The following is a 51,830-nucleotide window of genomic DNA, read 5'->3' on the forward strand; positions in this document are numbered from 1 at the left end:
GTTCGGCGTCGGTGAGCGAACCGGGCTGCCGATTCGGACGCTCGATCTTCTGCGTGGACTGCGCGCCGGGCGGGGCGTTATCGGGTAGTGGCCTGCCCTGTGGCGGACGCCCCTGTGGCGGCGGGACTGGCCGACGCGGCGGCTGTGGACCACGCGGCTCACCGGGATAACCCGCCTGCGGCGGCCGCGGACCACCTGGACCTGGCCGACCCGGTGGGGGACCGGCCGGTCGCTGACCGGGATACGGGTTCGGAGGCTGTGGTGAACTTCGCTGAGTGCGGCCGCCGTGCGGTTCATCGCCGTAGGGGGAAGTCTCGTAGGGCGAATTCACTGACAAGATCTCCATAACTCGTAATGGTCTGCGGGGCACAGTGCGGCGACTATCGCCGCGGCGGACACGTCGAGGCTCCGCGTGTCACCCGACGGGCAGATGACCTGGCACATCATTCGGCTGCGGTGCGCCGGTTGGCCCTGGTGCCCGTGCGGCGCCGCGTCGGCGACGGAGCGGTACCGAGCACATAGGACTGCACCAGATGATTCCAGCTGCAGCTCCGGCATACCTCGACGACATGGACCGAGAACTCTTCGCGAGTCTCGGCGAGGCGTATCAATTCCTCTGGTGTGCGAGCCGATCCCGCCATCGGGCCGAGGCCATCGCCGTAGACCCAGGATACGAGCGTCAATTGCTCTTTCCGGCAGATCGGGCATGTGACCTCGCTCCCCCGACCGTGGAACTTCGCCGCACGTAAAAGGTAGGGATTGGCATCACAAACCTCGGCGACATCGACACGGCCCGCATAGACGTCAGCGAGCAGCGACCGACGCTTGAGAGCGTAGTCGACCACCTGTCGCTGAATTCGCACGAGAACCAGAGTAGCGGGGCCGAGCGCGAGCCGCGCTGGGCCGTGCGGGATCGACCGACCGGTATTCATTGTTGAACTGGGCCGTTACCGACGTCGACGGATTACGATTTCCCCGTGTCCCCCGCTACATCCGGGCGGTCGACGGCAGCATCCGGACGTATGCGCGCGCGTGACCTAGACCGTGCCAACGCGTCCAGTGTGCTGGATGCGGCCTACGCCGAAGGGCAGCTCGGCGCCGATGAATATCGCGACCGTACGGCGCAGGCGCAGGCGGCGAAGACCGTCGGTGAGCTCGCCGGTCTCGTGGCCGATCTGCAATCGCCGACGGCCGTGCGCGATCTGATGCCGACAGCGCCGACGCGAAATCCCTTGCGTCGCCCTGTGTCCAATGGAAGTTACCCGAGTCACACTCGGGCCCGTGACACCGATCGCGCCACAACCGGCGATCTGCTCGACAGTGCCCGTCGCGACGGTCAGCTCACCGAGGAGGAGCATCAGACCCTCAGCGAATTGGCGCAGGGGGCCAAGACACTCGGCGACCTGGCCGACCTGGTCGATGACCTGCAACGGCCGACCGATGCGCCATTGCCGCCGACACCGCCCAGATCGAACCGCCGACGGTTGTATGTGATCGGGGTGTGCGCCGCTTCGGTGTGCGCCGCCGTCGCCGCTTTCACGCTGACCGGTGGCGTCGCGACATCCGATGCACCGCATGCCGCTTCGGTCGCCGCCGCGCCCGATCTCGGCACGGTGCAACCGGTGGTGGTGGCGACGCCGAATCTGCTCACCCGCGAAGGCATTACGCACTTCCTGGCGAAATACCGCGAGAAGTTCGGCGATCTGCAGGCCGACGAGCTGACCCTGCACGACGAATTCGCGACCGTTGCGCGCGCGGTACCCGGTCAGCCGAATCGGCAGATTCGCTACGACTACCGTGGCGGATTCGTGCCGAGCGGTGGTGCGGTCAGCCGCAAGACCGATACGCCCGCCGCCGATCTGGCGCAGCTCGATGTCGCGGCACTGTCCGATTTGCTGGCAACCGCGCCCACCGCGCTGACGGTGCCGAACGGGGTTGTCACGCATATGGAGGTAGGAGTCGACACCGGCGGCTATGGCTCGTTTGGCGTTGTGAAGGGGGCGACGATTGTGCGGATCTTCGCGGGCAATCAGTTCAACGAGTCCGGGTATTTCCTGCTCACGCCAGCGGGGCAGGTTGTTCGCGCCTGGCCGTTCAAAGGGTGACGGTTGATGGCGACGACGCGCTATGGCGCAATACGGGCCCGCGACACCGATCGTGCAGATGTCTGCGGTCTGCTCGACGCGGCGTTGGCCGACGGTCAGCTCACCGAGGACGAACATGCGCAGCGCACCGCGAAGGCGATGCGCGCCAAGGCATTCGGTGAGTTGGACGAACTCATCGGCGATCTGCAGATTCCACAGAATATGGCGGATGCCCCGGTGATCCGCATCGATCGCCGTCGACCGCGGCGTTGGGTCGCGCCGGTGGCGTTCATCGCCGGTGCGGCGGTCATCGGCGCAGCGGTGGGCGGCATCGCGAGCTGCGCCTCGGGACCGTTCGGGCGGTCCGAAGATGTGCCGTCGCTGACCTTGGGGTCCGGTTTGGCGTACTTCATCGACGAATACCGCGCCGAGTTCGGCGATACGAAGGTCGACGAGGTCACCCTGTATTCCGGCTACGCGATTTTCGAGCGGCAAGCGCCGGGCAATTCGACCGTGACCGCCGAATACCGCTACGACGGAGACTTCCACGATTACGGCAGTAGCGATGGCCGCAAAGCCGATGTGCGCACCTTCGATCTCGCGAGCGTAGATCTGCGTGCCATCGCCGGGCTGCTGGCCGGTGCGCCGCAATCGATCAAGACACCGGGCGGCGTCATCACACACGCCTCGATCGAATACCCGCCCGGCGGCCGCAGCGATTCCGACCCCACCGTCGCGATCTACGCAAGAAACCAAGCAGGCGCCACAGGCTACCTGACCGCAACCCTCTCCGGCGAACCCCTCCAAGTCTTCCCACCCTGACGTTCGGTTATTCGAGAATGCGCTCATGCAGGTGCGCTCTCGACGTTCGCCCGCATGGAAGATCGCCTGTCGGAGACCAACCTTGGCCGCTGCTCGTGGGGTGGGGAGCCGGGCCTGGGATTTTCCTGGCCCGGCTCGTCCGGGGGGAGCGGTTATTCGGCGCCGATGATGAATGCTTCGAGCTGAGTACGAGCGATATCGTCGGCCAGCTGCTTCGGCGGGGACTTCATCAGGTAGGCCGAGGCCGGGATGACGGGGCCGCCGATACCGCGGTCCTTGGCGATCTTCGCCGCGCGCACCGCGTCGATGATGATGCCCGCCGAGTTCGGCGAGTCCCACACCTCGAGCTTGTACTCCAGGTTCAGCGGCACATCACCGAAGGCGCGACCCTCCAGGCGCACATAGGCCCACTTGCGGTCGTCGAGCCAGCCGACGTGATCGGACGGGCCGATGTGCACATCGTTGGCGCCGAGTTCCTTCTTCAGGTTGCTGGTGACGGCCTGGGTCTTGGAGATCTTCTTCGACTCCAGGCGCTCGCGCTCGAGCATGTTCTTGAAGTCCATATTGCCGCCGACATTCAGCTGCATGGTGCGGTCGAGCTGCACGCCGCGGTCCTCGAACAGCTTGGCCATCACCCGGTGAGTGATGGTCGCGCCGACCTGGCTCTTGATGTCGTCACCGACGATGGGAACGCCTGCCTTGGTGAACTTTTCGGCCCACACCGGATCGGAGGCGATGAACACCGGCAGCGCGTTGACGAAGGCGACGCCCGCGTCGATGGCGCACTGGGCGTAGAACTTGTCCGCCTCTTCCGAGCCGACGGGCAGGTAGGAGACCAGGACGTCGACCTTGTTGTCCTTCAGCACCTTCACGACGTCGACCGGCTCGGCCTCGGACAGCTCGATGGTCTCGGCGTAGTACTTGCCGATACCGTCCAGCGTCGGACCGCGTTGCACGACAACGTCGCTCGGCGGCACATCGGAGATCTTGATGGTGTTGTTCTCGCTGGCGAAGATCGCCTCGGCCAGGTCGAAGCCGACCTTCTTGGCGTCGACGTCGAACGCGGCGACGAATTTGACATCGCGCACGTGATACCGGCCGAACCTGACATGCATGAGGCCGGGGACGGTGGAGGTCTCGTCCGCGTCCTTGTAGTACTGCACGCCCTGAACCAGCGAGGAAGCGCAGTTACCGACGCCTACGATGGCGACGCGGACTTCGGTGGCGTTGTCAGCCTTGTTGTCTTCACTCATGGCCGATATTTCCCTCTTTCTGTGGTGCCGCCTTCGTCGATTGCTCCGCCGCAATCAACTCGTTGAGCCAGCGCACTTCGCGCTCGCTTGATTCCAGACCGAGCTGGTGGAGCTGGCGGGTGTAGCGATCCAGCGAGCCACTGGCCTTCTTGATCGCCTCCCGCAGACCCTCTCGGCGCTCCTCGACCTGCCGTCGCCTGCCCTCCAGAATCCGCATCCGCGCTTCCGCGGGGGTGCGGCTGAAAAACGCCAGGTGGACGCCGAAGCCGTCGTCGGTGTAGTTCTGTGGTCCGGTATCGGCGAGCAATTCGGTGAACCGCTCCCGCCCGGACGGTGTCAGTTGATAGACCCGTCGCGCACGACGGGTGACGCCCGCGACGTTCTCCTCGGCGATCAGCCCATCGGTCTGCATGCGACGCAGCGTCGGATAGAGCGATCCGTAGGAGAAGGCCCGAAACGGCCCGAGCAATCCGGTCAGCCGCTTGCGCAGCTCGTATCCGTGCATGGGCGCTTCGAGGAGCAGCCCGAGGATTGCCAGCTCGAGCATCGGGCTTCACCCCCTGACTGTGTATTCAGACCTAACCGATGGATGCGACTTCCCACTATATCGGAGCGATATAAACGTGCATAGTCGTCGGCGATACAAAGGACTGTTTGCGCAGGTAGGGATGGTTGATCGGCCAGCGCGATCGCTAACCCGCGACCGTCCGGCAGAGCAGAAAGCCCCGCCGCCTCGAATTCGACAGCGGCGGGGCATCTTGGATCAGCTTCGGCGAACCTCAGTCCAGCGAGACGTACACCTCGACCGAGGTCGGCCCCGTATAGCGCTCGAGTTCGGCGGTGTGCGAGCGGGTGATGGTGCCCGCGCTCTCGGCCTTGCGGACCTGCGCCCATGCGGTGCGCAGCAGATCGTAGGGCTTGTCGGAGACAACGAATTTCGCGTAGCGCCCGGACGGGACGCGGGTCAGCACATCACCGGCATCCATATCGTCCATCTCGGCGATCTCGTAGCCCAGAATCGCGACGGCGTGATCGTTCTGGCCGATATAGGCCGCGACCCGCGGCACATTCTTCTCCCGCGCCAGATACCGGTCCCAGGTGAAGTTCACCAGGTCCAGGTCGCGGGCGGTCACCTCGCGTCCGGCCAGCGGGACGGTGAGTCCGGCGACCAGGCTTTCGTCCAATGTGACAATTTCGAAGTCCACAGCTGTTCCTAACCGTCGACCGGTTCGTCTGCCAGCGCCACGAATACTTCGGCCGTGCGCGCGTCCGGATAATGTTCCACGTCACCGGTATAGGCGCGCACCAATCGTCCGGCGGCCTCGGCATCCCATACCGCGCGCCAGATGGTCACGATGGTGTCGCCGAGATTGTCGCCGCTGAGCGTGAATCGGGCGAACCGTCCCGCGGGCACCCGCGCCAACACGTCGCCAGGTAGCAGATCCGCGAGGGTGTGGCAGCGGTAGCCGACGATATGTGTCAGGTAGGAGTTGATCTCCGGCGCGTGGTCCACATACGCGGTCGTCGGCGGGCCGGGCAGCTTGCGGGCCAGATTGCGTTTCCACGCCTCCTCGACCTTGGCGCGGCGCGGTCCCTCGACCGCGAGCGCCGGGCTGCGCAGCACTGTGCCCGCCACGAGCGTCTCGGGACGGTCAACGACATTGAAATCCACCGGCGTGCCCCTATGTCTAGTCTGTCTCCAATTGGCGGCGCTCCGGGCCCCCGTGGCCGCGGAAGCTACTTCCGGGCCTGACGCTCGCGCCGCGTGTCGTCGCTCGAGCGCATATCCTTCCTCATCCATCTCACGACGTCGGCGTCGGCCTGGTTTGGTTCCGGCGCGCCGCGCTCAGTTCACTCTGGCCAACGATGCTGCCACGTCATCCGTTCCCATGGCCCCGGTCGGCACACATTCATAGCGAAACAAAAAGTTTGATTCATCCGGGCACCGGAATGCTGAATCCGGGGAAGATTTCGACTTCCTTTGTGGGCTCGGGGGCGGGCGGGATGATGATCACCGGTGCCGTGGAGGTGCTGGACGGCGGGTTCAGGATGTCGTAGCTGCCGCCGGAGGGTTTGCTCGTGGTCGGCTGACTGCCTTGTGCCGCTGACGCCGAGAACTGCTCGATCGGCGTGCCGTCGAGCGCGCCGTCCATCACCTGCTTCCAGATATCGGCGGGCAGGCCGGAGCCGTAGATGTCGGTGCCGCGCGCGGTCTCGATCGGCTGGGACTGTTCGGTGCCGACCCACACCGCCGTGGACAGTGATGGGGTGAAGCCGATCATCCACGCGTCCTTGTTCTCTTTCGACTCGCCGAGTTGAGTGGTGCCGGTCTTGGCGGCCGAGGGTCGACCGCCGGACAGACTGTGCCCGTTGGAATACGCGGCGATCGGGATCATCGCCTCGGTGGTGCTGTCGGCAATGCCGCGCGGGATGCGCTGTTGGCCGGACGGGAGTTGCTTGCCTACCTGGTGGTCGGGTGCGCCCCGATCCAGCAGGACCCGGCCGTCGCCCGTGACCACCCGCTGCACGAAGTAGGGCTGATGGTAGACACCGGAATTGGCGATCGTCGCATAGGCCGAGGCCATATCGATGGGGCGAACCAGATACTGGCCCAAGACGATTCCGTTGAGCGGTCGCCCCCCTTCCTCGGTGAGAGTTTTACCGGCGACCCCCGGAATCTCCTCCGGGATTCCGGCCTGATGGGCGGCATCGGCAATTGCCTTGGGGCCGTCGAACATCGACATGGTCAGCCGATAGAAACTGGTGTTGAGTGAGCGTTTCAGCGCCTCGGCCATGCTGCACTTGCCGCATGATTCGCCATCCACATTGGTGATCATGGTGCCGCGATCGGTCACCGGTGAACTGTCGAGCGTCCGGGTGAGCGGAATGTTCTGCTGCAGTGCCGCGATCACTGCGAAGACCTTGAACGCGGAGCCGGTCTGCAAGGGCGCCTGCGCGAAATCGAAGCCGATACCGTCGGCGCCGCCATAGTAGGCGCGCACCGCACCGGAACGCGGGTCGATCGATACGACCGCGCCACGCAGTTCCGGCGGCTGCGGGTCGAGGCGGTCGTGGATCGCGTCGAGTGCGGCCTGCTGGGCCTTGGTATCGATGGTGGTGGTGATCTGCAATGCCCCGGTATTGAGTTCGCGCTCGCTGATGCCCGCACTGCGCATTTCCCGCAGCACCTGGCTGCGGATCAGGCCCTCCGGCCCGCGGGCCGCGTTGATGTCCGGGATTTCGGTGATCGGGACGATCTGCGGGAATACCGTCGCATCACGCTCGCCGGGCGCGAGCGTGCCCATCTCGACCATGCCGTCGAGCACGTACTTCCAGCGCGTCGTCAGCTCGGTGAGATGGGTCTCCGGATCCAGGATCGACGGCGTGCGGATGACCGAGGCCAGCACCGCGCCTTCGGCGAGCGTCAGTTGCGGTACCGGCTTGTTGAAATAGGCCTTGGCGGCCGCCGAGATCCCGTACGCGCCGCGCCCGTAATAGATGGTGTTGAGATAGGCGGCGAGGATGTCGTCCTTACTCCATTGCCGCGCCATCTTGGCCGCGATGATCAGCTCGCGCATCTTCCGGGTCAAGGTGCGTTCGGAGCCGAGAAAGGCATTCTTCACATACTGCTGAGTGATGGTGGAACCGCCGCCCGCATCCTCTTTGCCGAGGACATTGTCCCGCGCGGCGCGCAGGAATCCGCTGGCCGAATAGCCGGGATTGGTATAGAAGTTGCGGTCCTCGGCCGAGAGCACCGCATCACGCACCGGCTTCGGCACATCCGAGAGCGGTACCGGAATCCGATTGCCATCCGGCGGAACGACCTTCGCGATCACTGTGGTGCCGTCGGAGGCGAGGATGGTGGCGATCTGATTGCTCTGCACCGAATCGGGATCCGGGATTTCGGCGCTCCAGTAGACCAGCACGAACAGCAGCGACGGCACCGCGACGAAGGTGATGAACAGGGCGAGCAGTAGCCGTCGGAAGCGTTCGCCCCGGGTGCGCTGCGGACGATTGGCCGGTGTCGGTTGCGGCCGGACCGATTTCGCGGAACCGGGCGGTCGGGGCCAGTCCTTGCGTCGTGACGTGCCGGTGTTGTGCTCGCTGAACCCCGCCACCGAGGCATAGGGCGCCGGGATCGTTTTGCCCCCACGTCGCCGCTTGCCGAACGAGCTCACGATCATCTCCTCCCGGAGCGTCGGTAAAACTCACCTGCACGGACACGATCGGAAATGACCCGAGATCGTATCACCGAGTATTACCGCCGCAACGGGATTCAACCGTGCGACAGCCGTATCAGCTCTTGACGCCGCCCGCGGTCAGACCGGAGATGATCCGGCGCTGGAACAGCAGCACCATGATGACCAGCGGAATTGTCACCATCGTGCCCGCGGCCATGATCGCGGCGTACGGCTGCACGAGCGGATTGTTACCGGAGAAGCGCGCGATCGCGACGGTCACCGGTTCGGTCTTATCGCTGGAGAGCAGCCGGGCCAGCAGATATTCGTTGACCGATGCGATGAATGCCAGGATGGCGGTGGTGAATACCGCTGGCGCGGCCAACGGCAGCATGACCAGTCGGAATGCTTGCGTCTTGGTCGCGCCGTCGATGCGGGCGGCCTCCTCGAGTTCCCAAGGCAGCTCGGCGAAGAACGAGGCAAGGATGTAGACGGTCATCGGCAGTACGAAGGAGATGTTCGGGATGATCATCGCCTGGTATTCGCCGATCCAGCCGAGGTTGGTGAACAGCTGGAACAGCGGGGTGACCAGCACGACCACCGGGAACATCGACGCGGAGAGAATGAGTCCGGAGACCAGGTACTTGCCCTTGAAGGTCAGCCGCGCCAGCGCGTAGGCGGCGAGCACGCCGAGCACCAGCGCGACCGCCGTGGTCACCGCGCCGATGATGACGCTGTTGAGCAGCGCCTTGCCGAAGTCGTTGCCGCGGCTGGTATCGAAGGCGTTGCGGAAGTTCTCCAGGGTGACGTGGGTCGGCCACGGGGTGTTGTCGAAGGTGTAGACCGGATCGCGGAATGCGGTGACGGCCATCCAGTAGAACGGGGCCAGACCCCACACCAGCACGATCAGCGCACCCAGATAGAGCCGAACCGAACCCAGGCGCTTGGTCCAAGGTGCCTGTGCCACGGGCTTTTTGGTGGTCACGGTCGTCATCAGTGCGCCTCCCGCTGTTCTTCCTGGGTCCGAACGGCATTGGCGCCCAAGACCTTTACCAGCAGGAACGCCACCGCGAAGATCAGCAGGAAGGTGATCGTCGACAGTGCCGCCGCGCTATTGGGACCTTGGCGGACCTGTTCGACCACCAGCGCCGAAATCGGGCGGGTGGACGGGTTGCCGAGCGTCATGATCGCGGGCAGGTCGTACAGGCGCAGTCCGTCCATGGTGCGGAACAGGACCGCGACCAGCAGCGCCGGTTTGAGCAGCGGCAGCGTGATCTGGGTGAATCGCTGCCAGGCCGAGGCGCCGTCGACCTTGGCGGCCTCGTATACATCGGCCGGAATCACCTGCAGACCGGCAAGTAGCAGCAATGCCATGAACGGCGTGGTCTTCCAGACATCGGCGGCGATGACCGCGAATCGCGCGGGCCAGGCCTCCGAGGTCCACAGGATGTGGGTGCCGAACACCCGGTTCACCACGCCGTCGTACTGGAACATGAACTCCCACAACCGGGCGGTGACCGCGGTCGGAATCGCCCACGGCACCAGCACCGCGGCGCGCAGCAGGGCCCGGCCCTTGAAGGTCTTGCCCATGACCATGGCCATGCCGAGGCCGAGGGTGGCCTCCAGGGTCACCGTGATCACCGTGAAGAACAGCGTCACGCCGATGGCCAGCCAGAACTGCGAGCCGAGATTGCCGGTCGGGCAGGGGACGGCTTCGCCCGCCGCCTGACATTGCTGCAGCAGCCAGTGCGTGTAGTTCGAGAAGCCCGCGTTGCCGCCCTCGACGAACATGCCGGTCGCCGGGTCCAGTCCAGGATCCTTCTGGAACGACATGTACAACGCGCGGAACACCGGATAGCCGACGACCACCGCGAGGGTGATCAGCACGGGCGTGACGAACAACCACGCCTTACCGGAACGCCGCAACTCCAACGCCAAGGTGCCACCGAATCCGCGCTTTGTCGGCTGATCGCCGTCGCTCGACACGCGAGTGGCCGTTCCCGAAGGATCCGACACCGTTTCTCTCTCCTACGGGGTGGTCGGGTCCGCTCTTGTACTCGCTACGATCCGGCTGTCTCGATGCCCTTTTGCATACCGTTGATCGCGTCGTCGACGGACTTGGTTCCGTTCAACGCAGCATAAGCGTTGTCCTGGATGGCCTTGGACACCGCCGGGTAGAACGGGGTCACCGGACGCGGCACCGCGTTGGCGATCGAATCCTTGAGCGCGGGCAGGTACGGCATCTTCGCGATCAGCGCCGGGTCGTCGTACATCGACGCGCGCACCGAGGGCAGCGCACCGGCCGCGACGATGTGCTGGGCGTCCTCGCTGATCAGGTAGCGCAGGAAGTCGAGCGCGGTCGCCTTGTTCTTGGAGAACGCGCTGATTGCCGCGTTGTAGCCGCCGAGGGTCGACGCGCCGACGCCGTTCTCGCCGGGCAGCGGCGCGACACCGAACTTGTCCTTGACCGCGGAGGATTCCGCGCCCGCGTCACCGAAGGTGGACGGCCAGTTACGCATGAAGAGCAGCTTGCCGGTGTTGAAGGCGTTGGCGCTCTCCGGCTCCTTGAAGGTGATGGCTTCCTTCGGGATATCGCCATTGCGGTAGGCGTCGACGAGCTCCTTGAGCCCGGCGCGCGCCTGCGGGGTGTTCACGGTCGGGGTTTTGCCGTCCGCGCCGACGAAGGTGCCGCCGTAGGCGTTGATGGCCTCGGCCGCGTTCACCGTCAGGCCCTCGTACGGTGCGAGCTGGCCCGCGTAGCAACCCATGTTGTTCTGCTTGGCGATCGGGCACTGCGCCAGCATCTCGCTCCAGGTCTTGGGCGGGTTCGGCACCAGATCCTTGCGGTAGAACAGCAAGCCGCCGTTGGTGTTTCGCGGTGCGGCGTAGAGGGTGTTGTTGTAGGTGGCGCTGGCGACCGTCGGGGACAGCAGTGCCGAGGTGTCGATGTTGAAGGTGTCCTTCAGCGGCTGGATCCAGCCCTTCGCGGCGAATTCCGCGGTCCACGGCACGTCCAGGGCGACGACGTCGTAGGTGGACTGCTTGGAGCGCATGTGCTCGACCAGATCGTCGTACTGCTGCGACGCGTCGTTGGACTGCTCCTTGAAGGTGACCTGCTCATCCGGGTGCGAGGCGTTCCAGCGCTCGATCAGCTGCTTGACCGCGCCGGTTTCGGTGGTGTCCTTGCCCTCCACGTAGGTGATCGGGCCCCGGCCGGTGAGGTTCTGGCTGGACGGATTGCCGCCGCCATCGCTGGAGCAGGCGCTGGTGAACGTCGCCGCGAGCAGCGCAACAGAGGCGGCTGCCAACGCCGCTCGCGGTACGAGCGACGAACGTAGGGACGTCACCTTTTTCAAAGCCATCGCGAACACTCCAAGGTCGAGACGTGAGCAGCAGCACACCCTGCAGGTGCACAAGGCAAGATACATGGTTGTTATATGTGACGCAGTGATTGTGCCCGCAACAGGGGCACTGTCCAGCCGGATCCGACGTCATCGCTTCGATGTCACAGCCGCTCGTTACGCTGGCTGTCGATGACTTCGCCGAATGCGGTTCCGGACCGGATGCTCACCCGGATCGGTGGATTGCTGCGCCAAGCCGAATCGACCGATAACGAGCACGAGGCCGAGGCATTTCTGGCCGCGGCCCAGCGGTTGGCGACCAGGTCCTCGATCGACCTCGCGGTCGCCCGCGCGCATATCGTCGGACGTGAGCGCAGGCCAACGCCGGTGCAGCGGATGATTCCGATCGGTGAACCCGGCAAGAAGGGGCTGCGCACCTACGTGCAGTTGTTCGTGGCGATCGCCGCGGCGAATGATGTGCGCTGCGATGTCGCGCGCACCTCGACGCAGGTCTACGCGTATGGCTTCGATTCCGATATCGATACCTGTGAAGCTCTCTACGCCAGTCTGTTGGTGCAGATGGTGCGTGCGTCGGATCAGTACATCAAATCGGGGCAGTACCGGTCGGCCACGGTCGAAAAGATCGTCACGGAGAAGCGCTGGGGCCGAACGGTGCGGCGGCAGGTGCAAGCGCCAGTGGCGGCGGTCACCGCGCGGCTGAATTTTCAGATGGCGTTCGCCGCGCGGATCGGCCGCCGTCTGGCCGAGGTCAAGGCGGAGGTGGAGGCCGAGATTGTGCCCGAAACCGTCGCGGCGGGTACGGCATTGGCCCTGCGTAACAAGGAAGTCGAGCTCACGGACTTCTATCAGAAGACCTCCGATGCCCGTGGTACCTGGCGCGGTCCGCAGGCGTCGGCCGGACATTCCGCGGCCGCCCGGCGTGCGGGTGATCGGGCCGGGAAGGCGGCGCGACTCGGGACGTCTCCCGAGCTGGGTGCGGCGCGTGGGCAATTGCCCGGTGGGACGAAATGAGCCTCATTGATGCGAATTGCCCGGCGCAGCGTGGGTGAGCTCGGCAATGGGTTTGCGAGCTGGGCCCGATGAGTGCGCGAGATACCCAGCGCGCCAGGGTGTATGACGCCGAGCAGCTGGTGCGGGGTGTATTCGATCGAGCCGACGAAAACGGCAATCGCACGGTCGAGCTCTACGGCTCACACCTCACGCTGCCGATCGAGCGCCGCTTCGCGTCCGTCGAATCGGTGCAGGTCTACACCGATAAGGTGCTGAGCCTCAATTGGGTTCGGGCACAATGGGACCGCGCCGCCACACCCATCCGGGTCCGCGCACGTGCCGGAACCTCCGCCGCCCACTACGAGGCCGCGGATGCCGTGCTGGCCGTTCCCTTGCACACCGGCGCGACGGCATGGGCCCTGCGTGAACTGGTGATCCTGCACGAACTGGCCCATCACCTCGACCCCGCCGCCGAATCGGCGGCACCCCATGGCCCCGAATTCTGTACCCGCTACTTGGAACTCGTCGACGGCATTATCGGACCGGAGGCCGGGTTGGTGCTCCGCTCCAGCATGCTCGGCTGCGGTGTCCGCATCGGCTGAGCTGCCGCAGGATCGCGCCGGTTCTGTGGTCGCCGGTAGTTGATTGCCGGGTCGGGTGGACACACAAACTCGTTGTGCGCGGCTGTGGTGTCTGGCTGCGCGGTGTCCAACCTCGTTCGCGCGATCACGGTTGGGCAATGCCGACCTGGTGGGTGGGCCGCGTTCGGCGTGGTTCGCTGCTCGCCGTTGCGGACTACCTGCGCGACACGGTCACTTGGGTGGGGGTAGGGCGCGGACGCGGGCGAGTCGGTTCTCCCACCACTGGATTCGTGCTGGGTCGGGGTGGTGGTAGCGCTCCAGCAGGGTCGGGTCGGGGGTGGGTGGTGTTTTGGCGACCGGCATGAAGCCGTCGAGCGGGCGGAGTGAATCGTGTACGAGGTCGCCATCGAGTAGTGACAAAGTGCCGAGGCCGCAGGCGAATTCGAGTTCGGGTAGGGCGGCGGCGAGGGCTAGTTGAGCGGCGAGGCCGACGCTGGTTTCGAGGGCGGAGGAGACAACGCAGGGTAATCCGGCGGCCTCGGCGACCTGGAGTGCACGGCGGACACCGCCTAGCGGGGTGCATTTGAGGACCGCGATATCCGCGGCTCCCGCTACCGCCACCCGCAGGGGATCCTCGGCGCGGCGGATGGATTCGTCGGCGGCGATTCGCACATCGACACGGCGCCGCACCGCGGCCAACTCCTCGATGGTGCGGCACGGTTGCTCGACGTACTCCAAACCACCTGCGGCACGGTCGATCTGCTTGATATGGGTGACGGCCGTCTCGACATCCCAGACCGCATTGGCGTCCACGCGTACCGCGCCCTCCGGCCCCAGCGCATCCCGGACTGCCTCGACCCGCGCCAGATCCTCGGCCAGCGAATCAGGATGATCGGCAATCTTCACCTTCGCGGTGCGACATCCGGACTCGGCCACGATCGCATGCGCGCGTTCCGGACCGACCGCGGGCACCGTGCAATTGATCGGAACACGTTCCCGCACCGGCTCCGGCCAACCCACCGTCACCTGCTCGACCGCGGTCGCCAGCCACCCCGCTGCCTCCCGATCGTCATATTCGGGAAACGGACAGAACTCGCCCCAACCAAGCTGCCCGCTGATCAACATCCCCTCGCGCACCGTGATGCCGCGGAACCGGGTCCGCATCGGAATGGCGTAGACGAAGGTTTCGGTCATCACCCCGCAGCCTAGCGAGCGCGATGTCGTCCCCCACACTGCGCGCCCGCCGTAGCTGGCAGGGCCGAAGCAATCGACGCAACGCGGCGCGACTGAAGCGCCGATCGGCAACTCCCGGCCGCCGAGGCGAGGCCTGACCGAAACCGGTTCACTTCCCGAAACCCGCTGGCTGCCGCAGCGGCCAACTGCCGCACATCTATTCACGATCGCGCAAAGGCTGTGCCCTATGCGAGGTACTCGCTACGTGTGCGTCAGCCGGATCATCCGCGCTTGGTTTCGATCTGAGCCCGCGGCACCGATCCGGACCGGTGCTGCGGCACTGGCTGACTCAGAGGCGTTCGATAATGGTGGCGTTCGCCAAACCGCCAGCCTCACACATGGTTTGCAGACCGTAGCGGGCGCCGCGCTCCTGCATGGCGTGCACCAGCGTGGTCATCAGGCGTGCGCCGGAAGCGCCGAGTGGATGACCGATGGCGATGGCGCCGCCGTTCACATTCACCTTCGACATATCCGCACCGGTGTCGTGCGCCCAGGCCAGCACCACCGGTGAGAACGCCTCGTTGATCTCGACCAGATCAATATCGGAGAGCTGGAGTCCGGCGCGCTGCAATACCTTTCGCGTCGCCGGGATGACGGCGGTCAGCATGAGCAGCGGATCGTCACCGGCCACCGCGAAGCTGTGCAGCCGTGCCAGCGGCTTCAGTCCGAGTTCCTCGGCGCGTTCGCTGGTCATGATCAGCACGGCCGCGCTGCCGTCGCTGACCTGGCTCGCGGTCGCGGCGGTGATCTGCCAGCCGATTTCCGGGAAGCGCGCGGCCATGGCCTCGTCGTAGTAGGCGGGAGGCAGTTTGCCGAGGGTTTCCAGGGTACTGCCGACCCGGATGCCCTCATCGGTTTCCAGCCCGGCGATGGGGGCGAGTTGGCTGGCGAACGAGCCGTTCTTCGTTGCCAGCGCCGCCTTTTCGTGACTGCCGAGGGCGAATTCGTCGAGCTGGTTGCGGGTCAGTCCCCAGCGGGCCGCGATCAGTTCGGCGCTGATGCCCTGGGAAACCAGCCCCTCCGGATAACGCTCGGTGAAGCCGACACCGGAGAAATCTTCGGATCCGATCATGTTCGCGCCCATGGGAATTCGTCCCATCGACTCGACACCGGCCGCGACCACGATGTCGTAAGCACCGGCGATAACGCCCTGTGCGGCGAAATGAATGGCCTGCTGACTGCTGCCGCATTGGCGATCGACCGTGGTCGCCGGTACCGATTCCGGATAGCCGGCGGCCAGCGCCGCACGCCGGGTCATATTCGCGCCCTGTTCGCCGATCTGGGTGACGATGCCGCCGATCACATCGTCGATGAGTGCCGGATCGATGCCGCTGCGATCGACTACCGCGCGCAGGCTGTGGGCGAGCAGGTCCACCGCGTTGACGTTATGCAGTGCCCCGTTCGGCTTGCCCTTGCCGATCGGCGTGCGTACCGCTTCGACGATCACCGCGTCTCTCATGGTGGTTCCCTAAGTTTGTAGGTGTCTGGGGTTGGTGCCCTGGATGCCCAGGGCGGTGGGGTGTGGCTGATGGTTGTTTGCCTCTGTTGAGGCTGGAAAGGACTGGCTGCCTCGCCGTGCTGGACGCTCCGGCTGCTGATTGAGAGCTTGTTGCGGTCGTCGCTGGTTAGGGATCTGACGGCGGGGTTGTCCACGGGCTGGAACTGCGAGGTCGGGAGCACGTGGGTGGCGACTCGCCCTCAGATCTGGGTCGGGATCGATGTCGGCAAGCACGCGCATCACGCGTGCGGGGTCGATGAGACCGGCAAGACGGTGTTCAGTCAGAAGTTCGGCAACGACCAAGCCGCGATCGAGGCGTTGATCGCCCGCGCCGGCCAGGCCGCCGACCACGTTCGGTGGGCGATCGATCTGACCAGCCCGATGGCATTGCTGCTGATCACCGTGCTGCTGGCGGCTGATCAGACGGTGACGTATGTGCCGGGTCGGGTGGTGAATTCGATGACCGGCAGCTTCCGCGGCGAAGGGAAAACCGACGCCAAGGACGCGCGGGTGATCGCGCAGAGCGCCCGTCTGCGTGAGGACCTGAACCAGGTCGTGATGCCTGATGAGCTCGTGGTCGGGCTGACCCAGCTGACCAGCTACCGCACCGACCTGATGGCGGACTGGGTGGCCGGGATCAACCGGTTGCGTGCCCTGCTCGGGTCGATCTTTCCCGCGTTGGAGGCCGCGTTCGACTTCGCGAACCGGACCCCGCTGACCCTGGTCGCCGGAATGTGCACCCCAGCCGAGATCAGGACGGCCGGAATCGACGGTGTCACAACGTATCTCGTTGACAACGGGGCCTGGAAGCCAGGCATCGCCAAAACTGCCGCTGCCGCCCTCGACGCCGCCGGAGGCCAGAGCCTGTCCCTGCCCGGTGAGGCCGACACCGCGATGCTGGTCAAACGCATCGCGCGCAAGCTGCTGGATCTGGACCGGGAGATCAAAGACACCGACAAACTCATCACGACTCGATTCCGGGAGCACCCGTGGGCGGCCATCATCGAATCCCTGCCCGGCATGGGCCCCGGGCTCGGGGCGGAATTCCTCGTCGGCACCGGCGGTGAACTCGCGAACTTCGTCAGCGCGGGCCGCTTGGCCTCCTACGCCGGCCTCGTTCCGGTCCCCCGCGACTTGGGCCGCGTCAGCGGCAACCTGCACCCGCCGAAACGCTACAACCGGCGCATGCGCAGAGTGTTCTACATGGCCGCCCTGTCGAGCCTGCGCTACGACAACGGGCCCTCGCGGCGGTTCTACGACCGCAAACGCGGTGAGCGACTCATCCATACCCAAGCCCTCCTAGCCCTGGCCCGACGACTCGTCGACGTGCTGTGGGCCCTGCTGCGAGACGGACGTGAATTCAGCCTCGACCCACCAGTCCCGACGGCCGCTGCGGCTTGACACGGTCATTGAGAGTCCTTTCGAACCGCGAGCCGAGCTCCGCTGCCTGGCTCTATTGGCTTATAGTCAGGGTAACGCCTGAGTATAGTCGACTCAAGCCAGATATCGCTATGATGTTCGTCATGGCAGCCGTAATGGAAGGACCCCTGGCCGATCTGAGCGCGTGGAAACCCGCCGAATGCTCGATCGCGAAGGCGATGGACCTGATCGGCACCCGCTCGGCGATCCTGATCCTGCGCGAGGCCTATTACGGCACCACCCGCTTCGACGGTTTCGCCGCCCGGGTCGGCATCACCGATGCCGCCGCGTCCGGCCAGCTCCGCAAGCTCACCGACGCTGGTCTGCTCGCCAAGCGGCCGTATCAGGAGGAGGGCAAGCGGACACGCCAGGAGTACGTGCTGACGGATATGGGTCGCGATCTACTGCCCGCGGTGCTGGCGCTCATGCAGTGGGGCGATGCCTATCTGCAGCCGGGGCCCGCGCCGTTGCTGCTGGTCGAGGAGTCCAGCGGCGCGCCGGTCCGGGTGCAGGTGCGCAGCGAGACAGGTCGCGAAATCGACTTGGAGAACCTCGGCGTACGACTCAACCCCGAGTATTCACGCGCCCGATCGGCGAAATGATCCCCGACATCGGTGCGGGTCGAGTCGGCCCGCATCCAGACCTGATCGGCTCCGGCGACGTCAGCCGGTGACCACCGCGTAGTTGATGTCCTCGGTGCCGAATTTGTTGTAGAGGTGAATCCACAGCAGCACAAGGGGTTCGGTGCTCCGCGCGGTCACCACACCGCCCAGGTCGATGATCTGCTCATCGGACCAGCCGAAGGATTTCAGCAGCGCCGCCACCTCGGCCTTGGCCGATTCGTCATCGCCGCTCAGAAAGACATTGTGCCGCCCCGGAATTCGGGACGGGTCGACCATGAGCTGGTTGTTCATGGTGTTGAGGGTTTTCACCACCCGCGCCTCCGGGAAGGCCTGCTGGATCGCCTCGGCGACACTGCCCGCCTCGGGCGTGGCCAATTTCGGCGGGAATCCACCGGAGAAATCCAGTGCATTCGACACGTCCACCAGCACTTTTCCGCTCAGATTCGCCGCACCCGCCGCAATGAGCGCGGCCAGCGACACGGTGCCGGACGTCGCATTGATCACCAACTCCGCCTCGGCCGCGGCATCGGCGAAAGTGCCATGGGCGCCGCCGGTTTCGTTCGCCCACTCGGTCGCCGCCGCATTCTCGGCGGTCCGGGACCCGAGCGTCACCGCGTGACCGAGCTCGACCAGCTTGCTCGCGAGCCTGCGCCCGACCTGCCCGGTACCCAGCACCGCTATCTTCAACGTCCACTCCTCGCGCCGATCCCGTCGAGCGTCGAGTTTACGAATGCGGCGTGGTGTTCGCGTGGCCTTCCGCCGTGGGCGAACGCCAATGGCGTCGACGCAGCGAGGGCGGTCAATCCGCGCGCAGCGCCTGGGACTCGCTCGAAAGTCCGACGGGGAGATGTGTCGTTCCCGGGCAGCGGTCCATTGACCGGACCGCTGAATGCTCGGGAGCACTTCTGCGCGTGCACTTTCGCTGATATCCCGTAGGACATTCCGGATTGGCGAAAGTACACGCGCAACGCCTCAGGACAGGCGGCGGCCGTCGACGGCGGAGAAGAAGTAGGTGTGTTCCGGTGTGGCCGTCAGCTGCACCCGGTTGCCCTTCTCCGGCGGGTTGCGCCAATCCGCCCGCGCCACAATGGTTTCGCCCGCACCGTTCGTCGCGCTCTCGGCGATGGTGCGGCCGTAGATGTAGGCGTCGGAGCCGAGTTCCTCGACGACATCGACCTCCATCTGGATGCCCGACTTGTCCTGCGCCGCACCGATCTCCAGGTGCTCGGGCCGCACGCCGACCACCACCGAACCCTCGGCGGCATCGGCGACCGACCGCGGCACCGGCAGCTTGGCACAGCCGAGCTCGACCGCGCCGTCGGCGACCGGCAGTGTGAACAGATTCATCGCGGGCGAACCCATGAACCCGGCGACGAAGACATTCGCCGGATCCCGATACAGATCGCGCGGTGTCGCGCACTGCTGCAGCAGTCCGTCCTTGAGCACCGCGACCCGGTCGCCCATGGTCATCGCCTCGACCTGGTCGTGTGTGACGTACACGGTGGTGGTGCCGAGGCGACGCTGCAGCTGGGCGATTTGGGTGCGGGTCTGCACCCGCAGCTTGGCGTCCAGATTCGACAGCGGCTCGTCCATCAGGAATACCTGCGGCTGGCGCACGATCGCCCGCCCCATCGCTACGCGCTGACGCTGACCGCCCGACAGCGCCTTCGGCTTGCGATCCAGAAACGGCTCGAGGTCGAGCAGTTTGGCCGCTTCCAGCACCCGGCGCTCCTTCTCCGCCTTGGCGACCTTGGCGAGTTTGAGCGCGAAGCCCATATTCTCCGCCACGGTCATATGCGGGTAGAGCGCGTAGTTCTGGAACACCATGGCGATATCGCGTTGCTTGGGTTCGGCATGGGTGACGTCATCGGCACCGATCAGAATGCGCCCGGCGTCGACATCCTCTAGTCCGGCGAGCATCCGCAGTGAGGTCGACTTACCGCAGCCGGACGGACCGACCAGCACGAGGAACTCCCCGTCGGCGATCTCGAGATTCAGCTTGTCGACGGCGGGTTTGGACGAGCCGGGGTAGAGCCGGGTCGCGCTATCGAAGGTCACGGTGGCCATGACAAATCACATCCCATCACCGGCAGGAACGTGCCGGACGATCCGAGTAAGGGTTGACCGGCGATATTACTGGATGTGCTCGCTTCGCACACGATGCGCTCGAGTTCGCGCAGAAAGTTGGTCGGCGCGGGCTATTCCGAAGTCGGTTACCAGCACCCGAGTAATAGCTGCGCCAAAGATCTTGTCGCCGGTAGCCTCGATCGGGGAACCAGATCCAGCGACGAGGAGCAGACTCATGACCCGACCGGTTCGGATCGGCGTACAGCTACAGCCCCAGCATGCCGCAGACTATGGACTCCTGCGCGATGCCGTACTACGCGCGGAGGACGCGGGCGTCGATATCGCCTTCAACTGGGACCACTTCTATCCGCTTACCGGCGACCACAACGGCGCGCATTTCGAATGCTGGACCATGCTCGGCGCCTGGGCCGAGCAGACCGAACGGATCGAGATCGGCGCGCTGGTCACCGGCGGCGGTTACCGCAATCCCGATCTGCTCGCCGATATGGCGCGCACGGTGGACCACATCAGCAATGGTCGACTCATTCTCGGCATCGGCGCCGGATGGTTCCAGAAGGACTATGACGAATACGGCTACGAATTCGGCACAGCGGGAAGCCGACTCGCGCTGCTGAAGGCGAATATGGCCCGGCTCACCGCCCGGCTGAAGAAGCTGAACCCGCAGCCCACCCGGGATATCCCGATCCTGATCGGCGGCGGTGGCGAGAAGAAGACGCTGCGGCTGGTCGCACAGTACGCCGATATCTGGCACACCTTCGCCGACCTCGACGCGCTCGCGCACAAGAACAAAGTGCTCACCGAGCACTGCGCGGATGTCGGCACCGATCAGGCGAAGATCGAGCTCTCGGTGCAATGGCCGGGTGCGGAGCGGGCGTCGACGTTCGTCGAGGCAGGGGTGAGTCTGTTCACCATCGGGGTGAGCGGGCCGAAGTTCGACCTGACTGAGGTCGAGCGGGCGATTCGTTGGCGGGACGAGGTCAATCCGGAGCCGGTCAGAGGGTTGGCCTGAGCCTCGGAGCAGATCGCGAGGATCGTGCTCTCTCGCTGGCGTAACCCCGGTCGGCGGTCGGGTTCGGATCACCGTGATCCGAATTCCGGGATCGGGTGCCGGTGCCGCGTCCGCGCACGCCGTGCGGCCGCATGCCCTGACAGTGAGGTGCGCACGCCGCGGGGTAGCTGCCGATCAGTGCCTGATCGGACGCTAGGGTTGCTCGTCATGGCTGGTCTGCCCGCTGTGCGGTCTCGTGCGTTGATCGCCGTGCTATTGCTTGCCGTCGGCCTCGCCGCCACGGCCTGCGGTTCCGGCGACGATTCCACCGATCGAAATCAATGCACGCCGCCCGGGCTGAGCGCGGCATCGGCCGCACCGACCAACCTCGGCTCGGCGGCCTCGGCGGGGGAGGACAAATACACCACCGCGTCCACGTTGCCGGTCCCGGCGATCGATACCGGCAAGCTGCGGCTCATTACGCCGGGCAAGCTCACCGTTGGTACCCTCTCGGACGCACCGCCGAGCATCTGCCTGAACTCGGCGGGCTCGTTCACCGGCTTCGACAATGAGCTGCTGCGGGCGATCGGCGCGAAACTCGGTCTCCAGGTGGAATTCTCGGGCACCGAATTCGCACCGCTGCTCTCCCAGGTCTCCGGCGGTCGGTTCGATGTCGGTTCGTCGAATATCACCACCACCGCGGAGCGGCGCGAACGCGTCGGATTCACCAATGGTTACGACTTCGGCTACTTCTCGCTCGTCGTCCCGAATGGCAGTGCCATCAAGGGCTTTTCGGACCTCGGGCGGGGCAACCGGATCGCCGTCGTGCAGGGCACGGTGCAGGACGATTACGTGGTCAACCAGCTGCATCTGGATCCGGTGAAGTTCCCGGACTACGCCACCGCGTACGCGAATCTCAAATCCGGTCAGGTCGATGCCTGGGTCGCGCCGTCGGCGCAGGCCGAGGGACAGGTGCACTCGGGTGACGGCACCACGATCATCCAGAACACCTTCAGCCTGGACAATTTCGTCGGCTACGCGGTCGCCAAGAACAACCAGCCCCTGATCGACGCGCTCAATAGCGGCCTCGACGCCGTGATCGCCGACGGCACCTACGCCAAGCTCTACGCCGACTGGGTGCCGAGGCAGTTGCCGCCCGGTTGGAAGCCGGGCTCGAAAGCCGCACCCGCGCCGCAACTTCCGGATTTCGCCGCCATAGCCGCGGAGAAGAAGACCACCGACAGCGGACAGGATGCACCGAAATCGACGGTGCGGCAGTTGAAGGAGACCTTCTTCGACTGGTCGCTGTACCGCAAGGCATTTCCCGATCTGTTCAAGACCGGTTTGCCGAATACCCTGATTCTGGCGGTGGTTTCCGGTGTGCTCGGCACCATTCTCGGCATGTTGCTCGCGGTCGCCGGCATTTCCCGGACGCGCTGGTTGCGCTGGCCCGCAAGGGTTTACACCGATATCTTCCGCGGCCTGCCCGCGGTGGTGATCATCCTGATCATCGGACTCGGCATCGGACCGGTTGCTCGCAATATCACCGGCAACAACCCGTATTGGCTCGGTGCGATCGCGCTGGCATTGCTGGCCTCGGCCTATATCGGTGAGATCTTCCGCTCCGGTATCCAATCCGTGGAGGCGGGTCAGCTGGAGGCCGCGCGTGCCATCGGCTTCGGCTACCGCCAGGCCATGACGCTGGTCGTGATTCCGCAGGGTGTGCGCCGGGTGCTGCCCGCGCTGATGAACCAATTCATCGCGCTGATCAAGGATTCCTCGCTGATCTACTTCCTCGGACTGCTCGCGACCCAGCGCGAACTGTTCGCGGTCGGCCGAGATCTCAACGCGCAGACCGGAAATCTCTCCCCGCTGGTCGCCGCCGGTCTGGTCTATCTGCTGTTGACCATCCCGCTGACGCACCTGGTGAACTACATCGACCACCGGATGCGCACCGGGCGACCCGACCAGCCCATCGACCAGGTCGAGGCGGCCACGATCACGGAAGGGCGCGGTTAAATCATGAGCGAGCGTAGCGAGCGAATCGACAACACAGCGCCCGGAGGCGGTCATGCCGGAACCGAGCGCCAGCGAGGTGGAGGCATGAGTGCCTCTCTCACCGGAACCGGTCTGCATCTGACGCTGGGCCACAATCATGTGCTGCGCGGCGTCGATATCCATGTCGACGCGGGTAAGACCACCACCGTCATCGGACCGTCCGGCTCCGGCAAGTCGACGCTGCTGCGCGTGCTCAACCGGCTGTACGAACCCGATCAGGGTGATGTGCTGCTGGACGGTGAGTCGGTGCTCACCGAGGATCCGGATAAGCTGCGCCAGCGCATCGGCATGGTGTTCCAGCACTTCAACCTCTTCCCGCACAAGACGGTCGCGGAGAATGTTGCGCTCGGGCCGCGCAAGCTGCGCGGGCTGTCCAAGGATGCCGCGCGGGCGCTGGCCGTCGAGCAGCTCGAAGTGGTCGGCCTGGCCGAGAAGGCTGATTCCCGCCCGTCGAATCTGTCCGGTGGGCAGCAGCAGCGGGTGGCGATCGCGCGTGCGCTGGCCATGCAGCCGGAGATCATGTTCTTCGACGAGGCCACCTCGGCACTGGATCCGGAGCTGGTGAAGGGCATTCTCGCGCTGATGGCCGAGCTGGCTACCCAGGGAATGTCGATGATCGTGGTGACCCACGAGATGGGTTTCGCGCGCAGCGTTTCCGACAGCGTGCTGTTCATGGACGCTGGTCAGGTGGTCGAAACGGGCACTCCCGACGCCCTGTTCGACAACCCGACGACACCGCGACTACAGCGCTTCCTCTCCCAGGTTTTGTGACCGCCAGCACACCGCTAGTAAACTCGATAGATGCGCACCTGCTAATGTGTCGTCGCGCTCGGCGCCACATATCCAGCAATGGGAACCAAGGAGGTCCGATGACCACAGCGCATCACGAGCACACCGAACACCAGCACGTCCACGGCCCCGGCTGCGGCCACACCGAAGTACCGCACGGCGACCACACCGACTACGCCCACGACGGCCACCTGCACCGCGAACACAACGGTCACTGGGACGAATGCGAACCCGCCGCGCACACCAAACACGCGGGCCACGACCATACCCACGGCCCCGACTGCGGCCACGAAGCCATCCAACACGGCGACCACCTCGACTATCTCCACGACGGCCACTGCCACGCCGCCCACAACGGTCACTACGACGACCACTGAGCCCGCCGTGCCGAGCTGCGCTCGCAGCTCGGCGCAGGCACATCGATTCGCCGCGCTCCTCGCCTTCGAGTAGAGATGGCGAGATGGGGATTGGTGATCCACGGCTCCACCTGCGGCTGCTGACGCCCGACGACTGGGCAACATTTCGGAGCATCCGCCTGCGTTCCCTGGCCGATGCGCCACAGGCATTCGGCGCGACGTTGGAGGAGGTGCGCAGTAGGTCCGACCAGGTCTGGGCGGATCTACTGGCGCAACGCGCGCAGTTCGTGGCGAGTGTCGACGGCATCGATGTCGGGACGGTCGGCGGGCACGATGATCCCGAACGACCTGGGGCGCACCTCATTTCGATGTGGGTCGCCGAAAAGTCGCGGGGCACTGGAATTTCGGATCGTTTGGTGCGCTCGGTAGTCGACTGGGCCGTCGATGCCGGGCATCACAAGGTGTGGTTGGAGGTTGCCGCGGGCAATGCGGCGGCTGAGCGGTTATATCTGCGGCACGGCTTCGTGCGGACGGGTGTGCAGGGAACGGTCGCTCCCGACGATCCGCGGCCGGAATTCGAGATGCTCTTGAACCTGTGAGGCACGAGCCGCTGACCGCATACGTATAGGTCGGTGAAAAGTACTTATAGGTGACTGATTCGGCACCCATGGCTCTGCTCATAACGTAGTTCCTGTCAGCAAGAACGACAGGAAACCACAGGTCAGAAGCCTAGGAGGCCATTATGAACGAGCTCGTCGCACAGTACCTGGAAGTCTGGAACACCACCGACGCCGTCGCCCGCAGGGCCGGAATCGAAGCCGTGTTCACTCTTGGTGCCAGCTACGTCGACCCGCTGGCCGCGGTCGCCGGACACGACCAACTGGATGCGGCGATCGCAGGCGTCCAGGCCCAGTTCCCGGGGTGGGTGTTCACCCTCGCCGGACCGGTCGATGCCCACCACAACCAGGTGCGCTTCACCTGGGAGCTCGGCCCCGCCGATGCCCCCGCGGTGGTCGTCGGCTTCGATGTCGCGGTCGTCGAGGACGGACGGATCGCCAACGTCTACGGCTTCCTCGACAAAGTCCCCGCCGCAGCCTGATCCGTCACCGAACTCGTTACCCCAGAAGGAAATACCAGTCATGACCACCACCGCCCCCAGCTACATGTCCACCCTGCTCGCTCCCGGCCAGAAACTGCTGCGCACCTCGCTGCGCTCGGATGCGGTCGTCACCACCGTCAACGGCCTTGCCTACCTGGCACTTTCGGGCCCACTGGAATCCCTGCTCGGCCTGGACAGCAAGATCGGCATCCCGATCGGAATCTTCCTGACCCTCTACGGCATCGGCGTCGCCCTGGTCGGCATGGCCAAGACCATAAATACCAAGGCCGCCGCCGCGGTCGCCGCGGGTAATGCCGCCTGGGTCGTGGTGAGCCTGGCCGCCCTCGTCGAGGGCGCGCTCGACCTGAATCTGGTCGGCTCGATCTGGACCGTCATGCAGGCGGCCACCGTCGGCGGTTTCGCGGCCCTGCAGTACCTCGGCGTCCGCAAGGCCCGCTGAATCTTGGCTCCACTCGACCAACTCCGCAAACGCGGCATCGGCTCCGATGCCGCGTTCGGCGTTTGTGGTCGGTGGCTGCCTCTAGAGTCGAGGTCGTGCTCGAGGCAACCAAGATCCCGACCGAATTCGGCACCTTCGACGCCCTGACCAGCGGCGAACCCGGTGGTCGTGAGGTAATGCTGTTGCACGGCTTTCCAGAGTCGGCCATCGCCTGGGAGTTCCAGGCGAGGGCCCTCGGTGGCGGCGGCTGCCATGTCATCGCGCCCGATCAGCGCGGTTATTCGTCAGGCGTGCGTCCTGACAAGGTCGCCGATTACCGCGTCGAGGAGTTGGTCGCTGATGTCATCGCCATCGCCGACCAATTGGGTTGGCAGCGTTTCGATCTCGTCGGCCACGACTTGGGCGCGCACGTCGCCTGGACAGCAGCGGCCGACCACCCGGCACGAATCCGAACCCTGACCGCCGTATCGCAGCCGCATCCCACCGCGTTCTCACAAGCCATGACCGAGGACGAAGACCAGGCCCAACGAGCCCAACACTTCACTTACTTCCGCCAGCCGCGCACCCCCGAGCGCGCCCTGCTCGCCGATGATGCCGCCGCGCTACGCAAGATCTTCGACTGGAAGATTCCCGAGGAACGCATCGACGACTACGTCCACCGCCTCACCCGCCCCGATGCCCTGACCGCGGCTCTGAACTGGTACCGAGCCTTCCCGCTCGCCGGTCCGACCGCCCCGATCACCGTCCCGACTCTTTACATCTGGGGTGCCGAAGACCCCACCATCGGCTCCACCGCCGCCTTGGCCACCGCAAGCCACGTCACTGCCCCCTACCGCTTCGAAATGCTCGAAGACACCTCCCACTGGGTCCCCGAAGAGGCCCCCGAATCCGTCACCCGCCTGCTCATGCAACACCTGCTCGCCCATCGGTCCTGACTCCGAAACCGCTGCCCCCTGCCACAACCGGGGCCTTCGAAGTGGCACGGACCTGCTAGTCCTCCTCGGCGAGTTTGGCGTTGAGTTCGAGTGCTTCGCTGAGTTGGTCTTCGAGGGTGATGATTCGGCACGCTGCCTCGAGGGGGGTGCCGTGGTCGATGAGTTCGCGGGCGCGTGCGGCGATACGCAGTTGGTAGCGGGAGTAGCGGCGGTGCCCACCGGCGGAGCGTTGCGGGGTGATCAGTTGCGCTTCGTCCAGGCTGCGCAGGAATGCTTGGGTGGTGCCGAGCATTTCCGCTGCTCGGCCCATGGTGTAGGCGGGGTAGTCGTCATCGTCGAATTTCTCGTTCGCGGTCGTGGGTTCAGAAATCGTTAGGTCTCCATACGCCGAAGCGCCCCGGTGCCTGCGGCACCGGGGCACTGAAAGGGGGAATTACTTCGTCTTCCGACATGTAACCGAGACGTCGGCGATCACCCCGACCAAACATCTTCGCGGGTGACCCGACGGGCAATGCCTCCTTTCTCCTCACGGGGTTACTTCATCTTTCCGGTGCACTTCATCTTTCTTGCTCGGCGGGCCGGTGGGACCGTCGTACCTGCTGGTCCCGTGGCCGCGTCCGCCGTCTTACCATCACGGGCAGTTCATCATCTCCCGTGCCGATTAGACACTTCCTTCTGTTCCGACGCCATAGAAGCTACCGCAACGACTAGCGAATGTCTACAGTTGCCGCTGCAGATTTTTTGCGTCTGGTCCGGCCGGGATACGGAGCTGGATTCCTATCGCGGAGCTGGCCGGATGTGGTCATCGCGCTGAGTAAGAGCCGAGGTCAGTACGAGATCGACGATAAGAAGCAGGCCGTCACCGTCTTCGTCGCGGCAGCGATCCGACGCCCATGCCGGTAGCCGCTCAGGTGCGGACGGTGGCGAAGGCGGACCAGAGGAGGGGGGAGTCTTCGATGGCTCGGGTAGTGCGCCAAGCGGTCAGACGAGATCGTTGCCAGGTTGCGAGGGCGGTTACCGGGTCCGGGTGTTCGTGGGCGGCGTCGATGGCGCAGATGGCGTCTTGCAGGGGGCGGGCGTCGGGGGGTGCGCCTGCGAGACGTTGGAAGGCGAGGTCGGTGGGCAGCGGCCAGCGGCTGGCGGTGACCAGTTCGGCGCCGCCGTTGATCATCGCGGCGACCAAGCCGAGTGCCTCGCTGAACCGCATATCGCCGCCGCTTTCGCAGGCGATCAGGGCGACTCGGCTCGGAATGGGCCAGAGTTGTGGTCCGGCAACGGGCTCGGTGGTCAGGGTGTGGGTGCCGAGCAATAGGTCCTTGGCCGAAAGGGGTCGGTGCGCTCGGATCGGCGTGGCGAAGCCGATCGCTTCGGCATCGCAGGCCAGATGCAGTTCGGAGGCTTCGCTCTGGCCGGATTCGGGGGTTGCCGCGGTCACATGCCCCACATAGGTCAGGCGGCTGGCACCACCGCGCAGCGCTTCGCTCAACCAGCTCCTATCGATATCGGTGCGGCGGAATGCCTCGATCGGATCGTCGACCGCGGGCCGCAGCCTGCCCTGGCTGGCATACGAGGCAACCCGTTGGGCGAGTGGGGCTTCGGGGTCCATTCGACCGAGGACGGACCCGAGCACGGAGTCGGCACGGAAACCGGGGACACGCGGGTCGAGGACGGCCACCACCGGCAGTGCACCTGTGTCGGACCAGGCCCGCGCCGTGCGGTCCGGGCCGTGCACAATGCTGGCGGGGGCGAGCAGGCTGATATCGGCGATATCCACCAGGCGCAGCTCCGGATCGGGAGCGATGATTTCCCAGGGGATTTGAGCTACCCGGGGCGAGGGTTGCAGCCGGATATGCGGTCGCACACCGCGCACATGCAGGTCATACAACTGTGCCGCCAAACCAAAGGGCAGCAATGCGCGAGAAAGCGATTGTGCGACACGATATTCCGCCTCATATGAGGCGAAACCGCCGGTGGTCATGGCGCGTTCGAGACCGTCGGGTTCCGCCGGATTCGGCAGTGCCTGCGCGAACCGCGCGACGGCCTCGGCGATCGCATCCCCCGGCAGCATGCTGGCACCCTGGGCGTATTCATTGCGCGACCAGCGCCACGACATATACAGATCGCCCGCATCCGCCATCCGCACGATGACGGTAGGTTGCTCCGAAGTGGTCATGCGGGCAGCACCCGACTGTCCCGCACCGGATGGCCGTACCGCAGCTCGGCGGCCTCGATGTACGCGGCCAATGCGATATGTCCGTCCGGCGCGACGGCCACCCGCGGCGGCGGCACCACCGACAGTCCGGCGCCCGCCGCGACCGAGGCCAGCGCCGTGCCCAGCTGCGGTGCCGACCCACTTTGCGGGCCGGTCCCGACCTGCACCGTCGGTTGTGCCGCCTCGGCTGGTGGATCGAATAGCTCGAGCGGCAGTCGCGGCGGCGCGGCGACCGCGGATCTGGCGATATCCAATGTCGTACCCGCGCATTGCGTTTCGATGAGGTCCACGATCAGTGGACCATTGCCGGACAGATAGGCGAATCGGAATGCCATCCGCATTGCCGGATCCGCGATCTCGCGATTCCATTTCTCGCGTTGATTGCCATTGGGCAGGGTGAATCGCACGGCATCGATGGCCAACGCCGACGCCACCGCGAGTTCGACCGCCCGACCCAATAGCTCGGCATCCGGCGTTTCGGCCGCCTCGATGACCGACTCCAACAGCGCAGCATGCCAGAAATCGATTTGGGCACAGTGCAATCCGAGCCCGCGCTCGGTATAGGCGGCGAACGCCTCACCGATGAGCGCTTCACCCTCCTCGTATCGGCCGGTGGAATAGGCCACGGTCGCCAGACGCACGCGCACATCGGCGGCGTCGAGCACCGCACCGGATTCGTGAAAATAGTCGAGGCTGCGGCGATAGAGCTGATGCGCCGAATCGATATCGCCACGGCCCTCGGCGAGAAACCCCATGGTTTTCAGCCCGACGCCGGCGCGATATCCGAGTTCGGCGCGCTCGAAGTACTCCTGGCTCGACCGCAGCGGCTGTTCCGCCTCGTCGAACCGATCCAGCCTGACGTACATGACGGCCAGATTCTGTTCCGTCTCGGCGACGGCATTGCGATCACCGGCGGCCTCGAAGGCCGCCAGCGCCTGGCCCATGAAGTCCACGGCGAGGTCGCGCCGTCCGGTCTCGAAGTAGATACCGCCGAGCGTAGAGAGCGGATGTCCGGCCAGGTGCGGGGCGAAATGCACTGCCGCATCCAGTGATTCGGTGGCAAGTTCGATGGCGTAGGCCCAGCTCTGGCGATGGAATGCCACCGCGGTCAGTGATAGCAGGCAGGCCACCCGCTGCATGCTCTCGTCATTGTGTTCGGTGAGCAGGGCTCGGGCCTGTTCCAGCGCCTGCTGCGCACCATCGAGATCGCCGACGTGCTGCAGCGCCTGGGAGAGGTTGATCAGTGCGGCGGGCCGCTTTTCGATCGCATCGCCGGGCATCTCGTCGAGCGCCGTGCGGAACATGACGATCGCCCCGACATGATCGCCGAGTTCATCGCACATGCTCGCGGCATTGACCAGCGCGCTGACCCGCAGGCCGCCTGTGCTGGTTCGGGCGATTTCCTCGAACAGCCGCCTGGCCTCGGCGACATCGCCGCGCTGATAAGCGGCCGCACCTTCGGCGAGTCTTTCGCGACCGTCATCGGCGGGCATCAGAAGTCCGAATCCGATGCAGCCGCTGCGATTTCGGCCAAGAGGGGCGCATCGACGGCATCGTCGGCAGCGGTGGCCCGACGCAGCCGTGCGGCCGCCAGCTCACGAATCTGTCGCCGAATCTCGGGACCGCCCAGTTCGGGTTCACCTGGTGCACCGACACCGGGGACATAGACATCCACCGTCGAAACGGAATCCGACGGCGTGCTGGCCGTGCCGGTCCACAGATCGCCGACCAGATCCAGCTCGGCCTCGGCCGTGCCGACCGGTGTGGTGATGCGGGCGCGTGGGTGCAGGTGTGCCGGTGCGTCCGAGCCCAACTGGGGTGCGGCGACGGCCGTGATGCGCACGGTCGTGGTCTCCGAACTCCGGATCGACTCCCACGACACAGCCCGCTCGGACGCGTCGATGAGTCCCGGCGGGCACCGCCGCCAATCCCAGCCACCGGTGCCATGCCCGAGCGATAGCGCCCCGGTCGGACGGTCGGCTCCACCTGCGGCAAGCGCGTAGTCGGATGCGCGAGCCGTCGTTGCGATTGCTTCGGTCGGCGTCGGTTCGTCCGGGCTCGGCTCGTCGTCACCGATGAGTAGATCGCATTCCGCGCGCAGTGCGGTGATCTCCTGGTCGAGCAGTCGTTCGTCCAGTGCGGTGATGCCGTCGATTGTCGAGGCAGGCCACCAGCGAGTGGCCCAGTACGCGAACCCGAGCCGCCAGGCGGCGGCGACCAGATCGGGCACCGCGGGTTCGACCGCGAATTCACCCCCGTCGGCATCGCCGCTGTCGAAATCGGCGATGGCCACCGCGATTCGCTCGCCGTAGACCGCCCACAACCAGTCCTGCGCGAGTTCGACATCATCGATCACCGCAGCCGGAATCGTCTGTCCGGCAAGCAGACTCCAGCACAGATGACCGCCGACCACCTCGAGCACCAGCGCATCGATAGCCGCGGCACCGTCCAGCACCGTCGGCGCTGCTTCGGGCGCGATGCTCCAGATCCCGTCCCCGACCGGTTCGATTCGCACGGTCCCGCTCATCAGCTCGCCCTCGATTCCGCCGGATCCGGCTCGGTGACAAGGGAACGCACACTCAGCGCCTGTTTGATCCGCATGCGATGGTCCAGCATGACCGAGCGCGCCACGCCATCGAGCAGATCCCACAGCTCGTCCGGTTCGTAGACGCCGAACTCCCGGACATCGCGACCGTGCAGGCGCACCCACAGCCGCCGCAGATAAGGCCGCCACGGTGTACGCAGCTCGGTGGCGATGGCCGCCAGCGGGCCACTGGGCATTTCGATATCGGTGCGCACCGCGAGTCGCCGTGCCTGCAGCACATATGCCTCCCGCTGCCAGCGGCTGTTGATCACCCGATGCGCTGCCGTTTCGGCCGCCGCCGACTCTGCGCCATGCAATGCGATCGGCCGCAAACCGAGTGCGAGGGCGGCCCCCGCAGTTGCCGCGACGCGCAGTGATTCATCCAAAAGTGCCCAAGGCGAACAACTTCGGGCGATTTCCGTGGTCACCAATGCCGGAATGGGCGGTAGTTCGGCCCGTTCGCTCGACGCCTGCAGCACGGTGAATACGCGCTCGTAGATGGTGCGATCGAAGGGCAGCCCGAGACTGGCCTTCGAGGCCGACGAACCGAGCGTCGGTGGCTGCGGAACCGGCACCGCGGTCAGGCCGAGCTGATGTGCGGTGGGCTGGAAGCGGTTGTCCCATAGTCGGATTCCGCCGTGCGTCCCGGCATGCGTGGCGACCAGCCGATCGAATGTCCGCTGGCCCTCGGCGCTGCGACCGTCGCGTGCCGCGGATGCATCGAGCAGCGCCGCGAACAGTTCGGCGTGATCGCCGGTGGGTCCGCCCACCGGACGCCGTCCCCATGCGATATCGATCAACGCCCCGAGTTCGGCAGTCCGCGCACCGGAGGTGATGTACTCCTTGAGCGCTTGCGTCGTGCGCCCCGCCGCGAATTCGTGGACATCGCGCAGCGTTGCCTCGGCGGTGGCCCGATCCCGGTCCGGATCCGGCATACCGGATGTGGTGGCCAGTTCGAAGGCCCGCTGGAAATACAGATCCTGCGGATTGCCCTCGGTGATCCGCAGCGCCCGCCGGACCTGTTTGAGCAGGGAAAACCAGGCCGCCGTCGCGCGCAGCACATCGGCGGCGGCATGGATTCGCGTCGCGAGCAGGACCGCGCCGTCGGGGCTGAGGATCGGACCTGCGCACAGCGGATTCTGCACCGGGCGAATGACAAGTGGATCCAGGATGAGCTTCACGGTCCGCCGCAGCGGCCCGCCATGGGGTCCACTGAGCGGTTCGACGCCGTCGAGTCGGCGCCAAACCTCGTCCAGCACCATCGCGCGCGGCCGTCGCATTCGACCAGGTTAACGGAACTTCGACCGTTTCAGACGCCGAAAAACCTGGGATCGGTAGGGCGCGTTCGGTTTCTACCTTTCTCGTATCGGCCCAACACCGGAGCCGAACGAAGCAAAAGGAACAGATCATGAACACCAAGCCGGTCCGCATCTCCGCCGCCGCTCTCACCGCCACAGCCGCCGCTCTTGCACTCTTCGTCACCGGATGCAGCGACGACGCGGGCAGCTCGTCGCCGACCTCGGTCAAGCCGGGCACTTCGGCCGCACCGGCACCGGCCTCGGGCAAGTCGACCGCCTCGGTCGACGGCAAGGCGCTCGACGGCAAGTTCGAGACCACCTGCGCCAAGCAGGGCGACACCATCGCCCTTGCGCTCAGCGACACCAACAACGCCACCTACGGCACCCTGAGCGTGAGCGCCTCCATCACCGGCACCGACAATGTGCAGGCCGTGGCGGTCGCGGGCAGCAAAGGCGGCGCCAACGGCCTGCCCTACGCCCTCGGCTTCGGCAATGGCATGCCCGGTGGTTCGGCCAAGGTCGTCAAGGACGGCAACACCTACAAGGTCACCGGTGAGGGCGTCGGCGCGCCCGATCTCACCAATCCGACCGCGAGCCCGAAGAGCTCGAAATTCGACATCACCTTCGCCTGCTCGACCGTGGTCGGCGGCTGACCCGTACAACCATCCCGCTCACGCCCCTTGATCGAGGGGCGTGACCGGGGCAAATCTCCTCAGACCCAAGGGAAAACAATGAAAACCATCGCCCGCTCGCTCGCCGCCGCGTTCCTCGTTCTCTCGATCGGCTACTACCTCTGGCACGGCCTCACCTACACCAGCACCGGCCCCTTCGACGACGAGATGCTCGCTTGGGTCGGGCCGCAGATGGCGCTCCCGATCATCGCCCTGACCGTCGTCCCCATCGTGTTCGCCTTCACCGGCGAAGGCATCATGGCGGCCTTCACCGGCAACAACAGCTCGGCCTTCCGCGATGGTCTGGTCGGGATCGGCACCATCAAGTCCTTCCGGCAGACCGGTCTGACCGTCAATGACCAGCCGCAGATCCGCATCGACTTCAGCGTCGAGGGCGTCGACGGCAAGATCTTCGACTCGCACGCCACGATGATCGTTCCGCTCACCGAACTCGCCCTGCTGCAGCCCGGTGTCGTGCTGCCGGTTCGCTATCTGCCCGATCGCACCGACAAGGTCGAGGTCGACCGCTCCGGCGATATGTCGGCGGCTCAGCGCGCCATGAACGAGTCCATGATCCGAAAGGGCTTCACCACCAAGGCCAAACTCGATATCGCCGAGCGCGGCATCACCGCTCAGGCCGTCGTGCAGTCGCTTTCGGTGCCCGGCGAAATTCGCAACGGGTATTCCAAGATCGAGCTCGGCCTGGTGGTAACACGGCCCGACGGAACGACTTTCAGCACGAGTGTGGACAAGTTCCTGCCGCCCGCCAGCGTGGCCCAGGTTCAGGTCGGTCGCATCATCCAGGTGCACTATCTGCCGGAGAACGAACAAGAGGTTGTGATCGCGCTGCAGGTCAATGCGTAGCCCCGGCCCTGAATGTTGCTCTCGTTCACCAGGAACGGGAGCAACATTTGTTTGTGCGTCAGAAGACGCGGTGACTGAAAAAGCTGTGCCGACAGGTGGGACGCTTGCAGAGCGCGCCACCGCCCGGGATGAAGCCGACGCAGGTGGGATGGGTGCACCGGTTGCAGCCGCCGTCGCCCTCTGCACCCATATGGTCGTGGTCGACGAGTACGGCGCGGGCCTCGGCCACCGCACCCGCCAGAATCGAATCGAGATAGTCCAGCGCCTGCGGGGTGAGCTCGGATTTTCCTCCGGACAAAGTCATCGCACTACTCCTGACTCGGTACTCATGTCTTTGATACCGATCCTCCTCTAAGGAAGGGGGTCGCGCATGAGTAGCTCATGACGTGCGCCGGCCCGAAAACTTGGATATTTGACCAGGTAAAACGCATAGCATTCGGTCGGCGTGCGGTTAGCGGGCGGCCGCCGCCCGATAGCTTCGCAAATTGAGGGTTACCTAATTGGTCGAGCGTTCATCTAACTGTTTCCTGTGGATCGCCTGAGCGGCTTACCGTGCGCCGGTCAGCACTATGTCAGGAGTTGATCGTGACCCCGAAGCCCCTCGCCCTGTTCGTGAAGCGGGACGGCCAGCCGAAGCGCTCGGCCATGACCTGTCAGTACAAATGCGGTAACGCCTGCTTTCACGATGTTCCGAACACCTCGGAGAACGAATACTTCGGCGACATGGTGCGCGCGGCGCTGACGCGGCGCGGCATGTTGAAGGGCAGTGCGGGTGTCGTGGTCGCGGTCGGTGCAGCCGGTGTTCTCGCGGCCTGCGGCGATGACGACAAGGTCGAATTGGCGGCGGGCGGCTCGCTGGTCGACGGTGTGCCGGTGGGCACCAACTTCAAACCGGTCGCGGCGAATTCCGATGACGCACTGGTCATTCCTGAGGGTTACGAACACAATATCGTGATCCGCTGGGGCGACCCGCTATTCGCCGACGCACCGAAGTTCGACCCGAATGCCCAGTCCGCGGCCGCGCAGGCCAAACAATTCGGCTTCAACAACGACTTCGCGGCGATACTGCCCATCGAGGGCCAGGCGAATACCTACCTGCTGGTGGTGAATCACGAGTACACCACCGAACCGCAGATGTTCAAGGGCTACAACAAGGAAGAGCCCGCACTCGAGCATTACCAGACCGCCATTGCCGCGCACGGTCTTTCGGTGGTCCAGGTCAAGGGCGAATCCGGAACCGGCAAGCTGACAACCGAATTCGGCAAGTACAACCGACGTATCACCGGCACCACCGAATTCATCGTCACCGGACCTGCCGCCGGCAGCGGCTTCCTGAAGACGAGCGCCGACCCGTCCGGTGCGAAAGTGCTCGGCACCCTGAACAACTGCTCCGGCGGTCTGACTCCCTGGGGAACAGTGCTTTCCGGTGAAGAGAACATCAACCAGTACTTCGCCAACGGCGACAAGGTCACCGACGAGGCAGCCAAGGCCAGGCTCAAGCGCTACGGATTCCCGAACGGCGCCTCCGAGCGCAAGTGGGAGCGGCACGAGGCGCGCTTCGATCTGGCGAAAGAACCCAATGAAGCCAACCGATTCGGCTGGGTCATCGAGGTGAATCCGTGGGACGCCGCGGCCGCGCCGATCAAGCACACCGCGCTCGGCCGGTTCAAGCACGAGGCCGCGACCATTCATGTCGCCAAGGACGGCACCGTGGTCGCCTATATGGGCGATGACGAGCGCTTCGATTACATGTACAAGTTCGTCTCGTCGCGAAAGGTGCAGTCCGGCAACGGCCAGGCGAGCATGCGGCACAACCTGACGATTCTGGACGCGGGCACGCTGTACGTCGCCAAATTCACCGGCGATCACCCGGACAAGATCGACGGCAACGGCACGGTGCCCTCGGATAAGGGTTTCACCGGTACCGGTCGATGGATTCCGCTGCTGGTTACCGGTGAGGACGGCAAGGCCACCTCGAAGGTGGACGGCTTCACTGCCGAAGAGGTTTCGGTATTCACCAGGTTGGCGGCCGATAAGGTCGGCGCGACCAAGATGGACCGTCCCGAGGATTTCGAGGCGAATCCCAAGTCCGGAAAGGTCTATGTTGCGCTGACCTACAACGAGCAGCGCGGCGCGCAGGGCAAGCCCGCCATCGACGAGGCGAATCCGCGCAATATCAATAAGTTCGGGCAGGTGCTCGAACTCGACGACGATCACGCGGGCACCACATTTACCTGGAATATCCTGATGCTGTGCGGTGATCCGAAGACCACCGACACCTACTTCGCTGGTTTCGACAAGGCCAAGGTCAGCCCGATCGCGGCGCCGGACAATCTCGCCTTCGACGATTACGGCAATCTGTGGATCTCCACCGATGCCTCGCGGGCCAACGGCGCCAATGACGGCCTGTTCTCCGTGGTGCTCGACGGGCCGAATCGCGGTGAGACCAAACAGTTCCTGACCGTCCCATTCGGCGCGGAGACTTGCGGTCCGACGGTGTCGGAGCAGCGTGTCACCGTGTGTGTCCAACATCCCGGCGAACGCGATGACGCGACCGCGGAAAAGCCCGCCTCGCATTGGCCCGATGGTGGCGATAGTCTGCCCAGACCCGCCGTCGTGTCGGTGTGGAAGAAGGGCGGCGGGAGAATCGGCACCTAGTCGATTCCCTGCACAACACACGAAACCGCTACTCAACCTGCAGGGAGTAGCGGTTTCGTGCTGTTCAGCCCATATTGGCGTAGCGCGCGAAATCGCCTTGTGCGCCGCTGTATACGTTGACATCGGTGCGGCCCGCGATACCCGGAATGCGGCCGCTGTCGGTGGTCTGCCAGAAGGTCCAGGTCGGCCAGCCGCCCGGGACTTCGGGTTGTTCGTTGCCGCGGTAGTCGGCGATCCAGAGCGGATACCTGGTGAATTCATTGGTATTCGCCATGGCTGTCTTCCAGAAATTCGGATACGTGTAGATGATCGGCACCCGTCCGGTCAGGGCCTGGACCGTATTCAGATAGCGACGCGTCCAGTCGATCAGCCCGGCCGGATCGAGTCCGCCCGCATTCTCCAGATCGAGCACCGGCGGTAGATCCAGTGGCCCGTTCTGGCCGAGCACGACCGTCGCATACAGCGCCGCCTGCGGCTCGGGCGGCAAATTCGGTCGCGCGTAGTGATACGTCCCGCGCGCGACACCCGCCGCCCGCATCAGCAGGCTGTCCGGCACGAAATAGGGATTGATGTAATTCACACCCTCCGTCGCCTTCACCATGGCGAAAGCGTGCCCCGCCGCGCGCACCGCGAACCAGTCGATGAACCGGCCGTCGACATGCTGCCACGACGACACATCGGGCCCGCTCGGTTCGGCCGCGGCCGTGCCCATCGAAGTAGCCGTCAGGATGCTGCCCACCGTGATCGCGGACAACGCCGCAGCGCGAGTCGATCTCCAACGTGTGCTATCCATGCTTTTCGACGATAGCGACAACCGACTCTTGTGACCAGAGTTACAGCTGAGGCATTTGCACAGTATTCGCTCTTGGTCCGCCAGTGGGATGCGTCAGCCGAGCCAGTCCAGGACCGAGGCCGCGGTCCAGGACTGCTGCATGCTGCCGAGTGGTTCGCCGGTGAACGGCTCGTAGTACTCGGCGAAACTGCCGTCGCTGGCTTGGCGCAGACCTTCGGCGCGGAGCATGAAGGAGCGTTCGGCCCAGCCGCGACGGGCGAAGACCCAGGAGAACAGCCAGCTCATCACCGGCCACACCGGGCCGCGCCAGTATTCGCGGGAGCGGAAGTCCTTGGAGACCGGTGAGGTGGACGGCGGCAGGGCATAGCGCAGATCCGGGTGGCCGCAGAAGCGCGGGCCCTCGAACAGGCGCAACAGGCTGCGTTCGGTGTCGCGCGGCAGACCCCCGCACAGCAGCGGGGCGAACATCGAGAGGGTTTCGGTATTGATCCAGCGTTGGAGGCGCACATCGAAATCCCGGGCCGCACCGGTGCGGGCATCGGTGGTCGCGACCACGCCCGCGCGGAAGCGCTCCGCCCATGAATACAGTTCGCGGACATCGGCATGTGGCTGCTTGTATTCCTCGCCGATATTGGCCAGCACCTCACACGCCAGCGCGAAGATCGCGGTGACGAAGACGTCCTCCACCGCGAAGCTCATGGTCGAGGCGAGCTGGTAGTCGTCGTATCCGGCGCGGCGCATCTGCTCGACCAGCCACAGATAGCGGTCGTATTCGCGATCGCTCGGCCGCTGCGATGGGTCGGAGACCACCAGCAGATCCTCGCGCTCATACGGCGGCAGATCGCCGGGCGTCACATTCGCGTAGGCCCGATCCCATCGCGGCGAATTGTCCATTCCGGATTCCCAGCCGTGATACAGCGTGATCCGACCGCTCTCCTTGGGGTCGCGGGCATGGGCCAGCCAGCGATGCCAGCGCACCAGATCCGGCCAGCGCCGATTCAGGAATTCCTCGGCCACCGCCCTGGTGCTGCGGCCGTGGCGGCGGGAATGGTCGAGGATGCGCTGCACCGCGATGGCGTGCACCGGCGGCTGGGTGATGCCGGAGGTGTCCGGACCGTCCGGGGCATTGGCGGCCAGCTTCTTGCACTCCCAGCGGGCCGGGCCGGGAAAGTAGCCGTCCACACCATTGGCGAACACGATGTGCGGGATCATCCCGTTCTTCCACTGCGCCGACAGCAGGGTATCCAGTTCGATGACCGCGCGCTCGACGCTCAGCGGGGCGAGCCCGACCGCGACGAAGGCGGCGTCCCAGCTCCACATATGCGGGTACAGCCGGGGCGCGGCACTGGTCATGGTGCCCAGATCATTGCCCCGTAGCAGGTAGGCGGCGCGGGCCGCGAGCTGTGTTGGGGTGAAACCCGGGTGTGCCATCCCCCTATTTTGCGATGACACCCGCAAGTACGCCCGCTCAGTGACTCGTGTCTCGTCCTGGTGCGCCCTGGTGGCCAGCTGTTGTGCGCCGGATCTCACTCTGCATGCCCCGTCCGTGAATTCCATTTATTCGCTTTATGCATCCATCGCCGCGCGCGCGGGTATTGCTACCACCCGTTTCGGTGGCCGATACGGTGACTCCATGACCTCCGCCGTGACCAGCACACCGAAGCCGACCGCGCTGATCACCGGCGCCAGCCGTGGGCTCGGCGCCGCGATCGCTCGCGAACTCGCACCGACCCACGATCTGTTGCTCGGCGCCCGCTCGGCCGAGGCGCTGCGCGCGATATTAGGCGAACTGCCAGGCGCCACTGGATGGCCGGTCGAGTTGACCGACTATTCCGCAGTGGCGGAAGCGGTTTCGTCGATTCAGCGTCTGGATGTGTTGGTACACAACGCCGGTATCGCCGACCTCGGTTCGATTGCCGAGTCCTCGGTGCAGCAGTGGCAAAATACCTTGGAAGCCAATGTGATCGCGGTCGCCGAGCTGACCAGACTGCTGCTGCCCGCGCTGCGTGCGGCCAACGGTCATGTGGTGCTGATCAATTCGGGCGCCGGATTGCGGGCCAATGCGGGCTGGGCCTCCTATGCGGCGAGCAAGTTCGGTTTGCGCGCATTCGGTGACGCGCTGCGCCTGGAGGAGCCGACGCTGCGGGTGACCTCCATCCATCCCGGTCGCATTGATACCGATATGCAGCGGGAGATAATCGCGGGAGAGGGGCGCGAATATCGCGCGGAGGAATTCCTGAGCCCGGAGACCGTCGCGGGGACTGTGCGTGCCGCTATCGACACCCCGCGCGACGGCCATCCGACCGAGATCGTGCTGCGGCCCTACTGAATTCGGTGCCCGTTGAGCTCCGGACTCATGCGACGATATTGACGAGGCGCCCCGGCACCACGATCAGCTTGCGCGGCGCATTCCCGCCGAGCACGGCCGCGATCTTCTCATCGGCCAGCGCGGTCGCCTCGATGGTCGCGTTATCGGCGTCGGCGGGCACCTGAATTCGGCTGCGCACCTTGCCGTTCACCTGAATCGGGTACTCCACCGACTCATCGACCAGCAGGGCCGGATCCGCCGCCGGGAACGGACCGTGCGCCAGGGATTGCTTGTGCCCCAGCCGTTCCCACAGTTCCTCGGCGATATGCGGTGCCATCGGCGCCAGCATCAGCACCACCGGCTCCACCACCTCGCGCGGTGCACCGCCGGGGTAGCTCTTGGTCAGATGGTTGGTCAGCTCGATCAGCTTGGCGCCCGCGGTGTTATCGCGCAGTGCGGCGTAATCGTCGTCCACACCGGCGATCGTCTTGTGCAGCAGGCGCAGCGTCTGCTTCGAGGGCGCCGCGTCGGTGACCCGGATCGCGCCGGACTCCTCGTCGACGACCAGTCGCCACACTCGCTGCAGGAACCGGTGCGCACCGACGACATCCTTGGTCGCCCACGGCCGGGAGGTATCCAGCGGACCCATCGACATCTCGTAGAAGCGGAAGGTGTCGGCGCCGTACATATCGCACATCTCGTCCGGCGAGATGGCGTTCTTCAGCGACTTCCCGATCTTGCCGTACTCCTGGAACGCCTCGATCTCGATGCCGGTCGTCGGATCGGGGAAGTAGTGCTTGCCGTCGCGCTCGATGATCTCGGCGGCGGGCAGATACGCACCGCGCACGTCGGTGTAGGCGTGCGCCTGGATGTAGCCCTGGTTGAACAGGCGGCGGTACGGCTCGCAACCGCTCACCTCACCCAGATCGAACAGCACCTTCTGCCAGAAACGCGAGTACAGCAGGTGCAGCACCGCGTGTTCGACACCGCCGACGTACAGGTCGACGCCGCCCGGATCGTTCGGGCCGTGCTCCGCGGTGCGCGGGCCCAGCCAGTACTGCTCGTTCTCCTTGGCGCAGAAGGCATCCGAATTCGTCGGGTCGGCGTAGCGCAGCTGGTACCAGGAGCTGCCCGCCCAGTTGGGCATGACATTGGTATCGCGGCGGTACAGCTTGGGTCCGTCGCCCAGATCCAGTTCTACATTCACCCAATCGGTGGCCTTGGCCAGCGGCGGGGACGGTTCGGAGTCGGCGTCGTTCGGATCGAAGGTGACCGGCGCGAAATCGTCCAGCTCCGGAAGTTCGACCGGCAGCACGGATTCCGGCAGTGCGTGCGGTGCGCCGTCCTCGTCGTAGACGATCGGGAACGGCTCACCCCAGTAACGCTGACGGGCGAACAGCCAGTCGCGCAGTTTGTACTGGACGGTGCCCTTGCCGTGGCCATCGGCCTCCAGCCGGGCGATCACCGTGGCCTTGGCCTCATCGACGGACAGGCCGTTCAGGTAATCGGAGTTCACCAGCGTGCCGTCACCGGAGTAGGCACCGGTCGAAACGTCCCCGCCGGAAATGACTTCCACGATCGGCAGGCCGAAGACCGTGGCGAATTCCCAGTCGCGCTGATCGTGTCCCGGCACCGCCATGATCGCGCCGGTGCCGTAACCGGCCAGCACGTAGTCGGCGATGAAGATGGGCACCTGCGCGCCGTTCACCGGATTGGTCGCATAGGAACCCAGGAAAACACCGGACTTCTCCTTGTTCTCCTGCCGCTCCAGATCCGATTTGGTCGCGATGGCCTTGCGGTATGCCGCAACGGCTTCCCGAGGGTCACCGGCGTCCTCGAAGGTCCAGCGCGGATCGACGCCCGCGGGCCAGACCTCCGCGGTCAGCCGGTCGACCAGCTCGTGCTCGGGCGCCAGCACCACGTACGTGGAACCAAACAGGGTGTCCGGCCGGGTGGTGAAGACCTCGATCTGCTGACCGTCGGCGTCGAATTTCACCTGCGCGCCACGGGATCGTCCGATCCAGTTGCGCTGCATGGCCTTGACGTTCTCCGGCCAATCCAGACGATCCAGATCGTCGACCAGTCGGTCGGAGTAGGCGGTGATGCGCATCATCCACTGCCACAGCCGCTTCCGGAATACCGGGAAGTTGCCGCGCTCACTGCGGCCGTCGGCGGTGACCTCTTCATTGGACAGCACGGTGCCCAGACCCGGACACCAGTTGACCACCGAATCCGTTTGGTACACCAGGCGATAGGAGTCCAGCACCTCGGCGCGTTCGGCGGCGCTCAGATCCTGCCAGTCGCGGCCGTCGGGCGTCGGGCGCTCACCCGAATCGAACTGTGCCCGCAGTTCCTCGATCGGGCGGGCGCGGTCCAAATCCTGGTCGTACCAAGCGTTGTAAATGCGCAGGAAGATCCACTGCGTCCACTTGTAGAACTCCGGATCGGTGGTCGCGAACGAGCGTCGACGGTCGTGGCCGAGGCCCAACCGGTCCAGCTGACGCTGCATGGTGGCGATATTCGATTCGGTGGTCTGGCGCGGATGCGCACCGGTCTGCACCGCGTACTGTTCGGCGGGCAGGCCGAATGCGTCATAGCCCAGCGCGTGCAGCACATTGCGGCCGTGCATCCGGTGATAGCGCGCGAACACGTCGGTGGCTATGTAGCCGAGCGGATGCCCGACGTGCAGACCCGCGCCGGACGGGTACGGGAACATGTCCTGCACGAACAGCTTGTCCGCCGGGGTCGCACCCGCGAGCGGGCCTACCGGGTTCGGCGCGTGGAAGGTCCCGCGCTCGTCCCAGGTCCGCTGCCACCGGCGCTCGATGCGGCCGGCGAGGCCAGCGTTGTACCTGTGCTCCGGTACATCGCTTTCGGTTGCACGAGTGTCCGCCACGGTCCTGCCTTCTTGTTCTCGCCGATCCCCGTCAAAGATGTGCCTATCAGGGTAGAACGTCCGGGCTCATGCACCGAAAATCGGGCCGGGCTGGATCCGACGTGGCGGCGGTGCGCTAGCCTTTTCGAGTGTTCGTCGTCGCTCTCGTCCTGTTCGTGCTGGCCATGGTCGCCATCGCAACCGGCGTGCTCGGACTGACCGGGCGGCTGCCACGCAACCGCTTCGTCGGGGTGCACACCGAGGCGGCACTGCACGACGCGCAAACCTTCCGCATCGCCAACCGCGTCGCCGCCCCCACCTCCGTGGCCGCGGGCGCACTGCTCTTCGCGGGCGGCCTCGTCGCCCTGGCCGCAGGCGGCTTCCCGGCACTCATCGTGGCGGTAGTCACAGCGACGGTGGCGCTGTTCACCCTCGGCGCGGGCGCGAATGCCGCGGCTCGCGCGGTCGAGTCGTTGGTACCCGCGCAAGAGATCGGCGGCTGCGGTTCCTCCTGCGGTGCGTGCTCATTGCGCGACGCCTGCGCTCCGACCAACTAGTTCTCTGCCGCGAGGGCGGGCAACTCGGTTGGCGCTACTGATCGGCGCACGCAGGTGGGTCCACGTGGCGCGATAGCGGGCTACCCACCGGGTTCAGGTACAGCACGAACAACGTCACCGGTGTTGTCCCGAGATTGCGCGCCACATGGGGATAGAACGGCCCGCTGGGTTCCCGGAAGATTCGCCCGCGCCGGTAGATGACCGGAACACAATCCGAGCCAGGATGGTCGAGGGTGCCACGCGCGACAAGAACGACCAGCGTGCCATCGTGGTAATGCCACCCACTGGTCCCACCCGGCTCGATGACAGTCTGACGACCGACAACCTCACGCCGACCGAGCGTGAACCGAAACAACACCCGACTCGCCGTCCCACGCGCCGGTGCCGCATTCACCTCCAACTCCCGCCACCACATCACCCCATCGAACCACTGCGCGTAAGGGAAGTTCGTGGACCGGCGGGTATCGGATCACTCGAGCCGTTTCAGCAATTCGGCGTGCCGTTCGATAGTGCGGGCCGGCATCTCCTCGAACACCTCCTGATTCGCATGCTCGGAGCTGCCGGTGCGTGCGCTTTCTCGGTCGATGCGGTCGTCATCGTCATCGGGCGGCAAGGTCATCGCCATAACCTGCATGCTGCCAGCCCGGCCCCATGGGCTGAGGCGGTGGCGCAGCGGAAACCGCCTAGGTTCCGCGAACGCCGCCGCTCCAGCACCACCTAGCGCAGTGACTCCAGTGCCTTCAGTACCGCGTTGTCCGCTTCGGTGTCCCCGACGGCGATGCGCGCGCTGCCGTCGGGGTACGCCTTGGCCGCGATGCCTGCCCGGCGCAGCGCCGTTGCTACGCCGGGGCCCGGCAGGTAGAGAAAGTTGGCGTAGCTGCGCGGCACGGCGATGTGTCGGCGTAGCAACGCACTGCGCAGGGTCTCGCGTGCGGTGGTGATCCGCAGGATGCGCGCGGCCAATTCGGGTTCCGCGGCGTAGGACGCGGCGACCGCGGCCACCGCCGCCGAACTCACCCCGAACGGCAGCTGCAGCCTGTGCACGCGTTCGATCAATTCGCTGCGCCCGAAGGTGTAGCCGATGCGCAGACCCGCGAGTCCATAGGCCTTCGAAAAGGTGCGCAGGACAAGCAGATTCGGATGTCGATTCAGCAGCGTCAGAGTGTCGACCCGATCGGTGGGGCCGAGGAATTCGGCATATGCCTCATCCAGGATGACCGGCACCCGGCGCGGCACCGAGCACAGGAATGCCTTCAGCTCACTGGCCGGGATCACGGTGCCGGTCGGATTGTGCGGACGGCAGACCACCACCAGTCCGGTCCGCCTGTCGATGGCCTTCGTCATCGCCCGCAGATCCTGGTTGCCCGCGGCATCGAGGGGCACCGGGACGACGTCGAGATCGGCCATCTCCGCCATGATCGGATAGCCGTCGAAGGTCGGTGCGCCGTAGACGATTCCGTCCCCAGGCTTGGTCAATGCCTGGATGATCTGCATGGCCACCCCGGTCGCACCGGAACCGACGACCACCTGATCCGAATGCACCCCGACGTGCCCCGCGATCAACCTCGGCAGCCGCCGCGGCAGGAATTCCGGATAGCGATTGGCCTGCGCCAGTACGTCGTTCACCGCCACGAGCACCGATGGCAATGGCGGAAACGGATTTTCGCTCAGGCTGAGGTCGAACCGGGCCTGCGCGTGCCGACTTCGGTGCTGTTGCGAGGGCCGAGATTCATCGGCCACCCGCACGCTCATCTCGCCGCACCCCAGCGCACGGCCGCGGCACCGGCGAAATCACCGGCGTGCGCGAATGCCGACAACAGCACCACCGAGCCGTTGCGCAGCCGACCCGCCCGATTCTCGGTATCGAGTGTGACCGGAATGCCCGCGGCGAACAGATTTCCGCACTGGTCGAAGGTGTCCGGATGCCGCTCCGGCGGCAGCTCCAACGCATCGTGCCAGTTGCGCAGGAACAGCCGGTTCGGCTGATTGGTGACGAAGGTGTCGATATCGCGGCCCTTTACCCCGATCCGATCGCACACCGCCAATGCCACCTCCGGCACCAGCCGATTGCCGCGGGCGAACACCTTGGTGATCTTCGATTCGGTGAAGCTGACGCAGCCCTGGCCCTCGCCCGGCTCCCAATACTTGCGCTCGCCATTGGTCGAGAACTCCATATCCCCGGCGAATTCGGGGTAGGTGCGGCATTCGATATCCAGGATCGGCGCGGAATCGTCCTTGACGAGCAGTCCGACACCGCAGCCGTCACCGGGCACCGGGGCCTGGGCGAGCTTGCGGATCTCGGTCTGGGTGAATACCGGGCCCGCGCAATTCTGGGTGGCCGCGATGAGCGCGGTGCGGGCGTCGGTGGTCTGCAGGATCATCCTGGCCATGGCCATCATGTGCACGAAGGCCGCGCAGCCGCCATTGTGCACGTCGTAGGCGAAGCGCGGCTTCATCCCGAGGCGGCGGGCCACCTCGGGTCCGCAACCCATTACCGGATTGTCCGGCAGCTGGGTGTGCGTGATCAGCACATCGATATCCGTAATCGCTTGTGCGCCATGGCGTTCGATCAGCGGTGCGACCGCGCGCTCGACCATATCCACCGCGGTCTCGTCCCTGGCCACATGGTGGCGTGCCTTGGGCGAGCGGAACATGACGTTCTTGGCCATTCGGTCGGATCGGCTGTACTGGGTGAAGTATTCGGTGCCGACCGGCTCACCCGGCAGATAGCTCGCCACATCGACCAGGCTGACCGTCGGCAGTCCAGGGCCTTCCGGATTGAAGAAGTTCATGATGCGGCCTCACTTCATCCAGTCGGGCTTGATCGGAAGACCGTTTGCCGCACGGTATTCGCAGATCGCCTTGAGGTTGTCCATCTCCAGCTGGTGCCCGGCGGAGAACATCTCCCAGAAGTCGCCCACCCACACCGGCCGCTTTTCCGGAGCCGTTTCGGGATAGGGATTTTCGTCGTAGAACGGGTGACGGCAGTTCACCCACAGCACCACCGAGCCCGGCTTGTTGAACACCACCTGGGCATCGATCACCCGCAGCAGATAGACCATCCACAGGTGCTGACTCTGATCCCAGGCGCAGTGGTAGTCGACGGTCCTGGCCTCGCGGTGCGCGACGGTGCGGGTGAAGATCTTGGTCTCCGGACCGAGCCGGTCCCAGGCCAGCCACAGACCCGGTTCCTCGGTCTCGACGAAGCCGCGCAGGCTATAGGTCCATTCCTCCAGGCTGCGGGTATCGGCCAGGTATTCCCACACCTCATCCGGCGGCGCGGCGATATACGCCTGCACCGGACAGAATTCGCCGAAGATCTGGTCGTGCGGATACACCGACCGCAGCATGTCCATGATGATCGGCGTGGTTGCGTCCTTATCTGAGTTCTCGATCCGCAGCACACCGGGGACTACGTCTTCCGGAATGTCGCTGAGGGCGGGGAGGGCGCTTGTTGTCACGGCTTCTTCTCCAATGTCGCGAGGAAGGGGATGAAGGGTGGAACTTCGTCCGGGTCGACGTCGATCGAAATGAACGTCGGCCCTTCGGATTCGACGCATCGCCCCAATGCGATGGCCAGCTCTGCGGTAGTACGGACGGAGTAGGCGGACAGTTCAGGGAACATGGCATCGATGCCCGCGCCCAGGTTTGTGGGCCGAAACCGGTTGAAGCTGTATCGGTCTCGGTAATAGAGCTGTTCGCGGGTGACGCACATGGCGTGCGCGTTGTTGTTGAGGACGATGAAGATGACCGGCAGCTGATGTTCGATCGCGGTGTGCAATTCCATGCCGTGCATGTAGAACGCACCGTCACCTGCGATGACGACAGTGCGTCTGATTCCGGACGGTCCGCGATGACGTGCGAATGCCGAACCTATTGCGGCGCCGAAGGCATAGCCCATCCCGCCCATGCCGAGCGCGACGACGAATCGACCGCCGCGCGGCACCCGCAGATGGTGCACCACCGCGGCCCCGGTATTGCCCGCGTCCGCGAAAACATCCGTGCCTTCGGGCAATAACGCCTCGATCGTCTCGACCAGTTCGCGATAGCGCAGCCCGGGACCGGTCGACTCGGGCACCCGCAAAGGTGTCGGAGCGTGCGGAGGATACGGATGGCTCGACTCTTCGACACCCTCGGTGAATTCATCCGCGAGTTCGGCCAGATCCCGCGCGAGATCGGTACTGGTGGCGTGGATCGCGGACAGATACGGCGCGGCGACACCGATATGCGCGACGGTGCACCCGGCCAGCAGTTCGTCCAACCCGGTGCGCGCGGTGATCGGCATCGGTGTGCCGACGATCAGGCACAGGGTGGCCGCGCGCAGTGCCGCCGACAATTCCGGATGCCCCATACTCCCGGCGACACCGCAGTACGCCGGGTCGGCATTGTCGTAGGTGTCCTTCGCATCCGGTGCGACGCCAACCGACGCGTCCAATGTGCGTGCCAGCCGAGCGAGTTCGGCGCGGGCGTCATCGCGCGCGACCTGGTCACCCACGATGATCACGATCTTGCCGAGCGTGCGTGCCGCGGTCAGCGCCGCGCGCACTCTAGCCAGGCCGTTTTCATCGCGCCGGTGCGTCGGCGGGGACGACCGGAACGGCGGTATATCGCCGATATCGCTCTGCTGTACGTCCTTCGGCAGCAATAGCACCGCGGGGCCGCCGCGGCGGGCGGCGTCGACTGCCCTGGACAACTTGTCCGGCAGTTCGGCAACGCTGTCCACCCGTGCGCAGTATTGGGTGATCGCGCCGAACATCCGGGCGGCGTCGATGGTACCGGCGAGCCCGCTGGAGTCCTGGAATGCGCCGTTGCCCTCCAGGGCGGTCGGCGGCTGCCCGACCAGCGCCAATACCGGCACCCGTGATGCGAATGATTCGGCAAGTCCGGCAACGAGATTCATCGCGCCACCGCCGGAGGTTGCGGCGACGACACCGAGTCCGCCGGTCGAGCGGGCGTAGCCGTCGGCCATGGTCGCGGCCGAAAACTCGTGCTTGGCAACTATTCCCGCGACGTCGTCGGGCGCGTCGAAGAGCGCGTCGTATAGATCCTCGATATTCGCGCCGTCGACACCGAAGATGTGCCGCACCCCCAGGGTTGAAACCGCTCGAACCAGATAATCTACGACCCTGCTCGGCATCGGCACTCCTCTCGCAGTGACCGACGTGCGCCGAAGCGCGGGCACGGTCACACATCGCGTACACGTGAACTACGAGTTGGACTGCGGAGCGGTTCAATCCCTCGCGCAAGATGTACTCCGGGCACGAGGCGGTCGGGGAGATTCTTGTGAGCAGCCACAGCTTGCGTGTACGTATACATCTACGTATAGTGGGTTCATGCCCAACAAGACGATCTACGTTGCCGATGACGATCTGCCACTGTTCCAGCGTGCGCAGGAGCTGGTCGGCGGCAACCTTTCGGGGGCGGTGACTACCGCACTGCGGCGGTTCATCGAGCTGGAAGAGGGCAGGCTGGAGGGCTACGACGAGGTAGTGCTACGGGTCGGCCACAACGGCGTGCGCCAGGTCCGTTTCTCCGGTGCCCTGCTCGGCGAGCATCGCGACGTGAATGAAGAGCGCATGGAACACGTCCGGGTGTATCGCAGTCGGAAGGGCAAATTCGTCATGCACGCCCAGTACTCGAACTGGGACGAATACCCGCAGAGCACCAATTGGGTCAAGGACCTGACGAACTGGCGTCGCATGCTCGGCGTCGGTGATCAGGACTGGGGCGACTTCATTTTCGAGATCGTCGATTCACTCGGCGAATTGAAGGGAAAGATTCCGGACAAGCTCTACGAGCGGGTGGCCCAGATCGCCGACCGTCCGCCGGTCGAGGAACTCGACATCTAGGGGGATGGCAGTCGGCGGAGCCGACGGGGCGGGTAAGAACAGTCGAACTCGACACCACCGAATACCAGCTCTACGCCGCACCGGACTCCGGGCGCGGTGCGGCTGAAACATGCCGTCATTCGCATTTATTTATGAAATTCTCGAAAGGAAGACCATGATCAACGGTCATCGCGCACCCGCCATATCGGCGCAGGGCCTGCGTAAATCGTTCGGTGAGCAGGTGGTGCTCGACGGCATCGATATCACGGTCCAGGAGGGCACGATCTACTCCCTGCTCGGCCCGAACGGTGCTGGCAAGACCACCACTGTGCAGATCCTCACCACGCTGCTGCGCCCCGATGCGGGTACGGTCCGCGTCGACGGCCATGATCTGGTCACCGAACCCGATGCCGTGCGCACCGCGATCGGTGTCACCGGCCAGTTCTCCGCGGTCGACGAATTGCTGACCGGCCGCGAAAACCTGGTCCTGATGGGCGATCTGCATCATCTGCCGCGCCGCGAGAGCAAGCGCCTGGCTGCCGAGCTGCTGGAGCGCTTCGACCTGGTCGAGGCCGGTGACAAGACCGCGGCCACCTACTCCGGCGGCATGGTGCGGCGGCTGGATCTGGCCATGACGCTGGTCGGCGATCCGCGCATCATCTTCCTGGACGAACCGACCACCGGCCTGGATCCGCGCAGCAGGCGCACGATCTGGGAAATGATCCGCACGCTGGTCGACGACTACAGCGTGACCGTCTTCCTCACCACCCAGTACCTCGAGGAGGCCGATCAACTGGCCGACCGGATCGCGGTGCTCGATCACGGCCGGATCGTCGCCGAGGGCACGGCAGCCGAATTGAAGCGGCGGATACCCGGTGGACATATCCGCCTGGAATTCACCGATCAGCTCGGACTAGCCGCCGCGGCAACAGCATTGGGACCGGACGCGCGCGTCGTCGATGACGCGGCCGAGGAGGAGTTCACCCTCGCGGTGCCCAGCGACGGCGGCGTCAAATCGCTGCGCGCGGTGCTCGACCGGCTCGACTACGAGCAGATCGAGGTGGCCGGACTTTCGGTGCACACCCCCACCCTCGACGACGTATTCCTCACCCTCACCGGACATCCCACCGCCGAAAAGGAGACCGTGCGATGAGCAGTACGATGACCTACGCGCTCGCCGACTCGAAAACGATGTTGCGACGCAGCCTGCTTCATGCGAAGCGGTATCCGAGCATGACCTTCAGCATCATCCTCATGCCGATCATCCTGCTGCTCACCTTCAACTTCGTTTTCGGTGGCGCACTGGAGAAGTCGTCCGGCGGTAACTACATCGACTACCTGACCCCCGGCATGCTGTTGATGATCCCGGCGTATATGACCGCGGGTGTGGCGGTCTCGGTCTGCACCGACACCACCAGGGGCATTGTGAATCGTTTTCGCACCATGGCGATTTCGCAGTCCGCGATACTCGCCGGACATGTGGTCGGCGCACTGATCCAGGCCCTGCTCGGCATCGCCGCCATGATCGGTGTCGCCGTGCTGGTCGGTTTCCGGCCCTCGGCGAATGTCATTGAGTGGATCGCGGCATTCGGGCTGCTCGCCATGCTCGTTTTCGCACTCACCTGGCTGGCGGTCGGCATGGGACTGGTCGCGTCGAGTCCGGAGAGCGCGAGCAATATGCCCTTCCCGCTGATCATGCTGCCGTTCCTCGGCAGCGGCCTGGTCGGCACCGACACCATGCCGGTCGTGATGCGTCAGTTCGCCGAATACCAGCCGTTCACCCCGCTCACCGAAACCATCCGCGGCCTGCTCATGGGCACGGAGATCGGCAATAACGGCATCATCTCCATCGCCTGGTGCCTCGGCCTCGGCCTGCTCGGCTACTTCTGGTCGACCTCGGTCTTCCGCAAGCAAGCCCAGCGCTGAACCGCCGAAAGCGATCCCCCGCCGAGTTCGGCGGGGGATCGAAGCATGTCAGATCGTGCCGGACAGCAGCGTCTCGCCCGTCGACGCCTTCCGGATCTGCACCGCCTGGATCTGATCCGGCGTCTTATTGATGGTCCGGTCGATCGTCAGCTCGGTGCCGGGCCCGGCGGGCCACCGGTCGAGTTTGGCCTGACTGCCATCGGTGCCGATGACGTACAGGTCGAGATCCCAGTCGTACTTCTGGTCGCTGGGTCCATAGCTGCAGGTCATCACGATGCGGGTCTTGCCATCGGCCCGCACCACCTTGAAGCTGGCCGTCACCGGATTCGGTGTGATCGGATCCATACTGCGTTCGGCCACAACAGGTTCCGAGCTCGGCTTATCCGCCGCGGTGACCGCGGTGACCACCGGAACCGCGATGGCCACCGCCGCGGCGGCCG

General features: G+C 65.3%; 50 protein-coding genes and 2 pseudogenes. 22 read left to right on the forward strand and 30 right to left on the reverse strand.

From position 1 onward, the window contains the following. Both NA5_RS42945 and NA5_RS34120 read right to left on the reverse strand, forming a co-directional pair. A pseudogene (locus NA5_RS42945) lies at positions 1-346 on the reverse strand (hypothetical protein); the annotation flags it as partial. A 97-nt stretch (positions 347-443) separates the two neighbouring features. Next, the gene (locus NA5_RS34120; RefSeq protein ID WP_169338118.1) at positions 444-863 is read right to left on the reverse strand and encodes a DUF5318 domain-containing protein; all 420 of its coding nucleotides are present in this window, start codon (positions 861-863) and stop codon (positions 444-446) included. 159 nt (positions 864-1,022) lie between these two features. On the opposite strand from NA5_RS34120, the gene NA5_RS34125 reads away from it, so the two are divergent. Further along, positions 1,023-2,105 (forward strand): DUF1707 SHOCT-like domain-containing protein, encoded by a 1,083-nt coding sequence (locus tag NA5_RS34125; RefSeq protein WP_062993155.1) that lies wholly within the window; start codon positions 1,023-1,025, stop codon positions 2,103-2,105. Between the two features lie 6 nt (positions 2,106-2,111). Next, complete coding sequence (locus tag NA5_RS34130; RefSeq protein ID WP_062993156.1) at positions 2,112-2,906, forward strand: DUF1707 SHOCT-like domain-containing protein; 795 nt, start codon at positions 2,112-2,114, stop codon at positions 2,904-2,906. Positions 2,907-3,058: 152 nt separating this feature from the next. On the opposite strand, the gene NA5_RS34135 is transcribed toward NA5_RS34130, so the two are convergent. The 8 genes from NA5_RS34135 to NA5_RS34170 all read right to left on the reverse strand — a co-directional run bounded on the left by NA5_RS34135 (position 3,059) and on the right by NA5_RS34170 (position 11,699). Next, positions 3,059-4,159 carry an inositol-3-phosphate synthase gene (locus NA5_RS34135; RefSeq protein ID WP_062993157.1) on the reverse strand — a complete coding sequence of 367 codons (1,101 nt, stop codon included), beginning with the start codon at positions 4,157-4,159 and terminating at the stop codon, positions 3,059-3,061. After that, positions 4,152-4,706: a PadR family transcriptional regulator gene (locus tag NA5_RS34140; RefSeq protein WP_062993158.1), complete on the reverse strand. Its 555-nt coding sequence runs from the start codon at positions 4,704-4,706 to the stop codon at positions 4,152-4,154. Before NA5_RS34140 ends, NA5_RS34135 begins: the two co-directional genes overlap by 8 nt. Positions 4,707-4,938: 232 nt before the next feature. Continuing rightward, the gene (locus NA5_RS34145; RefSeq protein ID WP_062993159.1) at positions 4,939-5,364 is read right to left on the reverse strand and encodes a GyrI-like domain-containing protein; all 426 of its coding nucleotides are present in this window, start codon (positions 5,362-5,364) and stop codon (positions 4,939-4,941) included. A gap of 8 nt (positions 5,365-5,372) precedes the next feature. Next, on the reverse strand, positions 5,373-5,831 hold the full coding sequence (locus NA5_RS34150; RefSeq protein WP_062993160.1) for a GyrI-like domain-containing protein: 459 nt from the start codon (positions 5,829-5,831) through the stop codon (positions 5,373-5,375). 262 nt (positions 5,832-6,093) lie between these two features. Continuing rightward, complete coding sequence (locus NA5_RS34155) at positions 6,094-8,343, reverse strand: transglycosylase domain-containing protein (protein WP_062993161.1); 2,250 nt, start codon at positions 8,341-8,343, stop codon at positions 6,094-6,096. 112 nt (positions 8,344-8,455) lie between these two features. After that, positions 8,456-9,331 (reverse strand): carbohydrate ABC transporter permease, encoded by an 876-nt coding sequence (locus NA5_RS34160; protein ID WP_174555304.1) that lies wholly within the window; start codon positions 9,329-9,331, stop codon positions 8,456-8,458. Then, a complete protein-coding gene (locus tag NA5_RS34165; protein ID WP_084484640.1) occupies positions 9,331-10,353 on the reverse strand; it encodes a carbohydrate ABC transporter permease in 1,023 nt (340 codons plus the stop codon). Before NA5_RS34165 ends, NA5_RS34160 begins: the two co-directional genes overlap by 1 nt. Before the next feature lie 44 nt (positions 10,354-10,397). After that, a complete protein-coding gene (locus NA5_RS34170) occupies positions 10,398-11,699 on the reverse strand; it encodes an ABC transporter substrate-binding protein (protein ID WP_062993196.1) in 1,302 nt (433 codons plus the stop codon). 171 nt (positions 11,700-11,870) lie between these two features. Here NA5_RS34170 and NA5_RS34175 point away from each other — a divergent pair, with 171 nt between their 5' ends. Further along, on the forward strand, positions 11,871-12,710 hold the full coding sequence (locus NA5_RS34175; RefSeq protein WP_174555305.1) for a DUF2786 domain-containing protein: 840 nt from the start codon (positions 11,871-11,873) through the stop codon (positions 12,708-12,710). A 68-nt stretch (positions 12,711-12,778) separates the two neighbouring features. Beyond that, complete coding sequence (locus tag NA5_RS34180) at positions 12,779-13,291, forward strand: TIGR04338 family metallohydrolase (protein ID WP_062993162.1); 513 nt, start codon at positions 12,779-12,781, stop codon at positions 13,289-13,291. A gap of 210 nt (positions 13,292-13,501) precedes the next feature. On the opposite strand, the gene NA5_RS34185 is transcribed toward NA5_RS34180, so the two are convergent. Both NA5_RS34185 and NA5_RS34190 read right to left on the reverse strand, forming a co-directional pair. Next, entirely contained in the window at positions 13,502-14,464 is a 963-nt protein-coding gene (locus NA5_RS34185; protein ID WP_062993163.1) for an o-succinylbenzoate synthase, read from the reverse strand. 328 nt (positions 14,465-14,792) lie between these two features. Then, positions 14,793-15,962, reverse strand: coding sequence for a thiolase family protein (locus tag NA5_RS34190; RefSeq protein ID WP_062993164.1), 1,170 nt, complete (start codon positions 15,960-15,962; stop codon positions 14,793-14,795). A 225-nt stretch (positions 15,963-16,187) separates the two neighbouring features. Here NA5_RS34190 and NA5_RS34195 point away from each other — a divergent pair, with 225 nt between their 5' ends. Both NA5_RS34195 and NA5_RS34200 read left to right on the forward strand, forming a co-directional pair. After that, on the forward strand, positions 16,188-17,402 hold the full coding sequence (locus NA5_RS34195; protein WP_062993165.1) for an IS110 family RNA-guided transposase: 1,215 nt from the start codon (positions 16,188-16,190) through the stop codon (positions 17,400-17,402). 110 nt (positions 17,403-17,512) lie between these two features. Next, positions 17,513-18,022, forward strand: coding sequence for a winged helix-turn-helix transcriptional regulator (locus NA5_RS34200; protein WP_174555306.1), 510 nt, complete (start codon positions 17,513-17,515; stop codon positions 18,020-18,022). A gap of 60 nt (positions 18,023-18,082) precedes the next feature. Here the strand turns inward: NA5_RS34200 and NA5_RS34205 are convergent, their stop codons facing one another. Next, positions 18,083-18,730, reverse strand: a complete 648-nt coding sequence (locus tag NA5_RS34205; RefSeq protein ID WP_062993166.1) for an NADPH-dependent F420 reductase — start codon at positions 18,728-18,730, stop codon at positions 18,083-18,085. 285 nt (positions 18,731-19,015) lie between these two features. Next, the gene (locus NA5_RS34210) at positions 19,016-20,110 is read right to left on the reverse strand and encodes an ABC transporter ATP-binding protein (RefSeq protein WP_062993167.1); all 1,095 of its coding nucleotides are present in this window, start codon (positions 20,108-20,110) and stop codon (positions 19,016-19,018) included. Between the two features lie 235 nt (positions 20,111-20,345). Between NA5_RS34210 and NA5_RS34215 the strand changes: the two genes are divergently transcribed. From NA5_RS34215 to NA5_RS34250, 8 genes are all read left to right on the forward strand, one after another. Continuing rightward, complete coding sequence (locus NA5_RS34215; RefSeq protein WP_062993168.1) at positions 20,346-21,140, forward strand: LLM class F420-dependent oxidoreductase; 795 nt, start codon at positions 20,346-20,348, stop codon at positions 21,138-21,140. 207 nt (positions 21,141-21,347) lie between these two features. After that, on the forward strand, positions 21,348-23,138 hold the full coding sequence (locus tag NA5_RS34220; RefSeq protein ID WP_062993169.1) for an ABC transporter substrate-binding protein/permease: 1,791 nt from the start codon (positions 21,348-21,350) through the stop codon (positions 23,136-23,138). 84 nt (positions 23,139-23,222) lie between these two features. After that, positions 23,223-23,948, forward strand: a complete 726-nt coding sequence (locus NA5_RS34225) for an amino acid ABC transporter ATP-binding protein (RefSeq protein ID WP_062993170.1) — start codon at positions 23,223-23,225, stop codon at positions 23,946-23,948. 98 nt (positions 23,949-24,046) lie between these two features. Continuing rightward, a complete protein-coding gene (locus NA5_RS39855) occupies positions 24,047-24,343 on the forward strand; it encodes a hypothetical protein (RefSeq protein WP_084484641.1) in 297 nt (98 codons plus the stop codon). Between the two features lie 83 nt (positions 24,344-24,426). Further along, positions 24,427-24,921, forward strand: coding sequence for a GNAT family N-acetyltransferase (locus NA5_RS34235; RefSeq protein WP_062993172.1), 495 nt, complete (start codon positions 24,427-24,429; stop codon positions 24,919-24,921). A 143-nt stretch (positions 24,922-25,064) separates the two neighbouring features. Beyond that, a complete protein-coding gene (locus NA5_RS34240) occupies positions 25,065-25,421 on the forward strand; it encodes a nuclear transport factor 2 family protein (RefSeq protein WP_062993173.1) in 357 nt (118 codons plus the stop codon). A 40-nt stretch (positions 25,422-25,461) separates the two neighbouring features. Beyond that, entirely contained in the window at positions 25,462-25,881 is a 420-nt protein-coding gene (locus NA5_RS34245) for a hypothetical protein (protein WP_062993174.1), read from the forward strand. Between the two features lie 95 nt (positions 25,882-25,976). Next, positions 25,977-26,816 (forward strand): alpha/beta fold hydrolase, encoded by an 840-nt coding sequence (locus NA5_RS34250; RefSeq protein ID WP_062993175.1) that lies wholly within the window; start codon positions 25,977-25,979, stop codon positions 26,814-26,816. Positions 26,817-26,871: 55 nt separating this feature from the next. Here NA5_RS34250 and NA5_RS34255 read toward each other — a convergent pair whose 3' ends face one another. The 5 genes from NA5_RS34255 to NA5_RS34275 form a co-directional block, all read right to left on the reverse strand. Continuing rightward, a complete protein-coding gene (locus NA5_RS34255) occupies positions 26,872-27,126 on the reverse strand; it encodes a MerR family transcriptional regulator (RefSeq protein WP_084484642.1) in 255 nt (84 codons plus the stop codon). Between the two features lie 597 nt (positions 27,127-27,723). Next, positions 27,724-28,989 (reverse strand): CHAT domain-containing protein, encoded by a 1,266-nt coding sequence (locus NA5_RS34260; protein ID WP_062993176.1) that lies wholly within the window; start codon positions 28,987-28,989, stop codon positions 27,724-27,726. After that, a complete protein-coding gene (locus NA5_RS34265) occupies positions 28,986-30,521 on the reverse strand; it encodes a tetratricopeptide repeat protein (protein WP_062993177.1) in 1,536 nt (511 codons plus the stop codon). The genes NA5_RS34260 and NA5_RS34265 overlap by 4 nt, the downstream gene beginning before the upstream one ends. Continuing rightward, on the reverse strand, positions 30,521-31,555 hold the full coding sequence (locus NA5_RS34270) for a hypothetical protein (RefSeq protein WP_062993178.1): 1,035 nt from the start codon (positions 31,553-31,555) through the stop codon (positions 30,521-30,523). The genes NA5_RS34265 and NA5_RS34270 overlap by 1 nt, the downstream gene beginning before the upstream one ends. Then, positions 31,555-32,874 carry a hypothetical protein gene (locus NA5_RS34275; protein ID WP_062993200.1) on the reverse strand — a complete coding sequence of 440 codons (1,320 nt, stop codon included), beginning with the start codon at positions 32,872-32,874 and terminating at the stop codon, positions 31,555-31,557. The genes NA5_RS34270 and NA5_RS34275 overlap by 1 nt, the downstream gene beginning before the upstream one ends. A gap of 146 nt (positions 32,875-33,020) precedes the next feature. Between NA5_RS34275 and NA5_RS34280 the strand changes: the two genes are divergently transcribed. Then, a complete protein-coding gene (locus NA5_RS34280; RefSeq protein WP_062993179.1) occupies positions 33,021-33,563 on the forward strand; it encodes a lipoprotein LpqH in 543 nt (180 codons plus the stop codon). 78 nt (positions 33,564-33,641) lie between these two features. After that, the gene (locus NA5_RS34285; protein WP_062993180.1) at positions 33,642-34,445 is read left to right on the forward strand and encodes a hypothetical protein; all 804 of its coding nucleotides are present in this window, start codon (positions 33,642-33,644) and stop codon (positions 34,443-34,445) included. A gap of 58 nt (positions 34,446-34,503) precedes the next feature. Here NA5_RS34285 and NA5_RS34290 read toward each other — a convergent pair whose 3' ends face one another. Continuing rightward, entirely contained in the window at positions 34,504-34,749 is a 246-nt protein-coding gene (locus NA5_RS34290; RefSeq protein ID WP_062993181.1) for a hypothetical protein, read from the reverse strand. Positions 34,750-35,030: 281 nt separating this feature from the next. Here NA5_RS34290 and NA5_RS34295 point away from each other — a divergent pair, with 281 nt between their 5' ends. Beyond that, positions 35,031-37,103 (forward strand): PhoX family protein, encoded by a 2,073-nt coding sequence (locus tag NA5_RS34295; protein WP_062993201.1) that lies wholly within the window; start codon positions 35,031-35,033, stop codon positions 37,101-37,103. A 64-nt stretch (positions 37,104-37,167) separates the two neighbouring features. Here the strand turns inward: NA5_RS34295 and NA5_RS34300 are convergent, their stop codons facing one another. Further along, positions 37,168-37,815: a glycoside hydrolase family 25 protein gene (locus tag NA5_RS34300; RefSeq protein ID WP_245672544.1), complete on the reverse strand. Its 648-nt coding sequence runs from the start codon at positions 37,813-37,815 to the stop codon at positions 37,168-37,170. Positions 37,816-37,989: 174 nt separating this feature from the next. After that, the gene (gene ggh / locus NA5_RS34305; protein ID WP_062993183.1) at positions 37,990-39,327 is read right to left on the reverse strand and encodes a glucosylglycerate hydrolase; all 1,338 of its coding nucleotides are present in this window, start codon (positions 39,325-39,327) and stop codon (positions 37,990-37,992) included. Between the two features lie 202 nt (positions 39,328-39,529). Here ggh and NA5_RS34310 point away from each other — a divergent pair, with 202 nt between their 5' ends. Then, on the forward strand, positions 39,530-40,225 hold the full coding sequence (locus tag NA5_RS34310) for an SDR family oxidoreductase (RefSeq protein ID WP_062993184.1): 696 nt from the start codon (positions 39,530-39,532) through the stop codon (positions 40,223-40,225). 25 nt (positions 40,226-40,250) lie between these two features. Here the strand turns inward: NA5_RS34310 and leuS are convergent, their stop codons facing one another. Next, entirely contained in the window at positions 40,251-43,100 is a 2,850-nt protein-coding gene (gene leuS, locus NA5_RS34315) for a leucine--tRNA ligase (RefSeq protein WP_062993185.1), read from the reverse strand. Between the two features lie 128 nt (positions 43,101-43,228). Between leuS and NA5_RS34320 the strand changes: the two genes are divergently transcribed. Beyond that, the gene (locus tag NA5_RS34320; RefSeq protein ID WP_062993186.1) at positions 43,229-43,636 is read left to right on the forward strand and encodes an SdpI family protein; all 408 of its coding nucleotides are present in this window, start codon (positions 43,229-43,231) and stop codon (positions 43,634-43,636) included. A gap of 34 nt (positions 43,637-43,670) precedes the next feature. On the opposite strand, the gene NA5_RS34325 is transcribed toward NA5_RS34320, so the two are convergent. The 6 genes from NA5_RS34325 to NA5_RS34345 form a co-directional block, all read right to left on the reverse strand. After that, on the reverse strand, positions 43,671-44,051 hold the full coding sequence (locus tag NA5_RS34325; RefSeq protein ID WP_062993187.1) for a cupin domain-containing protein: 381 nt from the start codon (positions 44,049-44,051) through the stop codon (positions 43,671-43,673). A gap of 54 nt (positions 44,052-44,105) precedes the next feature. Next, on the reverse strand, positions 44,106-44,261 hold the full coding sequence (locus tag NA5_RS40925) for a hypothetical protein (protein WP_218020222.1): 156 nt from the start codon (positions 44,259-44,261) through the stop codon (positions 44,106-44,108). A 92-nt stretch (positions 44,262-44,353) separates the two neighbouring features. Further along, complete coding sequence (locus tag NA5_RS34330) at positions 44,354-45,388, reverse strand: aminotransferase class I/II-fold pyridoxal phosphate-dependent enzyme (RefSeq protein ID WP_062993188.1); 1,035 nt, start codon at positions 45,386-45,388, stop codon at positions 44,354-44,356. After that, complete coding sequence (locus NA5_RS34335; protein WP_174555307.1) at positions 45,385-46,428, reverse strand: 3-oxoacyl-ACP synthase III family protein; 1,044 nt, start codon at positions 46,426-46,428, stop codon at positions 45,385-45,387. The genes NA5_RS34330 and NA5_RS34335 overlap by 4 nt, the downstream gene beginning before the upstream one ends. 9 nt (positions 46,429-46,437) lie before the next feature. Beyond that, the gene (locus NA5_RS34340; RefSeq protein WP_062993189.1) at positions 46,438-47,097 is read right to left on the reverse strand and encodes an SRPBCC family protein; all 660 of its coding nucleotides are present in this window, start codon (positions 47,095-47,097) and stop codon (positions 46,438-46,440) included. After that, positions 47,094-48,773 (reverse strand): thiamine pyrophosphate-binding protein, encoded by a 1,680-nt coding sequence (locus tag NA5_RS34345; RefSeq protein ID WP_062993190.1) that lies wholly within the window; start codon positions 48,771-48,773, stop codon positions 47,094-47,096. Before NA5_RS34345 ends, NA5_RS34340 begins: the two co-directional genes overlap by 4 nt. A 196-nt stretch (positions 48,774-48,969) precedes the next feature. On the opposite strand from NA5_RS34345, the gene NA5_RS34350 reads away from it, so the two are divergent. From NA5_RS34350 to NA5_RS34360, 3 genes are all read left to right on the forward strand, one after another. Continuing rightward, positions 48,970-49,485 (forward strand): EXLDI protein, encoded by a 516-nt coding sequence (locus tag NA5_RS34350; protein WP_040697293.1) that lies wholly within the window; start codon positions 48,970-48,972, stop codon positions 49,483-49,485. A gap of 154 nt (positions 49,486-49,639) precedes the next feature. After that, positions 49,640-50,617 (forward strand): ATP-binding cassette domain-containing protein, encoded by a 978-nt coding sequence (locus NA5_RS34355; protein ID WP_062993191.1) that lies wholly within the window; start codon positions 49,640-49,642, stop codon positions 50,615-50,617. Continuing rightward, positions 50,614-51,390 (forward strand): ABC transporter permease, encoded by a 777-nt coding sequence (locus NA5_RS34360; protein WP_062993192.1) that lies wholly within the window; start codon positions 50,614-50,616, stop codon positions 51,388-51,390. Before NA5_RS34355 ends, NA5_RS34360 begins: the two co-directional genes overlap by 4 nt. A gap of 48 nt (positions 51,391-51,438) precedes the next feature. On the opposite strand, the pseudogene NA5_RS41530 reads toward NA5_RS34360, so the two are convergent. Next, positions 51,439-51,830: pseudogene (locus tag NA5_RS41530) on the reverse strand (zf-HC2 domain-containing protein); the annotation flags it as partial.

The sequence above is a fragment of the Nocardia anaemiae NBRC 100462 genome (assembly GCF_001612725.1).
Taxonomy (GTDB): domain Bacteria; phylum Actinomycetota; class Actinomycetes; order Mycobacteriales; family Mycobacteriaceae; genus Nocardia; species Nocardia anaemiae.

Coding starts and splice junctions, on each gene's coding strand:
- NA5_RS34125 (WP_062993155.1), top strand. CDS start 1,023: ATGCGCGCGCGTGACCTAGACCGTGCCAACGCGTCCAGTGTGCTGGAT.
- NA5_RS34155 (WP_062993161.1), bottom strand. CDS start 8,343: ATGATCGTGAGCTCGTTCGGCAAGCGGCGACGTGGGGGCAAAACGATC.
- NA5_RS34220 (WP_062993169.1), top strand. CDS start 21,348: ATGGCTGGTCTGCCCGCTGTGCGGTCTCGTGCGTTGATCGCCGTGCTA.
- NA5_RS34290 (WP_062993181.1), bottom strand. CDS start 34,749: ATGACTTTGTCCGGAGGAAAATCCGAGCTCACCCCGCAGGCGCTGGAC.
- NA5_RS34245 (WP_062993174.1), top strand. CDS start 25,462: ATGACCACCACCGCCCCCAGCTACATGTCCACCCTGCTCGCTCCCGGC.
- NA5_RS34135 (WP_062993157.1), bottom strand. CDS start 4,159: ATGAGTGAAGACAACAAGGCTGACAACGCCACCGAAGTCCGCGTCGCC.
- NA5_RS34285 (WP_062993180.1), top strand. CDS start 33,642: ATGAAAACCATCGCCCGCTCGCTCGCCGCCGCGTTCCTCGTTCTCTCG.
- NA5_RS34140 (WP_062993158.1), bottom strand. CDS start 4,706: ATGCTCGAGCTGGCAATCCTCGGGCTGCTCCTCGAAGCGCCCATGCAC.
- NA5_RS34270 (WP_062993178.1), bottom strand. CDS start 31,555: ATGAGCGGGACCGTGCGAATCGAACCGGTCGGGGACGGGATCTGGAGC.
- NA5_RS34240 (WP_062993173.1), top strand. CDS start 25,065: ATGAACGAGCTCGTCGCACAGTACCTGGAAGTCTGGAACACCACCGAC.
- NA5_RS34210 (WP_062993167.1), bottom strand. CDS start 20,110: ATGGCCACCGTGACCTTCGATAGCGCGACCCGGCTCTACCCCGGCTCG.
- NA5_RS34235 (WP_062993172.1), top strand. CDS start 24,427: ATGGGGATTGGTGATCCACGGCTCCACCTGCGGCTGCTGACGCCCGAC.
- NA5_RS39855 (WP_084484641.1), top strand. CDS start 24,047: ATGACCACAGCGCATCACGAGCACACCGAACACCAGCACGTCCACGGC.
- NA5_RS34275 (WP_062993200.1), bottom strand. CDS start 32,874: ATGGTGCTGGACGAGGTTTGGCGCCGACTCGACGGCGTCGAACCGCTC.
- NA5_RS34325 (WP_062993187.1), bottom strand. CDS start 44,051: ATGTGGTGGCGGGAGTTGGAGGTGAATGCGGCACCGGCGCGTGGGACG.
- NA5_RS34265 (WP_062993177.1), bottom strand. CDS start 30,521: ATGCCCGCCGATGACGGTCGCGAAAGACTCGCCGAAGGTGCGGCCGCT.
- NA5_RS34180 (WP_062993162.1), top strand. CDS start 12,779: ATGAGTGCGCGAGATACCCAGCGCGCCAGGGTGTATGACGCCGAGCAG.
- NA5_RS34360 (WP_062993192.1), top strand. CDS start 50,614: ATGAGCAGTACGATGACCTACGCGCTCGCCGACTCGAAAACGATGTTG.
- NA5_RS34215 (WP_062993168.1), top strand. CDS start 20,346: ATGACCCGACCGGTTCGGATCGGCGTACAGCTACAGCCCCAGCATGCC.
- NA5_RS34335 (WP_174555307.1), bottom strand. CDS start 46,428: ATGAACTTCTTCAATCCGGAAGGCCCTGGACTGCCGACGGTCAGCCTG.
- NA5_RS34225 (WP_062993170.1), top strand. CDS start 23,223: ATGAGTGCCTCTCTCACCGGAACCGGTCTGCATCTGACGCTGGGCCAC.
- NA5_RS34350 (WP_040697293.1), top strand. CDS start 48,970: ATGCCCAACAAGACGATCTACGTTGCCGATGACGATCTGCCACTGTTC.
- NA5_RS40925 (WP_218020222.1), bottom strand. CDS start 44,261: ATGGCGATGACCTTGCCGCCCGATGACGATGACGACCGCATCGACCGA.
- NA5_RS34185 (WP_062993163.1), bottom strand. CDS start 14,464: ATGACCGAAACCTTCGTCTACGCCATTCCGATGCGGACCCGGTTCCGC.
- NA5_RS34345 (WP_062993190.1), bottom strand. CDS start 48,773: ATGCCGAGCAGGGTCGTAGATTATCTGGTTCGAGCGGTTTCAACCCTG.
- NA5_RS34355 (WP_062993191.1), top strand. CDS start 49,640: ATGATCAACGGTCATCGCGCACCCGCCATATCGGCGCAGGGCCTGCGT.
- NA5_RS34260 (WP_062993176.1), bottom strand. CDS start 28,989: ATGACCACTTCGGAGCAACCTACCGTCATCGTGCGGATGGCGGATGCG.
- NA5_RS34330 (WP_062993188.1), bottom strand. CDS start 45,388: ATGAGCGTGCGGGTGGCCGATGAATCTCGGCCCTCGCAACAGCACCGA.
- NA5_RS34160 (WP_174555304.1), bottom strand. CDS start 9,331: ATGACGACCGTGACCACCAAAAAGCCCGTGGCACAGGCACCTTGGACC.
- NA5_RS34190 (WP_062993164.1), bottom strand. CDS start 15,962: ATGAGAGACGCGGTGATCGTCGAAGCGGTACGCACGCCGATCGGCAAG.
- NA5_RS34175 (WP_174555305.1), top strand. CDS start 11,871: ATGACTTCGCCGAATGCGGTTCCGGACCGGATGCTCACCCGGATCGGT.
- ggh (WP_062993183.1), bottom strand. CDS start 39,327: ATGGCACACCCGGGTTTCACCCCAACACAGCTCGCGGCCCGCGCCGCC.
- NA5_RS34280 (WP_062993179.1), top strand. CDS start 33,021: ATGAACACCAAGCCGGTCCGCATCTCCGCCGCCGCTCTCACCGCCACA.
- NA5_RS34170 (WP_062993196.1), bottom strand. CDS start 11,699: ATGGCTTTGAAAAAGGTGACGTCCCTACGTTCGTCGCTCGTACCGCGA.
- NA5_RS34130 (WP_062993156.1), top strand. CDS start 2,112: ATGGCGACGACGCGCTATGGCGCAATACGGGCCCGCGACACCGATCGT.
- NA5_RS34310 (WP_062993184.1), top strand. CDS start 39,530: ATGACCTCCGCCGTGACCAGCACACCGAAGCCGACCGCGCTGATCACC.
- NA5_RS34300 (WP_245672544.1), bottom strand. CDS start 37,815: ATGGGCACGGCCGCGGCCGAACCGAGCGGGCCCGATGTGTCGTCGTGG.
- NA5_RS34200 (WP_174555306.1), top strand. CDS start 17,513: ATGATGTTCGTCATGGCAGCCGTAATGGAAGGACCCCTGGCCGATCTG.
- NA5_RS34255 (WP_084484642.1), bottom strand. CDS start 27,126: ATGGGCCGAGCAGCGGAAATGCTCGGCACCACCCAAGCATTCCTGCGC.